The organism is Mesorhizobium sp. M4B.F.Ca.ET.214.01.1.1 (assembly GCF_004791545.1).
GTDB classification, from domain to species: Bacteria; Pseudomonadota; Alphaproteobacteria; order Rhizobiales; family Rhizobiaceae; genus Mesorhizobium; species Mesorhizobium abyssinicae.
Map to the genome: position 1 here is coordinate 344,600 of NZ_SRUX01000004.1, position 55,753 is coordinate 400,352.

Genomic DNA, 55,753 nt, shown 5'->3' on the forward strand with positions numbered 1-55,753 from the left:
GCGGGTCGGGTCGGTCATGGCATCGGTCCTTTCGTTGGCGGCGGGCACTTTCCCCGGATTTTGTCCAGACGTCCATCCCGCCGATGGGATCATTTGGTGGGCCATGGGCGCGCTGTCCGCAGCCACGGGCCGGCTGGCACAATCGAAACGCACTTTCAAATCCATGAAATCGGCAATACGATTTTCACGAGCCCATTGCATTTCCAGGTGTTCCTTGCCCAAGCCGTTTTCCGATCCGATCTGGCAGAGGCCCAAAAAGGTGTCCGCGTTCCAGCCGCAACCGGCGGTCGGCGCAGTTGACGTCGTCATCGTCGGTGGCGGGATCATGGGTCTCTCCACCGCGCTCCATGCCGCGCGGCAGGGCCTTGCCGTCCAGGTGCTGGACGCCGGAGCGATCGGCGAGGGTGCCTCGGGTCTCAATGGCGGTCAGGTCATCCCCGGACTGAAATACGATCCGGAATGGCTGGTCGAGCATTTCGGCAAGGAGCGTGGCGAGGCGCTGGTCAATTTTGCCGCCTCGACCGCGGATGCGGTGTTCGACCTGATCCGCGACGAGAAGCTGGCGGTGCCGCTCACCCGCAACGGCTGGATCCAGGCCGTGCACACCGAGACCGCTTTGACTGCGGCAGCAAACCGGGATCGCCAGTGGCGGGCGCGCGGCGCCGACGTCGAACTGCTAAGCCAGGCCGAGATCGCGGCCATGACCGGCGCCAAGGGCTATCTCGGCGGCTGGCTCGACCGCCGCGCCGGCGTCGTCGATCCGCTGGCCTATACGCTGGAGCTGGCGCGGGTCACCGCTGCCGCTGGCGCAGGGATCGCACAAGGGCAGAAGGTGGTGAAGCTGCGCAAGGACGCCGGTCTCTGGCAGGTCTTGACCGAAAGCGGCCTGGAGGTGCGGGCGAAGGCTGTCGTGCTTGCCACCAACGCCTACACCGATGGCCTTCTGCCTGGCCTCGCGCGGACCATCGTGCCGCTGCATTCCTTCCCGATTGCCACTGCGCCGCTGCCGGCTGACATTGGCGCCGGCATCCTGCCGGGCGGGCAGGCCGTGTCGGATTCGCGCCGCATCCTCGTCTACTACCGCAGAAGCGCGGACGGCCGGCTTGTGCTGGGCGGCCGCGGCCGCATGGCGCTGCCCTCCAGCGCCGCGGACTGGGCGCATCTGGAACGCGCTCTGATCCGTCTCTATCCGGCGCTTGCCGGCATCGCGATCGAGAAACGCTGGTTCGGCCGGGTGGCGATGACGCCGGATCATCTGCCGCATATCCACGAGCCCGAAAAGGGCCTGCTTGCCGTTGCCGGCTGCCAGGGCAGGGGCGTCGGCCTGATGAGCGCGCTCGGCAAGCGCATGGCAAGCTACCTGGCGAGCGGCGATGCGCGGCAACTGCCGTTTCCGTTGTCGCCGATCCGGCCGATCCCGTTCCATGCCTTCCGGCAGGTCGGCGTTGCCGCGACGATCGCCTGGTACCGGATGCTCGACGCGTTGGAGCGCTGATTTCGCCGAGCACATTCCGTCATTCTCGCGATTCAGCTTGACAGTTTCACAAATCTGAAAAAATCTAAGTCGATTTCATAATTCCGACGGGCAGATCGATGTCGGCCATTGCAGCAAGTCAGCCATTGCCGGAAACCCGCGCTTCGCCGGCGTTCCGCTTCGCCATGCTGCTGCCGGGTGGGCTGGTCACCTTCTTCCTGATCCTGTTCGCTCTCGGACTGGTGATCTTCCTTGCCTTCCGCGGCAATGACGGCTCGCTGCTCGGCGTCGGCCTGACCGCCGCGAACTTCGTCACCGTGGCCACCGATCCGCTTTACTGGACGGTGACGCTGCGCTCGCTGGTCATCGCCGGTCTGGTGACGCTGGCGACGGTGGTCACCGCCTATCCGGTCGCCTACTATCTCGCCTTCCATGCCGGCCGGCGCCGCGGCCTCCTGCTCTTCCTGGTCACGCTGCCATTCTGGACCAGCTATCTTTTGCGCGTCTTCGCCTGGAAGATCGTGCTTGCCTATAATGGCGTGCTCAACTCGGCCTTCATCGAAAGTGGCATCTGGTCGGAGCCGACGCTGGCCTTCCTCAACACGCCGGCGGCGGTCGTGGTCACGCTTGCCCACGCCTACGCGCCCTTTGCCATCCTTCCGATCTATGTCGCGCTGGACACGATCCCAAAATCGCTGCTCGAAGCCGCTTCCGATCTCGGCGCCCGTCCGTTCACGGCGTTCCGCCGCGTCGTGCTGCCGAATTCGATGCCGGGCGTGCTGGCGGCGGCCCTCGTCGTCTTCGTGCCGACGGTCGGCGACTACGTCACGCCGGCCATGGTCGGCGGCCCGGCCAGCACCATGATCGGCACGCTGATCCAGTCCCAGTTCGGCAAGGCCAATGACTGGCCGTTCGGCGCCGCACTTTCGGTTTGCGTCATGCTGGTCATCCTGTGCGTGGTGCTGGTCGCGCGCGGCGCCGACCGCAGATTTGGCAGCCGCACATGAGCGCGACGCGCACCGACATCAACACGGGCGGCCGCTGGCTCGGCCTCTATGTGCTTGGCTATCTGGTCTTCCTCTATCTGCCGGTGCTGCTGATCCCGCTGTTTTCCTTCAACAATTCCATCCAAGCTGCGTTTCCGCTGCAGGGCTTCACGCTTGAATGGTACGAGACGCTCTATGGCAATCCGGTGCTGTCGGGCGCGCTCGCCAACAGCCTCGTCATCGCCACGGTTGCAGCCACCGGCGCCACGCTCTGCGGCATCACCGTGTCCTATATGGATCTCTACGGCCGCTCGCCGCTCGCCGCCACGATCAGCGCCATCGCCCGTCTGCCGATCCTGATCCCCGGCGTCATCGTCGGCATATCGCTGCTGATCCTGGTCAATCTCATCGGCCTCGGCCCGTCGCGCGTTTCGATCGTGCTTGGGCACATCCTTGTCGCGCTGCCGACGACGGTGGTGGTGATGCGCAGCCGCTTCGCCGCTATTCCCAAAACCATCCGCGAGGCGGCGCTCGACCTCGGCGCCTCCGACTGGACGACGTTCCGGCGCGTCATGCTGCCGCTGAGTGCGCCGGCCGTGCTGTCGGCCTTCATGCTTGCCTTCCTTATCTCCTTCGACGAGTTCATCGTCGTCTTCTTCCTCGCCGGCACCGAGCCGACGCTGCCGCTCTACATCTGGAGCCAGCTGCGCTTCCCGCGCTCGCTGCCGACTGTCATGGCGCTGGGCACAGTGATCCTGGCTGTGTCCTTCATCATCGCCGGCTCAGCCGAAATCCTGCGCCACCGCGGCCTTGGCGCTGCGCGTCGGCCAGCCGCCGCCAAACCAGCCTGAACCACAACAAAGAAAGAGAGGAGAACGAAAATGACATTCCAGCTGAAATCGATCACCGGACACAAGACCCGCGCCGGCCTTGCGGCCCTGGCGCTCGCGCTGTCGTCGACCGTCGCCTTTGCCGCCGACAAGCTGCAGTATTTCACCTGGTCGGGCTACGAACTGCCCGACTTCAACAAGAGCTTCCTCGCGGCCCATCCGGACGGCGTCGAGGCCTCGATCTTCGGCGACGACGACGACGCCTTCACCAAGGTCAAGGCCGGCTTCCGGCCGGACATCGCGCACCCCTGCTACGACAAGGTGGCGCGCTGGAACAAGGAAGGCCTGCTGCAGCCGATCGACACCAAGCGCATCAAGAACTGGGATTCGATCTTCCCGGTGTTCAAGAACCTGCCCGACATCCAGGCCGGCGACGGCAAGGTCTGGATGGTGCCGTGGGACTGGGGCAACACCTCGATCCTCTACCGCACCGATCTGGTGAAGAACCCCGAGGCGAGCTGGAACCTTCTGTGGGACAAGCAGTATGCCGGTCGCATGGCGACCATCGACGCCGTGCATGACACGCCGATCGTCGCCGCACTGCTCGCCGGCGTGAACCCCTTCGACATGACTCCGGAGCAGATGGACAAGGTGGCGGAGAAGCTGCGCGAGCAGCGGCCGCTGCTGTCCAGCTACACCACCGACATGACCTCGGTCGAACAGGCGCTGGCAAGCGGCCAACTGGTCGCCGCCATGACCTGGAACGCGTCGGCCACATCGCTGAAGAAGCAGGGAGTGCCCGTCGAGTTCATGAAGCCGAAGGAGGGCATGCTGACCTGGTCCTGCGGCTTCGTCATGCTGAAGGACGCCAAGAACGTCGATCTCGCCTATGACTTCATCAACAGCCGGCTCGACGCCGACTCCGGTAAGTATCTGATCCAGTCCTATGGCTACGGCAGTTCGCTGAGCACCGCTTTCGCCGGCGTGGCGAAGGACGAGCTGGAAAAGCTGCAACTGCCGTCGGATCCGGACGTGATGCTGAAGACCACCATCTTTACTGGGCCGATGAAGCAGAACGACGACGTCGCCAAGATGTTCGAGAAGGTGAAGGCCGGGGGTTGAGCGCCATTGCCAAAGCCGGTGCTGCCCCTCACCTGCCTGCCGGCATCCTCTCCCCGTATAGTGACGGGGAGAGGGGCGCTGTCGTCGCCGCTTTCGCAAATCGCCGCTGTTGCTGCAGGGAGAGGGGCGACGCTGCGGTCAGCCCCTTCTCCCCGTCACTATACGGGGAGAAGTGCCCGGCAGGGCGATGAGGGGCGGCGCCAACGCCGGTAAGACCAGAACCGGCACGGCTTTGTTGGCTGGCCAAAGTACTGCAACGAGGACGAACGCATGGACGTTTTTGACGAAGCCGCCGAAAGGTCGAAGGACGATGCCGATGTGCGCGTCGGCCGGCGCGTGCGGGCGCTGAGGCTGGAGCGCAAGCTGTCGCTGGCCGAGCTTGCGGCAAAGGCCGGCATTTCGATCGGCGCGCTCAGCCAGATCGAGCGAGGCATGTCCTCGCTGCGTGTCAAGGTGATCTGGCCGCTGGCCGCCGCGCTCGACATCGAACCGTCTGCGCTGATCGCCGACGGCAATGACGCCGTCAACGACCTCTATTGCGTGCGCGCCGACAAGCGGCGGCAGATACCGGTCAAGTCGGAAGGCATCGCCAAGGCATTGCTCTCGCCGCCAGCGGCCACGCTCACCGGCATGCTGGTTACGGTCGAGGCCGGCGGCGGCACGGCGGAAGCCTACGCCCATGCCGGCCACGAATTCGGCTTCGTGATGACGGGCGAGGTCGAACTGGTGGTCGATTCGACCACCTACGGATTGAAGGCCGGCGACAGCTTTGCCTTCAAGAGCACGCTTCTGCATGCCTTCCGCAACCCCGGCGCCGAGTGCTGCCAGATCCTCTGGGTCAACACGACAAAACCCTCCGAGGTGCGCGATGGCGCCTGATGCGACAGAGCAATTCCAGGCAAAGCGCGACACGGCTTTCCGTCCGGAATTGCGAGATGCATTAGTTCGACTGCAGAAAGTCTCGAAGGTCTTTCCGGGTGGTGTGGTTGGTCTCGACGCCGTCGACCTGGATATCGCTCCGGGTGAGTTCCTCACTTTGTTAGGGCCGTCCGGTTGCGGCAAGACCACCAGCCTGCGCGTCATCGCCGGTTTCGAGAGCCCGACCAGCGGCAATGTTCTGCTCGAGGGCCGCGACATAACGGGCCTGAGGCCCTTCGATCGTCCGGTCAACACCGTGTTCCAGGACTATGCGCTGTTCCCGCACATGGATGTCGCCGAGAATGTCGGCTTCGGCCTGTCGCTGCGCAAACTGTCCGGCGCCGAGCAGGCGAAACGCGTCGGCGCGGCGCTCGACATGGTCGGCCTCGCCGACAAGCTCGGCGCCCGCGTCCTGGAGCTTTCGGGCGGCCAGCGCCAGCGTGTCGCGCTCGCCCGCGCCATCGTCTGCGAGCCGCGCGTGCTGCTGCTCGACGAGCCGCTGTCGGCGCTCGACGCACATCTGCGCGAGCAGATGCAGGTTGAGCTGAAGCGGCTGCAGTCGCGGCTCGGCACCACCTTCGTCATGGTCACCCACGACCAGACCGAAGCGCTGTCGATCTCCGATCGCATCGTCGTCATGAACAAGGGCCGCATCGAGCAGATCGCGCCGCCGGCGACCCTCTACGACCGCCCTGCGACGAAATTCGTCGCCTCTTTCATCGGCACCATGAACCTCCTGCCGTCGCGCTTCGTCGGCCGCGACGGCGAGCGCCTGCGCTTTGCCGCCGGCGAGCTGCCGCTGGAAGCTATATCCGAAACCGGCGAGATGCCGGCCGCCGGCGAGATGCGCACCATCGGCGTGCGTCCCGAGGACCTGTTGGCGACCACCGAAGCCGCCGACGGCACCGCGCCGGCACGGGTGAGCGGCGTCGTCTTTCACGGCCGCACGCTGCGCCTCCACGCCGAGCTGGGGCAGGGGATGCGGGTGGTGATCGATGCGCCGCGACGCGCCGACGGTTTTCAGTTCAGCGTCGGCGACGTGGCGCATATCAGCCTGCGCCGGGGCGCCAGCTGCCCTATGCTTTCCAGTTGACCGCTTGCCTCAGGACGCCTTGGCGAAAAAACCCTGATAGTCGGATTTGGCCTGCAGCAGGCGCAGAATGTTCTCGCGTGAGCCTCGCACATGCGCGCGGGCGCGCTCGCCGGCAAGCGCCACATCACCGGCGCAGATCGCGTCGACGATGCCGGTGTGCTCCTCGCGGGTGAGCTTCCACTCGTCCAGCCACAGAAGCTCCGTCCAGACATATTGCTGGCACTTGTCGAGTATGCCGCAGAGCATGCCGGAGAGCATCTCGTTGCCGCCGATTTCGGCGATCACGCGATGCAGGTCGATACCGACCTGCAGTTCCTCGAACTGCTCCCTGGTGCTGCGGTCGGGGATCGCGGCCAGACGCTCGCATTCGGCAAGAACTGCGCGCAGCCGCGTCTTGTCGGCGGCGGTGGCGTTGGCCGCCGCCAGCTCGGTCGCGCGTCCGTCGAGCAGCTCGCGGATGTCGAAGGCCTCGCGGAACATGGTGAGATTGAACTCGGCGACCAGATAGCCCTGGCGCGGACGGCCGATGACCAGGCCGTCGCGCTCCAGCCGGTTGAAGGCCTCGCGCACCGGTGTGCGGCTGACCTTCAGGCGCTCGGCCATGTCGGCTTCCGTGACACGCGAGCCAGGCGGAATCTGGCCGGTGATGATCAGCGCCTTCAGCTTCTCGAACACCGAATCGCGCAGCGTGTTCTTTCTCTCCTTGCTCAAGCGTCCCGCCTCCAACGGTCTGTCATGGATTCGCAGTCTAGAGCCTTTTGGCGCTTGCTTGAAACAGGACCGTTTCGAGCAGAGTAGCGCTCCGGCCTTGGCCTCCATCTTTCGTCACCAAAAACGCATGGCGCGTGTTGACATCGGCTTCCGACGAATTACACTCAAAATTGTATACAAATTCGCATACCAAATCAACGATAATGGGAACACCGGTTGGAGAAGCGAAAATGACGAAGCTGCTTTGCATCAAAAGTCTTGCGGTCGCGGGGCTGCTGGCCTCGGTCGCCGTCCCGGCATCGGCCGCCGACACCATCACCGCCGCCTCCTGGGGCGGCACCTATCAGGAGGCGGAGACCAAGGCCTTCTTCGATCCGACGGCCAAGGAACTCGGCATCACCATCAAGCAGGACACCACCAACGGCCTCGACGACGTGCGCCTGCAGGTCACCGGCAATGCCGTCAAATGGGACATCACCGAGCTCGGCGCCGACGAATGCGCGCGCGGCTCCAAGGAAGGCCTGTTCGAGAAGCTCGACTACAGCGTCATCGACAAGAGCGGCATCAATCCCAAGCTCGTCCATGACGACTGGGTCGGCATCTCCTACACCTCCGTGGTGCTGATCTACCGGACCGACGTTTTCGGCGACAAGGGGCCGAAGACCTGGGCCGATTTCTGGGATGTCGAGAAATTCCCCGGCCGCCGCGCGCTCTCCGGCAGCCAGGCGACGGAAACGCTGAGTGTCGCCGCGCTCGCCAAGGGCATTCCGATCGACAAGGTCTATCCGGTCGACATCGACGGCGCGCTGCAATCCGTCGACAAGGTCAAGGGCCATATCGACGCCTGGTGGACCTCGGGCGCCCAGGCCATGCAGCTCGTCAAGGACAGCGAGGTCGACATGGCGAGCATCTGGAACGGCCGCGCCGGCACCTTGCGCAAGGAAGGCGCGCCGGTCAGCTTCTCCTTCGACCAAGGCGTTCTCACCGCCGACTGCATGGTCATCCCCAAAGGCTCGAAGAACAAGGACCTCGCCATGAAGGCGCTGGCCAAGTTCGTCAGCCCCGACCTTCAGGCCAATTTGCCGCTCTATGTCGACAACGGCCCGGCCAACGAAAAGGCCTTCGAGACCGGCAAGATCCCGCCGGAGCGGATCAAGGACATCAATTCCGCGCCGGACAACGTCAAGAAGCAGGTGCTGCAGGATCCCGAATTCTGGCGCGACACCCTCGTCGAGGCGACCGAGAAGTTCAACAACCTGATCCAGCAATAGACAGAGCAATTCCAGGAAAAGTGTGCAGCGGTTTTCCGTCCGGAATTGCGTCACGACAAACTGCCGGGGCAGCGTCCAGGCGCTGCCCCAGCTCCGTCCCGCCATGAATGATCCGGAGTCCAGGGAGATGCTTTTGTCCATCGCGCCGACCGCGCTTCCCATCGGCATCAGCGGCATCGAAAAGAGATTCGGCGGCGTCTCGGTGCTGCGCGATCTTTCGCTCGATGTCGCGGCGGGTGAATTCCTGACGCTGCTTGGCCCGTCGGGCTCGGGAAAGACGACGCTGCTGATGATCCTGGCGGGCTTCGTCAGGGCGAATGCCGGCAGCATCAAGGTCGGCGGCGAGGAGATCATCGCCATGCCGCCGCACCGGCGCAACATCGGCATGGTGTTCCAGAACTATGCGCTGTTCCCGCATATGAATGTCTTCCACAACATCGCCTTTCCGTTGAAGCAGCGCCGCGTCTCGACGGCGGAGACGGCCGAGCGCGTCGAAAAGGCGCTGGACCTCGTGCAGTTGAAAGGGCTCGGCGAGCGCCGCGTCGACCAGCTTTCCGGCGGCCAGCGGCAGCGCGTGGCGCTGGCCCGCGCCATCGTCTTCGAGCCGCGCATCGTGCTGATGGACGAGCCGCTTTCGGCCCTGGACAAGAGCCTGCGCGAGCACATGCAGATCGAATTGCGCAATCTGCATCGCCGGCTGGGCATGACGACCGTCTACGTCACCCACGACCAGCGCGAGGCGATCACCATGTCGGATCGCATCGCCGTCATGAACGCCGGCTGCATCGAGCAGATCGACAGGCCGGAAGTGCTCTACGCCGCGCCCAAAACGCGCTTCGTCGCCGGCTTCATCGGCGATTCCAACTTCATCCCGGTCGAAAGCCGCAACGGCAGCGTCTGGTATGAGGACAGGAAGATCCGCATGACCTCTGCGGTGCCGGCCGCCGGCTGCCATCTGATGGTGGTGCGGCCGGAAAAGCTGCGCCTCGTCGCCGACGCTCAGCCGGCGGGCAGCGTCAATGTGATCCCGGCGACCGTCGGCGACGTCATCTACCAGGGCGACAGTTTCGCCTGCTATGCCACCCTGCGCGACGGCCGCCAGGTGACGCTGCGCGACTATTGCCGCAGTGACGTGCTGGCCAGGCTGCCAGGGCCCGGCGAGCCGGTCAATCTCGGTATCGATGCCGAGGACGTGGTGCTGGTGGCGGCGGACTGATGAGCATGCAATCCGCCATACTGCCCCATGCCGGTGCCCGGACGCTCAACGCCGATGCGTTGCATGCCGATGCGCGCCGCGAAACCTTCGGGCTGCTGGCGCTGCTGTCGCCCGGCCTGCTGCTCGTCTTCGCCGTCATCATCGTGCCGATCGGCTGGCTGTTCTGGCTGTCGCTGTTCGACGAGACCGGCTCGCTGAGCGCTTCGAACTACGCGCGCTTCTTCCAGCAGCCCTCCTACATCAAGACCTTCCTCACCACCTTCAAGGTTGCCTTCGCCGTCACCGGCGCCTGCGTCGTGCTCGGCTATCCGCTGGCCTACATGCTGTCGCAACTGCCGCGCCGCGCGGCCTCGATCTGCCTGATCCTGGTCATCCTGCCGTTCTGGACCTCGGTGCTGGTGCGCACCTATGCCTGGCTGGTCATCCTGCAGCGCAAGGGCCTGATCAACAGCTGGCTGATCGACCTCGGCGTCATTAGCCAGCCGCTGCCGCTCGCCAACAATTTCGCCGGCGTCATTATCGGCATGACCCACATCATGCTGCCGTTCCTGGTGCTGCCGCTCTACGCCTCGATGAAGACGATCGACATCGATTGCCTGCGCGCCGGCATGAATCTCGGCGCCAGCCCGGCCGCCACCTTCCGGCAGATATTCTTCCCGCTGTCGCTGCCCGGCCTCGCCTCCGGCGTGGTCATCGTCTTCGTGCTCTGCCTCGGATTTTTCGTCACGCCGGCATTGATGGGCGGCGGCAAGGTCATCATGTGGGCGATGCGCATCGAGCAGACCACCAGCCTCTATTCCAACTGGGGCGCGGGGGCCGCGCTCGGCGTCGTGCTGCTTGCCGTCACGCTCGCCCTGCTCGGCCTGTTCCAATGGCTGCTCGGCGCGCGCGCCACCGGCGTCTGGAGCTCGCGATGAGCATGGAAAATGCCCTGCCCATATCGCACCGGCAACGGCTCTGGCTCTATGCGCTCGGAGCGCTGGTCCTGCTGTTCCTGATCGCGCCGTCGGTCATCATCGTCATCATGTCCTTTTCCGGCTCGACGCTGCTGCAGTTCCCGCCCGAGCAATGGTCGCTGCGCTGGTACGAGAGCTATTTCGGTTCGGTCGAATGGCGCGATGCCACCATCGTCTCGGTGAAGGTCGCTGTAATGACGATGATCGTGGCGACGCCGCTCGGCACCGCTGCCGCCTATGCCATCAATGCCGGCACGCTTCGGCTGACCGGCGCCATCAACGCGCTGCTCACCGCCTCGCTGATCATCCCGGTCATCCTGATCGGCATCGGCACCTTCTTCCTCTACGCCCGCATCGGCCTCAACAACACGCTGACCGGCCTCGTCATCGCGCATACCGTGCAGGCCCTGCCGCTGGTGGTGCTGACCGTTGTTTCCGGCCTGCGGTCCTACGACATGAACCAGGAGAAGGTGGCGCGCAGCCTCGGCGCCAACCGCTTCTCCGCCTTCCTTCAGGTGACGATGCCGCAGATCCGCTTCTCGATCGTCTCGGGCGCGCTGTTTGCCTTCATCACCTCCTTCGACGAGGTGGTGGTTTCGCTGTTCATCTCCGGCGGGGAAACCACGACGCTGACGCGCCGCATGTTTAATGCGCTACGCGACCAGATCGATCCGACCATTGCCGCCATTTCGACTTGCCTGATCGTGCTATCGATCGTCTTGTTGTCCGCCGCTCAGCTTTTCGGCCGCGGACGTTGAATGCAGGGATACCGTAACAGCATGCGTGATTTTCAGTTTCCCGGCCGCTCGCCGGTCCGCGCCACCGAAGCCATGGCCGCGACCTCGCATCCGCTCTCGACCCTCGCCGCGATCGAGATGCTGCGCTCCGGCGGCAATGCGATGGACGCCGCCGTCTGCGCCGCCGCCGTGCAGGCCGTGGTCGAGCCGCAGTCGACCGGCATCGGTGGCGATTGTTTCGTGCTTTATTGCCCTAAGGGCGAGGGGAATGTGCTCGCCTTCAACGGCTCGGGCAGGGCGCCGGCGGCGGCGACCGTCGACTGGTATCTGGAGAAGGGCTTCAGCGAATTGCCAAAGCAGGGCCCGCATGCGGTCACCATTCCGGGGGCCGTCGACGCCTGGTGCAGGCTGCTGGAGGATCATGGCCGCAAGGGCATCGCCGACGCGCTGGCGCCGGCGATCCACTATGCCGAAAACGGCTATGTCGTGCACGACCGCGTCGCCTTCGACTGGAAAGATCCCGAGACCGATCTGTCGGCCGACGAGGTCGCGGCGCGCATCTTCCTGCCCGGCGGCAAACCACCCAGGGCCGGCGACGTCCATCGCCAGCCGGAGCTCGCCGAAACGCTGCGCATCATCGCCAGGAAAGGCCGTGCCGGCTTCTACGAGGGTGCGGTGGCCGAGGACATCGTCGGTCGCTTGCGCCAGCTCGGCGGGCTGCACACGCTCGACGATTTCGCTTCGACCAAGGGCGACTACAAGGCCCCGGTCGGCATCTCCTACAAGGGCTACGGCATCCATCAGATGCCGCCGAACAATCAGGGCCTGACCGCGCTTTTGATGTTGAACGTGCTCTCCGGTTTTGAGCTTGGCGGGCTCGACCCCAATGGCGCCGAGCGCCTGCATCTGGAGATCGAGGCCGGGCGGCTCGCCTACCGCGACCGCGATACATTTCTCGGCGACCAGGATCATGTCGCCGTCCCGGTGAAAGAGCTTTTGTCCGCCGTCTATGCCGACCGGCTGCGCGCCGCCATCGATCGCGAACGCGCCATGACCGATTTGCCGCGCCTCGATCTGCCGGGCAGCGACACGGTCTACATCTCCGTCGTCGACCGTGACTTGAACGCGGTCAGCTTCATCAACTCGACCTACTATTCCTTCGGCAGCGGCGTCGTCAGCCCAAAGACCGGCGTCGTGCTGCAGAACAGGGGCACCAGCTTCCGGCTCGATCCGAAACATCCGAACGCGATAGCCCCCGGCAAGCGGCCGATGCACACCATCATGCCGGGCATGATGACGAAGGACGGCCGCGCGGTGATGCCGTTCGGCGTCATGGGCGGCGGCTACCAGCCTTTCGGCCATGTCCATCTTTTGACCAATATGATCGACTTCGGCATGGACCCGCAGCAGGCGCTGGACGCGCCGCGCGTCTTCTACAATCACGACGTCGTCGAGGCGGAGCGAAACGTCCGCCCCGACACAGTTGAAGGCCTGCACCGGCGCGGCCATCAGGTGGTGGAGCCGGATCACCCGCTGGGCGGCGGGCAGGCCGTGCTGATCGACTGGGAGAAGGGAACGCTGACCGGCGCTTCCGATCCGCGCAAGGATGGAATGGCGCTCGGATACTGATGCCCGCGGTTTCACGATTGAATGCTGCCGCTCGGCTGGATTTTTGCAGGCTGGAAAGATAGTCGGTGACCATGACCAATACCGCTGACACCGTGTACCTTGCGCACCGCCTCGCCTCCGGCGCCGCTGACGCGCCGGCTGTTTCGGCCCCTGACAGGCCGACGCTCACCCATGGCGGGCTGCGCCGGCTGATCCGCGAGACGGTCGCGAAGCTGAATGCGCTCGGCCTCGGCCGTGGCGACCGCGTGGCCATCGTGCTGCCGAACGGACCGGAGATGGCGACCGCCTTCCTCGCCGTGGCGGCGGCCGCCTCGACTGCTCCGCTCAATCCGGCCTATCGGGCCGACGAGCTCGATTTCTATCTCTCGGACATCGGCGCCAGGGCGATTCTGGTTGCCAGGGATGAGCACGGGCCGGCGGTCGAAGTCGCCGAGCGTCTCGGCATCCGCGTGCTGCGGTTGCTGCCGCCGGATGACGCGCCCGCCGGCAGCTTCGCCATCGAAGGCGATCCGGTCGGCCCGCCCGTCGCGTCGGGATTGGCAGCGGACGGCGACATCGCGCTGCTTCTCCACACTTCCGGCACCACCTCGCGCCCGAAGCTGGTGCCATTAAGCCATGCCAATCTTGCCGCCTCGGCCGCGCATATCGGCGCGACGCTCGGCCTGACCTCGGCCGATCGCTGCCTCAACATCATGCCGCTCTTCCACATTCACGGGCTGATCGCGGCTGTGCTGTCCTCGCTCGCCGCCGGTGGCAGCGTCTTCTGCACGCCGGGCTTCAATGCGCTACGCTTCTTCCACTGGCTGGGCGAGGCAAAGCCGAGCTGGTACACGGCGGTGCCGACCATGCATCAGGCGATCCTGCCGCGCGCCGCGCGCAATGCGGAAGCGCTTGCGGCGGCACCGCTGCGCTTCATCCGCTCGTCCTCCGCGTCCTTGCCGGCGCAGGTGATGGCCGAGCTGGAGGCGACCTTCGGCTGCCCGGTGATCGAATCCTACGGCATGACCGAGGCCGCGCATCAGATGGCGTCCAACCGCCTGCCGCCAGGCCAGCGCAAGCCGGGCAGCGTCGGCGCCGCGGCCGGACCGGACGTAGCTGTCATGGCGCCGGACGGACGGCTGCTTGACGCCGGCGAGACCGGCGAGATCGTCATTAGCGGCCCCAACGTCACCGCAGGCTACGAGAAGAATCCCGACGCCAACGCCAGCGCCTTCGCCCACGGCTGGTTCCATACCGGCGACCAGGGCGTGCTCGACGAGGATGGCTATCTGCGCGTCACCGGCCGGCTGAAGGAGATCATCAATCGCGGCGGCGAAAAAATCTCGCCGCTCGAGGTCGACGGCGTACTGATGGACCATCCGGCGGTGGCGCAGGTCGTCACCTTCGCCATGCCGCACGACAAGCTCGGCGAAGAGGTCGCGGCCGCTGTCGTGCTGCGCGAAGGCCAGAGCGCCAGCGAGTCCGACATACGCGGCTTTGCGTCGACTCGGCTCGCCGATTTCAAGGTGCCGCGCAAGGTGCTGATCCTGGACGAGATCCCGAAGGGCGCGACGGGAAAATTGCAGCGCATCGGTCTCGCGGCAAAACTCGGGCTCGGCTGATGCGCGTCACCGTGTTCGGCGCCGGCGCCATCGGCGGCTATCTCGCCGCCAAGCTGGCAGCCGCAGGCACGGTCGATCTGTCGGTCGTGGCGCGCGGCGCGCATCTCGAGGCGATCAAGGCCGATGGCCTCAGGCTGATCGAGGGCGAGAGCGAGATTGCCGCGCCAGTGAGGGCGGCCGCCCGCGCGGAAGAGCTCGGCGTGCAGGACTATGTCGTGCTGGCGCTGAAGGCCCATTCGCTGGCGCCGGCGCTCGACCAGATCGCACCGCTGCTTGGGCCGGAGACAGCGGTGGTTACCATGCAGAACGGCGTGCCCTGGTGGTACTTCTACAAGGCCGGCGGCGCGCTCGAAGGCACGCGCATCCAGGCGGTCGATCCCGGCGGCACGATCTGGCAGCGCATCGGCCCGCAGCGCGTCATCGGCTCCGTCGTCTATCCCGCCGCGGAGGTCGATGCCCCCGGCCTGATCCGCCATGTCGAGGGTACGCGGTTCTCGCTTGGCGAGCCGTCCGGCGAAAAGAGCGAGCGCGTAACCGCGCTGGCGCGCGAGATGGTCAAAGCCGGACTGCAGGCGCCGGTGCGCGAGGACATCCGCTCGGAGATCTGGATAAAACTCTGGGGCAATCTGTCCTTCAATCCGATCTCGGCGCTGACCGGCAGCACGCTCGCGGCCATCGTCGCCGACGAGGGAACGCGAACGCTTGCCCGCGCCATGATGCTGGAGGCGCAAGCGATCGGCGAAAGCCTCGGCGTCCGCTTTCCGATCCCCGTCGACAAGCGCATCAAGGGCGCCGGCGACGTCGGCGAGCACAAGACTTCGATGCTGCAGGATCTGGAGCGCGGCCGCCCCATGGAGATCGACGCGCTGGTGAGCGCGGTGCAGGAACTCGGCCGCCTGACCGGCAAGCCGACGCCGGCCATCGACAGCGTGCTGGCGCTGGTGCGGCGGCTGGCCATCAAGCGCGGTTGTTATGCCCCGTTGTAAGGACGACGCATTGGTCGCCATGCGAGCATTTCAAATCGCTGCAAGCTGGACCTGTCTCTCCTGACACGAATTGTCACCTGTGGGACAGGCCGGCGGTAGTAGCCGAGCAGTCGACCCCCTACCTGCGACTGGTCTGAACAGGAGGAAGTCATGACCACTGCTGAAATTGCCAAGGATTTCACGGAACTCCTCAAGCAGGGCGACAGCCACAGTGCTGCCGCGAGGTACAATGCCGACGACATCGTCAGCTATGAGGCCATGGAAGGGCCGATGGCTGTTTGCAGCGGCAAGGAAGCCGTCAAGCAGAAGGGCGAGTGGTGGGAAGCGAACCATGAGGTTCACGGCGGCTCGGTCGACGGCCCCTATGTCAATGGCGACCAGTTCGCGCTGCGCTTCAAGTTCGACATAACGCCCAAATCCACCGGCGAGCGCGTCACCATGGATGAGGTCGGCCTCTATACGGTCAAGAACGGCAAGATCAGCGAAGAGCGTTTTTACTATTGAAGCGTGAAATTCCAGCAGCCTCCAGGGCTCGCATCGCGCACGGTTAAAGTCAGGCATGGCGGCTGGGATGACATGCTGGCCGCCATGTGATGTCTCAAATCGTCCTCGCATGGTCCGCATCGGCAACCGTGCCCCAGCCGTCAAGGAAGCTCGGCCTAAGTCGCTGGCAAAGCGGGCAGGGCGGGCCTAGCTTGTCGTCAGATTCGCGAACCCATCTGCCCGAGGTCTGTTTTGACGATCACCATGTACGGCATCACCAACTGCGACACGATCAAGAAGGCGCGCGTCTGGTTGGAGAGCCGCGACGTCGCCTACCGCTTCCACGACTACCGGGCCGAGGGCATCGAGGCGGAGAGGCTGAACGGCTGGGTCGGAAAGGTCGGCTGGGAAAAGCTGCTCAACAAGGGGAGCACGACTTTTCGCGAACTGCCCGACGAGGAGAAGGGTGCGCTCGACGAGAAGAAGGCAAAGAAGCTGATGCTGGCCAAGCCGACGATGATCAAGCGACCGGTGCTGGAGGTGGGCGACCGCATCCTGGTTGGGTTCAAGCCGGAGGTCTATGAGGAGGCGGTTGGCGGGAAGTAGGCTCGACTGCTTACGCCGCGTTCCTTCGCCCCCTCTCTGTCCTGCCGGACATCTCCCCCTGAGGGGGAGATTGGCAGCTTTGGCGCGTCGCTCATTCCTGCGGCGTTGGCGATTTGGCGAAAGCCGGCGCGACAGCTGATCTCCCCCCTTGAGGGGGAGATGTCCGGCAGGACAGAGAGGGGGCGAAGGAACTCGACGTCTCAGCATTTATGCTTGGGCGCGCAAATACCTCGCCAGCGCCACCGCGTTGTTGTGCACCTCATCATGCGCACCATAGAGCAGCGTCACCTTGCCTTTGCCGAGCAATGCGCGCAGCTGGGCCACCGCCTCGCCATTCCCATCCAGTTCCGCCGAATACCGCTTCCGAAACTCCGCCCAGCGCTCCGGCTCGTGCCCGAACCATTTGCGCAGTTCGTCGCTCGGCGCGATCTCCTTCAGCCATAGCGTCAGCGCGGCATCCTTCTTGGCAATGCCGCGCGGCCAGATGCGGTCGACCAGCACCCGCTGGCCGTCCGCTTTCGCCGGCGCCTCATAGACGCGCTTTACGGCAATATCGAAGGCCATCGCACCTCCGAGTTCGGAAACCTCAGGCCCACTCGCCCTTGCGCATCACCGGCACGCGGCTGCCGTCCTTGCCGAGGCCGTCGATGTCGATCTTGTCCGAGCCGATCATCCAGTCGATGTGAATAAAACTCTTGTTGCCGCCGCGCGCAGCGATCTCGTCCTGGCTGAGCGAGGCGCCGTCCACGAAGCACTTCGAATAGCACTGGCCGAGCGCGATGTGGCAGGCGGCGTTCTCGTCGAACAGCGTGTTGAAGAACAGCAATCCGCTCTTCGAGATCGGCGAGGAATGCGGCACCAGCGCCACCTCGCCGAGGCGGCGCGCGCCTTCGTCGGTGTCGAGCACCTTCTTCAGCACGTCCTCGCCCTTGGAGGCCTTGGCCTCGACGATCCGGCCTTCCTCGAAGCGTACCGAGATCTCGTCGATCAGCGTGCCCTGGTAGGAGAGCGGCTTGGTCGAGGAGACGTGGCCGGAGACCCGCCTTGCATGCGGTGTGGTGAACACCTCCTCGGTCGGGATGTTCGGGTTGCAGGTGACGCCGTTTTTGGCCGTCGAGGCGCCGCCCATCCATTCATGGCCTTCGGCCAGCCCGACGGTCAGGTCGGTGCCCGGCCCGGTGAAATGCAGCGCATGGAAATTGTGCTCGTTCAACCATTTCGTGCGCTCGGCCAACGCGGCGTTGTGCGCCTTCCAATTGCCGATCGGATCCTCGACGTCGACGCGCGAGGCCGAGAAGATCGCATCGGCGAGCTTGGCCACCGCGACGTCGTCGGCATCGCCGGGGAACACCTGCTTGGCCCAGGCAAGGTCGGGATAGGCGACAATGTTCCAGTTGATGTCGAAGCCGGTGATCTTCTCCAGTGCCGGCTGGTAGGCCATCGAGTTCGCTTTGTTGGCGCGCGCCACCTTGGCCGGATCCTGCGCCGACAGGAGCGAGGGGTCCTCGCCGCGCACGGCAAGCCGCGCCGCATTGTTGGAGAAGGCCTTCGCCATGCCTTCATAGAGCCAGCCGGCGGCACGGTCGAAGCCGGCGTCCGCGCCGTAGCGGAAGCGCGCCAGGGTGATCTCGTCATCATTGAAGATCGGCGTCACCAGCCCCGCGCCGGCCTTGTAGGCGTGCTCGACGATGCGCCGCGTCAAGGGCAGGGCCGCGATCGACGACGTCACCACAAGGTCTTGTCCCGGCTGCAACTGCAGCCCGACCTTGATGGCGACTTCGGCCAGCCTGTCGAGCTTCACCGGGTCGATGGTTGCTGCAACGCCGCGCGAATGTGTGGTCATGATCCTGCCTGCCGTGATGTTGGGGTCTGGCCCATACATAGACCGGCAGGGCTAGCCTTTCCACAAGGATCGACTGGCTCAGGCGGCGCTGTCCAGCGACCGGAACTGCGCCATGGTCGCCGCGATTTCCTCGCGGATCCAGGCTTTGAAGTCGCGCACCTTGCGACTCTCGCTTTTTGTCGCCGAGGTCACCATCCAGTAGCCAAGCCCGCTCTCGGCGCGTACGCCGAACGGCGCGGCCAGCCGGCCGTCTGCCAGCGCGTCGGCGGTCAGCAACTGCCAGGCAAGCATGACGCCATGGCCGGCGATCGCCGATTCCAGGCACAGCATTGGATCGGTGAAGCGTGCCCCCTTGAGAAAGGTGACCGGCTCGACGCCGGCCGCCGCGAACCAGCTGTCCCAGCTGATCATCGACCGCTCGTCGGTGATGGCGCAGGTCTGCGCCAGGTCCTCGATCGAGCGCAGTCTGGCTGCGATCGACGGCGCGCAGACCGGGAACACTTCCTGCGCCAGAAGCAGTTCCGCTTGCACGCCTGGCCATTTGCCGTCGCCCATCCGGATGCCGATATCGATGTCGGAATGGTCGAGATCGGCGACCCGGCCCGAGGCGTCGATGCGCAACAGCACGTTCGGATACCGGGCGAAATGCCGCGACAGCCTCGGCAGCAGCCATTTCGACGCGAAGGCCGGGGCCACCGAAACCACCAGCGTGCATTGGCTGGCCTCGTCGGCCAGCGCCACCGCCTGCGCCAGTTCGCGGAAGCCCGCGCCAAGCCTTGCCGTGAACACCGCGCCGAACTCCGTCGGAACAAGGCCGCCCGGCGTGCGTTCGAACAGCGCCTGGCCGAGCTGCTTTTCCGTGCGCTTGATCTGCTGGCTGACGGCGCTGGCCGAGACGTTGAGCTCGCCGGCCGCCGCCGCGAGCGAGCCCAGCCGGGCGACGGTTTCGACGGCGCGCAGGCCGTTCAGATGGACGCGGTTCAGCACAGTCATGTAGATTTTCTAAAACGGCAATCGGGAAATCTCAATTGAAACCCGGCACGAAAAGGCTGATTTTTGGGGCTGAAGCCCGACCATTGGAGGCAATTCGATGAAGATTTTATCATTGCTCAAGGTCTTTTCCGCCGATGACGCACGGCGAAACCGCCATGATGGCGAGATTACCCGCTGGATCGTCGACCCGTTGTCGCATCCTGTATTCGACACCATGTCGGAGCGCGAACTGGGCGATGTCCCCTTCCGGCTGACGGCCCGGCGCACAGATCATGAGACGGCGCGCCCAGCCTGTCGGTAAGACAATCGAACTGTTTCCGGCTGGCGGGCACGCGCCCATCGGCATTCCGAACTGGCCCAACACAAGCGCATTGTCTTTCTGCTCGGCACACTTATTGTGCGCCGCAATGAAAACCGCCTCGCCATCGCCCTTGCGGCTTGCCTTGGCCGGCATGCTCGCCATGGCTGTCGCCATGGGCATCGGCCGTTTCGTCTACACGCCGATCCTGCCCGGCATGATGGAGGAACTGCATCTGTCGCCGGCCGATGCCGGCTGGATCGCCTCCGCCAACTATCTCGGCTATCTCGTCGGCGCCTTCGCTGGGGGCATGGGCGCGAGCGCATGCTGATGTTCGCGGGCCTTGCCGCCAGCGCCTTGCTCGCCGCCCTGATGGGCCTCGGCGACACGATCGCGGTCTTTCTCGCCATCCGCTTTCTTGCCGGTCTCGCCAGCGCCTTCGTCATGGTCTTCATGGCCTCGATCGTCTTCAGCCATCTTGCGGTGGCCGGCCGTAGTGATCTGCAGGCGCTGCATTTCGGCGGCGTCGGGCTCGGCATCGCGGCTTCCTCGGCATTGATGTCAATTCTCGTCACCGGCCATGCCGGCTGGCCGGCGGGCTGGCTGTGGGCGGCGGCGATCTCCGCTTTGGGTCTCGTCGCGGTCGCCCTGCTTGCCGGCACCACATCGACCATCAACGGCGCCGAAGGCCGCGAGCCCGCACTGCCGAAGCACCGCTCGCTGCTCAAGATGATCGTCGCCTACGGCCTGTTCGGCTTCGGCTATGTGGTGACGGCGACCTTCCTCGTCGCCATCGTGCGCCAGGGCGGCGGCGGGCGCGTCTTCGAGGCCATGGTCTGGATGGTCACCGGCCTTGCCGGCGTTCCGTCCGTCTGGCTGTGGCAGAAGGTCGCCGAAAGGTTCGGTCTTTACCCAGCCTACGTGCTCGCTTGCCTGATCGAGGTGGTCGGTGTCGCCGCGAGCGTCGTTGTCGGCGGCTATGCCGGGCCGCTGCTGGCCGGCGTTCTGCTGGGCGGCACATTCATCGCCATCACCGCGCTCGGCCTGCAGGCGGCAAGGCAGCTTGCACCGCAAGCGCCGCGCCGCATCTTTGCGCTGATGACCGCCGCCTTCGGCCTTGGCCAGATCATCGGCCCGATCGCCGCCGGACTGCTCGCGCAAGCCTCCGGCAACTATGTCTCGGCCTCGATCATGGCCGCCATCGTCCTGCTCGTCTCCGGCATCATCGGCTGGTCGGCTGCGCCAAAATCGCCATGATTTGTGGTCTTGCTCGGTGCCGGGCATCGGGCACGGGCATTTTCTTTCCACCTAATGTGTGACCTTATGCCCGCCGAGCAGCAATACCGCCGATCAGCGATTCGACCGAGGAACCCGCCACAGTGTTCGTATCCTTCTTCCCGCAGCCGAAGCTCTTCTTCACCTCGGCCGCCGTCTGGAGCCTTGCCGCGATCCTGTTCTGGTTCTTCGGTGGTGAGCAACTGGGCGCCTTGATCGGCCTGCCGCCTGCAGCCGCCGGCGCGCCGCCGATCATCGGCATCGCCGTGCTGTGGTCGAAGCCGTTCCTGTGGTTCTATCTCTATTTCGTTTTCTGCGTGGCCGCCTTCTACGCATTCTGGGCCTGGTATTCGCCGCATCCCTGGCAGAACTGGTCGATCCTGATGACGGCCGTCATCCTGTTCTTCATCTATTTCAACGTGCAGGTCAGCGTCGCCGTCAACGCCTGGTACGGTCCGTTCTTCGACTATGTGCAGGGCCTGATGTCGGGCACGGGAAAGTCGACCGACAGCGAGTTCTACCTAGGATTGGCCGACTTCTCGTGGCTGGCGCTGGTCGGCATGAATGTGCAGGTCGTCAACGCCTTCATCGTCAGTCACTGGATCTTCCGCTGGCGCACGGCGATGAACGACTACTTCGTGGCGAACTGGGGCCGGCTGCGGCATATCGAAGGTGCCTCGCAGCGTATCCAGGAAGACACGATGCGCTTCTCGCAGATCATGGAGGATCTGGGTTCCAGCTTCGTCCAGTCGATCATGACGCTGATCGCCTTCCTGCCGGTCATGATCCAGCTGCAGGCCCATATCACCGAGTTGCCGATTGTCGGAGCAGTCCCTCAGCCGCTGGTTGTCGCAGCACTTGCCTGGTGTCTGTTCGGCACGATTTCGGTGATGGTCGCGGGCCTGAAGCTGCCGGGATTGCAGTTCCGCAACCAGCGCGTCGAGGCCGCCTATCGCAAGGAACTGGTCTACGGTGAGGATCATGCCGACAGGGCACAGCCGGCGACCACCGCCGAGCTCTTCGCCAATGTCCGTCAAAATTACTTCAGGCTCTATTTCCACTACATCTATTTCAATGTCGTCCGTTACACCTACCTGCAGGCCGACAACATCTTCTCGCTGCTGATCCTCGGCCCCTCGTTGGTGGCGCACAAGATCACCTTCGGGGCGCTGAACCAGATCTCGAACGCCTTCGGCAAGGTCACGGGATCGCTGCAGTTCCTGCTCACCTCATGGTCGACCATCGTCGAACTGCAGTCGGTGCATAAGCGCCTGCGCGCCTTCGAAGCGACGCTGCAGGGTGAGCCGCTGCCGGATATCGACCAGCGCTATCTGGCAAGGCAAAGCGCCGAGGATCCGGCCTGAGAGTCTGGCAAGGCGTGGGCGGCTCAGCCGCCGACCGTTGCCTGCCGCTCGCCGGCGCGCTGGCGCCCGACATAATCGCGAAAACTGATGCATTCGACCTGCCGCATGACGCAGACTTCGCCGGCAAAGCGCTCCAGCGCGTCCCAGTAGGCGCCGCCGTTCATCTGAGTGAAATGGAAGCCGAGCTCCAGCGGGATGCGCTTGCCCTGGTACTGCTTGTCGAAGGCGGCGCGGAAGGCGCGGTAGCTCCGCTCCGTGAAGTCCGCCGCCATGCCCGGCTTCTCGAAGCCACCGGAATGGCGGATATAGAGATTGTAGTCCATCGCTATTACCGACCTCGACTTCGGCCCTTCCGGAATCTGCGGCAGCGAAAAGCGCGTGATGCCGCCTCTCTCCGGCGGCAGGGCAGGGCCTTTCGAGACGCCGCTGGCGTCATACTCAAAGCCCGCCTGCGGCAGCGCCTCGTAAAGCGCCTTGTTCGCCGACAGGTACGGTGCGCGAAAACCTGTCACGGCATGTCGTGCTAAATCATGCCAGCCGGCCGGTTCGGGCGCGATGCCGTTGATCGAATAGGCATTCTCGAGGATGCGCTGGAACGAGGCGAATTCGGCGAGCCAGTCGGCCTTGCTCCAGTCCTTGCCGTCGAAATGGCCGCAGCCATGGCTGGCGATGTCATGGCCTTCCGAGGCGGCCAGGTTGATCTGCGCCAGCCGCTCCGCCACCTCCTGTTTCGAGGCGGCAAAGCCGATGTTCGATTTGCCGGCGCTCTTTCCCGGCCCCGTGTAGTCCTTGCGCGTTTCCGGCGACAGCAGGAAGACGCAGGAGACAAAATAGGTGAAATGCGCGCCGGTGCGTTCGGCCAAGGCGCGGCTGCGCCGCCATTGCGAGATTTCGCGGGCGCTGTCGAAGGAGATGATGACGATCTGCTTCGGCTTGGCCGGCGGCGCCGGCGGGTCGGCGAGCGCCGGGCCGGCGAGGGCGAGGGCGACAAGACTGGACGCAGCAACGGGGAATGGACGGGGCATCGGCAAGGGTCTGGGCATTGGGACGGTCGGCGACCGGCTAGCGGCGAAATGTGGCGTGGGTGCGGTCGGCGGGCGGGGCGCTCCTTGCGGGGTCCGATCCTCTATCCGCCGATTTTCCGGGCGGCCCCCTTCCATGCCGACAAAATTTCGCTAAAACGCGGGCTCAAGAAGCGCCCCGTGCGGGGCAGCAATGGTTTTGATTGATGTCCGACGACAGTTTTATCCGCGAAGTCAACGAAGAGATTCGTCGCGAACAGGCGCAGGCGCTGTGGGACCGTTTTGGTCCGGCGCTGCTTGGCCTTGCCATCCTGATCGTGCTCGGCACCGCCGCCGTCGTCGGCTACCGCTATTGGGACGAGAGCCGCGCCAACCGCTCGGGCGACGCTTTCTCGCAGGCGCTGAAGCTTGCCAATGACGGCAAGAGCGACGAGGCGCTCACCGCCCTCGATCAGCTCCAGAAGGACGGCTACGGCGCCTATCCGCTGCTCGCCCGCATGCGTGCCGCGACGGTCAAGGCCGACAAGGGCGACGTCGCCGCCGCCGTCAAGGATTTCGACGACGTCGCGGCCGACAACGCCATCCCGCAGGGCATCCGCGACATGGCGCGGCTGAGGGCAGCGCTGCTGCTCGTCGACAGCGGCTCCTTCGCAGACGTGTCCAGCCGTGTCGAGGCGCTCACCGCCGACACCAACACGCTGCGCCACACCGCGCGCGAGGCACTCGGCCTTGCCGCCTGGAAGGAAGGCAAGACGGCGGACGCGCTCAAACTGTTCGACCAGATCGCTTCGGATGACGGCGCCCCGCGCAATGCGCGCCAGCGGGCGACCTTGATGTCCGAACTGATCCGCGGGTCGGGCAACGCGTCGTGACCCCGGATGGGCTTCAAAGTCGCCATCATCGGCCGGCCTAACGTCGGCAAATCGACTCTTTTCAATCGGCTGGTCGGAAAGAAGCTGGCTCTCGTCGACGACACGCCGGGCGTCACCCGCGACCGCCGCGTCCACGCCGCCAAGCTCTACGATCTTTTCTTCGACGTCATCGACACCGCCGGCTTCGAGGACGCGGCTGCCTCGACGCTGCCCGGTCGCATGCGCCAGCAGACCGAGATCGCTATCCGCGAGGCCGACCTGATCTTCTTCACCATCGACGCCAAGTCCGGCCTGCTGCCCGACGACCGCACCTTTGCCGAGGTCGTGCGCAAGTCCGGCAAGCCGGTGGTGCTGGTCGCCAACAAGGCCGAGGCGCGCGGCGCGCAAGGCGGCATGCTGGAGGCCTGGGAGCTCGGCCTCGGCGAGCCGATCCCGGTCTCGGCCGAACACGGCCAGGGCATGCCCGACCTGCGCGACGCGGTGATCGCGGCGCTCGGCGAGGAACGTGCCTTCGGCGAGGACGAGGAGGACGATGCGGAGATCGCCGCCAGCGAGGTGCTGATCGGCGAGGACATCACTGATCCCGATGCCGAGCCCGCCTATGACGACACCAAGCCGATGCGCATCGCCGTCGTCGGCCGTCCGAACGCCGGCAAGTCGACGCTGATCAACGCGCTGATCGGCGAGGAGCGGCTGCTGACCGGACCGGAAGCCGGCATCACCCGCGATTCGATCTCGGTCGACTGGGACTGGCGCGGTCGCCGCATGAAGCTGTTCGACACCGCCGGCATGCGGCGCAAGGCCAAGGTCCAGGAGAAGCTCGAGAAGCTCTCGGTGCAGGACGGCCTGCGCGCCATCCGCTTTGCCGAGATCGTCATCATCGTGCTCGATGCCACCATCCCGTTCGAGAAGCAGGACCTGCAGATCGCCGACCTGATCATCCGCGAGGGTCGCGCGCCGGTCATTGCCTTCAACAAGTGGGACCTGATCGACAATCCGCAGGAACTGCTGGCGGAACTTCGCGAGAAGACCGAGCGGCTCTTGCCGCAGGTGCGCGGCATCCAGGCGGTGACGGTGTCGGCCGAGACCGGGCGCGGCCTCGACAAATTGATGGATAGCGTCATCAAGACGCACAAGGTCTGGAACAGCCGCGTCTCGACCGGCAAGCTCAACCGCTGGCTGGAAGGCATCCTCGCGCATCACCCGCCGCCCGCCGTCGCCGGCCGCCGGCTGAAGATCAAATATGTCACCCAGGCCAAGACGCGCCCGCCGGGCTTCGTCGTCTCCTGCTCGCGGCCGGACGCGATGCCGCAATCCTACGTCCGCTATCTCTCGAACAGCCTGCGCGAGGCCTTCGACATGCCCGGCGTGCCGATCCGCATGGCGCTGCGCACCTCGGACAACCCGTTTGCGGGCAGGGCGAAGAAGCGCTGAGGTTTTGGAGTCGGCGGCGCGTCCCAGCGCGTCCCTCCGGTCGTCATCCACGGGCGGAGCAAGGAGCGAAGTGACGCGCGCAGACCCGAGGCTCCATGCCGTAACTTCCAGGCGCTGCTCACGGTGCAGAATTCTACGCCGTTGCACACAATCGGTCGATGGAACGGCCTGGATCCCAGGGTCTACGCTTCGCGTGGCTGCGCCTTAGGATGACGAAGTCGATAGGCTTCGGCCAGGAAGCTAAGCGACTTTCGGCAGGTTCTCTTTCGTCTCGGCGCTTTCGGGCAGCGCCTCCACTGCCGCCTGCAGCAATATCTCCGCCAGCCGCGCCGCGACCGGGTCGAGCTCAGCGTCCTTTTGGTGCAGCACCAGCGCCATCTTCGGCAGGGCAGGGAGCCCGAGCGTCCCGGACGCCATCGCCCTGACATTGGCGGGCAGGCCGATATCGGTGCGGATCGTCAGCCCGAGACCGGCGCCGACCGCCGCCCAGATGCCGCCGAGGCTGGGGCTGGAGAAGGCCATCCGCCAGGACAGGCCGGCGCGGTCGAGCGTTTCGGTCGCCACCGTGCGCAGCAGGCAGGGCGCCTCCAGCGCCACCAGCGGCAGGGGCTCGCCGCCGGGCGCGCCAAGCTCGATCGGCTTTGCCGGCCCGATCCAGCGCATCTGCACATCGGCGACCTGCCGGCTGTAGGGCAGGCTCGCGCCATTGTGCCAGGCAAGCGCGATGTCGAGGCTGCCCTGGGTGATCCGGTCGGCGAGTTCGTGGCTGCGCGCGATCCGCGCCTCGATCCTGACCTTGGGATGGGCGCGGGCGAAGCGGCCGAGCACCTCCGGCAGCACCGCCTCGCCGAAATCCTCCTGCAGTCCGAGCCGCACCCAGCCTTCCAGCTCGACGTCATGAATGGCGGCGGCCGCCTCGTCGTTGAGTTCGAGCAGCCGGCGTGCATAGCCGAGCATGGTCTCGCCGGCCTCGGTCAGCGCCAGCCCGCGCCCGGACTTGCGGAAGATCGGCGTCGCCGCCTGTTCTTCCAGCTTTTTCAGCTGTGCGCTGACGGCCGAGGTCGAGCGGCCGAGCCTCTCGGCCGCCTTGGCGAAGCTGCCCAGCTCCATGCCGGTGACGAAGGTCCTGAGAACGTCGAGGTCGAATGTGACGCGTCGCATGAGTATTGTCCCGAATTTCAGGATCGTTTGTCAAAAACTTCCTGATTTTATGGACGAAGCTACGGCGCTACATCACGCTCGTCAAGCCGGTCAGCCGGCCGCCACGGGAATGGAACCATGTCCGTCATCGTCACACGCACCGATTGTCCGCCGCCTGCCAAAGCCGTTTCCGGCACCGCCAGCCAAACCTTCGGACCCAACCATCGCTGGAAGGTGCTGGGCATCGGCGTCGCCGCCAATGCCGGGTTCTCGGCGACCTTCTCAGGCGTGCCGGCCACCGCGGTGGTGATGCGCCAGGGATATCAGCTCGACGATGCCTCGCTCGGCCTCGCGCTCGGGCTTCTTGGCCTCGGCGTGGCGCTCAGCGAACTGCCCTGGGGCGTGGTCACCGATCGCTGGGGCGATCGCCGCGTTCTGTTGACCGGGCTCGGCGCGACGGCGGCATGGCTGTTCGTCATGGCGATGCTCGTCGTACCGACAAAGGGTGCCATCCCCGGCGTCACTCTGCTATCGGCAAGTCTGCTCGTCGCCGGCCTGCTCGGCGGCAGCGTCAACGGCTCCAGCGGCCGCGCCATCATGGGATGGTTCCGCGAGGGCGAGCGCGGTTTCGCCATGAGCATCAGGCAGACGGCGGTGCCGCTCGGCGGCGGCATCGGCGCGCTCGTCCTGCCCTCGCTTGCCCTGGGCTTCGGCTTTGCCGCCGTCTTCGGCCTGCTGGCAGCCGTTTCCGCTCTCTCGGCCGTCTTTGCCTGGCGCTGGCTGCACGAACCGCCGGCGGAAGGGGGCGGTCATGTCGCCGCGACGGCCGGTCCGGCGCCGCTGCACAATCTCGAGGTCTGGCGCATCTCGAGCGCCATCGGCCTGCTTTGCTTCCCGCAGGTGGCGGTGCTCACCTTCGCCTCGGTGTTCCTGCACGATTTCGTAGGGCTGGGGACATTGGCGACCAGCGCGAGCCTCGCCGCCGTGCAGACCGGCGCCATGGTCATGCGCGTCTGGAGCGGTCGCTACACCGACCGTCACGGCAACCGCCGCCCGTTCCTCAGGCTGTGCAGCGCGCTGAGCGCGCTGGCCTTCGCCGTGCTCTGGCTGCTGGTCCTCACGGCCGCAGGCCGGCCGGCCCTGATGGCGGCGCTTCCAGTCGTGCTGGTCGTCGCAGGCATCGCGGTCTCCACCTGGCACGGCGTCGCCTACACCGAGCTTGCCACGCTTGCCGGCCCCGGCCATGTCGGAACCGCGCTCAGCCTCGCCAACAGCTTCGTCTTCGTCGGCTTCTGCCTGGTGCCGATCGCCATTCCCGGGCTCCTGCACCTCTGGGCATGGCCCGGCGTCTGGCTGGCGGCGGCCGGCTGCGCGCTGATCGCCTGGCCGATCTTCCTGCGGCCAGCTTGATTCCGGCGCCGTCCCGATTCAGGCCAACATCAAAAAAACACGATCGATGGCGTTAACGCCCCATCAAGGTTAATGCATCATTTTGGCTCTCCAGAGGGTCAGTTGCGTTTCTGGAGAGTTCCGTGCATCGACGTGTCTTGAAGCGGCTGGTCGCCGCCGCCGGTGAGAGAAAACGTTCCTTCCTGTCTCCATTCGTTATTGGCCTTGGCATCTGGGTCGGCTTTCCGTCGGTCGTCGCCTATCAGGACATGACCAGCCTCGTTTCCGGCCTTGAGACGTCGAACGCCCGCTGGAACGCCTATGTCGAAAAGTCCGTCGCGGGCTCGGTCCACAACGCCGAGATGCCGTTCGTCGATTCCACCTCCACCGGCTCGATCTCCGGCTCCGGCGTGCAACTGCCGGGCGTCGGCACGGTCGCCTTTCGCGGCAAGGGCAATGTGGCGGGAACGACGCCGGACGAGGACCGCATCGTGCGCGCCGACAAGAAGGGCCGCATCGTCCAGGTCTCGCCGGTGGCGCCACCAAAGGCCTTCAACGCCGGCTCAATCTTCGAACGCACATCCTCGCTGCTTCGCCCGAGCATGGACAGCGGCCTGAAGCTCGCCTTCGCCAAGCCCGGCATCAAAGGCAAGGAGATCCAGATCGCCCAGGCCTTCCACATCCGCGAGGACAAGAAGCCGGATCCCGGCGTGCCGGCCATGCTGGCGGCGCTCGTCAACAACGACAAGCCGGACGTGCTGGCCACCGCCTATGCCCAGGCCGAGCCCGACTATGCCAAGGCCTCGCCCTTCGAGGCGCTGCTGCAGGACGAGGAGCCGAACAGCGGCCGCTTCATCCCGCCGATGGCCAAGGGCGATCACTGGTGGATCCAGAACCCGCTACCGGCCAGCGTCTTCTCCAAGCCGGAGCAGGCCTGCCTTGCCAACGGCATCTATTTCGAGGCGCGCAGCGAATCCGTGCGCGGCCAGGCCGCCGTCGCCCAGGTGATCCTCAACCGCGTGCGCAACCCGGCCTATCCGAAGTCGATCTGCGGCGTCGTCTACCAGAACGACAACTGGCTGAACCGCTGCCAGTTCTCCTTCGCCTGCGACGGCCGCAAGAAGCGCGTCACCGATCCCGCCGCCTACAAGACCGCGCAGGACGTCGCCATGGCGGTGACAGCCGGCAAGATCTTCATTCCGGAAGTCGGCTCGTCGACCCACTACTATGCCAATTACGTGCATCCGGGCTGGGCGCGCACGATGAAGCGAATGACCAAGATCGGCCTGCATATCTTCTACCGCACCTATGGTGGCGGCTGGAGCTGAGGCTGTTTCGCCGGGACCTTCCGGGTGGTCCGGATGGCTCCGGACGCCGGCAGCCGGGGAGCCTTGGTTGCAAGGATTCGCCGGGCGCTTGCCCCGAACCGCGACGGGCACGATGTCGCACCTCTTTAAGCTGTTGATTTCAAAATAAAAAATACATGGGTTTGAAGTTCGGCCCGTGGCTTGACGGGCGCGGACCCTCTAACTATGTTGCCGGCGACTTTAGAAGCGGACGGACGCTAGCGGTCTGACCGGGCAGGGGGGTTGCGATGGCCGACACGAACGGGCCAGACGGAACCGGAGAAACCGGCCGCGGCAGGCAGCGCGAAGCCGACATCCGCGACGACGATCTTGAGCGCCGCCGGCGTGATCTTGAAGCATCGCTTGCGACAAGACGGCCGGACCGGCTCGAGGGGAAAGACGACGCGAAAGCAGTGACCGGATACGGTCAGGCACTCAAGCTGTCCAGCGAGTTCATCGCAGGCATAGTGGTCGGTGTCGCGATCGGCTGGATCATCGACCGGCTGGCGGGAATATCGCCATGGGGTCTGATCGTCGGCCTGCTGCTGGGATTTGGCGCCGGCGTCCTCAATGTCCTGCGTTCGGCGGGGCTGGTGGCGCAATTCGGACAGGGCGGCACGCCGCGCGATCCGGAGGAATGAAGTGGCGCCGTCCTGGCGCTGGGTAAGACACTGAGGCCGCTCGCGGCTTTGACGGGGATGTAAAGTGGCTGCTGACAAGGTCGATCCGATCCACCAGTTCCATATCGTCAAGCTGATTCCGATCAACATCGGCGGCTACGACCTGTCCTTCACCAATTCCGCCTTGTTCATGGTCGCGACCGTCGCCGTCGCATCGGCCTTCCTCTACCTCACCACTGCCAGCCGCAGCCTCGTTCCCGGCCGCCTGCAGTCGGTCTCGGAAATGGCCTACGAGTTCGTCTCCAACATGCTGCGGGACTCGGCGGGAACGCAGGGGCTGAAGTTCTTCCCCTTCGTCTTTTCGCTGTTCATGTTCGTGCTGGTCGCCAACCTGCTCGGCCTGTTCCCCTATTTCTTCACCGTCACCAGCCACATCATCGTCACCTTCGGCCTCGCCGCGCTGGTCATCGGAACCGTCGTCGTCTACGGCTTCGGCAAGCATGGCCTCGGCTTCCTCAAGCTGTTCGTGCCGCATGGCGTGCCGGTCTTCCTGCTGCCGCTGGTGGTGCTGATCGAGGTGATCTCCTTCGTGTCGCGCCCGGTCAGCCTCTCGGTTCGTCTGTTCGCCAACATGCTGGCCGGCCACATCACGCTGAAAGTGTTCTCCGGCTTCGTCGTCAGCCTGAGCGCGCTGGGCGCCGTCGGCATCGCCGGCTCGGTGCTGCCGCTTGCCATGGCCGTCGCGCTGACGGCGCTGGAACTGCTGGTCGCCTTCCTGCAGGCCTACGTGTTTGCCGTGCTCACCTGCATGTATCTGAACGACGCCCTGCATCCCGGGCACTGATTACGAGTTTCCGGCATTCGTCGCCGGATGGAATTGCAACGGAATTACAGATCCAAAGGAGTTTGAAATGGACGCAGAAGCAGCAAAGTACATCGGCGCCGGCATCGCTTGCCTGGGCATGGGTGGCGCGGGCATCGGCCTCGGCAACATCTTCGGCAGCTACCTGGCGGGCGCGCTGCGCAACCCGTCGGCTGCTGATGGCCAGTTCGGCCGCCTGATCTTCGGCTTCGCCGTGACCGAAGCTCTGGGCATCTTCTCCCTTCTCATCGCGCTTCTGGCCCTGTTCGGCTGAGCACTGGGAAGATTGGACAGGCAGGCCGCGATCAGCGGCTGGCCTGATATCAGGGGATAGTCCATGTTCGTGACATCTGCCTTTGCAGAAGAGTCAGCGCCGGCCGCCGAAGGCGCCGCCGGTGCGGGAGCCGAAACGCATGCCGGCACCGAGGTGCCCGGCGAGGCGCACGGCACCTTCCCGCCATTCGATCCGGCGACGTTCCCGTCGCAGTTGCTGTGGCTGGCGATCACCTTCGGGCTGTTCTACCTGTTCCTGAAGCGGGTGGTGATGCCGCGCCTTGGTGGCATCATCGACGTCCGCAACGACCGCATCACGCAGGACCTCGACCATGCCGCCCGGCTGAAGGGCGAGGCTGACGCCGCCGTTGCTGCTTACGAGCAGGAACTGGCCGAAGCCAAGTCGAGAGCCAATGCGATCGGCCAGCAGGCCGGCGATGCCGCCAAGGCCGAGGCCGAGGCCGTCCGCAAGAAGGTCGAGGCGGAGCTCGACAAGAAGCTCGGCGCGGCCGAGGCCAGCATCGCGTCGATCAAGGCTAACGCCATGAAGGAAGTCGGCACCATCGCCGAGGACACCGCTTCGGCCATCGTCGAGGCGCTTGTCGGCGGCAAGGCCAGCAAGGCCGAGATCGCGGCCGCGGTCAAATCCGTGGCCCGGTGAGGAGCGCATCATGGACGCCACATCTCTCGCAACGCTCTGGGCCACGGTCGCCCTGATCATCTTCCTCGGCGTTGCCGTCTACATCAAGGTGCCCGGCCTGATCGCCAAGGGCCTGGACGCCCGCGCCGCCAAGATCAGCAACGAGCTTGAAGAAGCCCGCCGGCTGCGCGAAGAGGCCCAGCAGCTGCTCGGCCAGTACCAGAAGAAGCGCAAGGAAGCCGAGCAGGAGGCCGCCGACATCGTCGCCGCCGCCAAGCGCGAGGCCGAACTGCTCGCCGCCGAGGCGCACAAGAAGACCGAGGACTATGTGACGCGCCGCACCGCGCTCGCCGAGCAGAAGATCGGCCAGGCCGAGCGCGAGGCAGTTGCGGAAGTGCGTGCCAGCGCCGTCGACGTCGCCGTCGAGGCCGCCCGCGCGCTGCTTGCCGCCAAGGTCGACGCCAAGGCCGGCGCGGACTTCTTCAAGTCGGCGCTGCAGGAAGTGAAGGCCAAGCTGAACTGAGCGCTTCGCCGTTAGAAATCAAAAAGCCGCCTGGGCAACCCGGCGGCTCTTTTGTTTGAGCGAGATATTCTCCCCCCTTGAGGGGGAGATGTCGCCAAAGGCGACAGAGGGGGTCGGTTCGACTGGGCGCGACTTTCTTGCGGACGACAGATGGCGTTGGAGCTTCACGCGAAGCGACCCCCTCTGCCTGCCGGCCATCTCCCCCTCAAGGGGGGAGATTATTCCAATCCCACCAAGCTCTCTTCTTCCACCACCTCGACGCCGCCCAGCCTGAACGGCGCAAACGACGCCCGGTGCAACCTTGCCACAGGGCCGTGCGCTTCGATCGCGGTGCGGTGGCGGGCCGTTGCATAGCCCATATGCACCTCGAAGCCGTAGCGCTCGTGGTGACCGCCGCAGCCGCACATCATGCGGTCGCGCATCACCTTGGCGACGATCGAGGCGGCGGCGATCGACTGCGAGCGCTGGTCGCCCTTGATCAGCGCGCGTCCTTCGCAAGCAAGACCGGGCGGCACGTCGCGGCCGTCGGCCAGCGCCAGCTTCGGCCGCAGCGACAGGCCGGCGACGGCACGGCGCATCGCTTCGAGGCTGGCTTTCAATATGTTGCTGCCATCGATGCCTTCGGCGCTGATCGAGGCCATCGACACGCCGAGCGCCGAGCCCAGAATCCTGGCGAACAGCGCTTCACGCTGCAGATGGGTGAGGCGCTTGGAATCGTCGAGCCCCTCGGGAATGTTGGCGGGGTTGAGCACCACCGCCGCCGCGACGACCGGACCGGCGAGCGGTCCGCGCCCGGCCTCGTCCATTCCCGCCACCGGCCACAATCCGTCGGCCATCGCCTTCGTCTCGATGGAGAAATCGGGTTTCTCGACGATTTCGAAGAGAAGCGGAGAATCGGAACGCGCGCGAGCCATGGTGCGGCGAGGTTCGCATCGGCTCCGATTCTCCGCAAGTCCCTCCGGGTCGGGTGGGGCGCGGACCGGGAGGGCACCGTCTCAAGGCCGGGGGACAGGCCGGACGGGATTCTTCTCGCGCCAGCCGGCGAGTGCCGGCGCGAGACCTTCAAAGCAGCATCAACTGCTCGGTGGCGTTGGCTGCGGCGACGAACTGGTCGGTCCTGAGCTGCCGCCGCTCGGCGTTGAGCCCGAGCCGCTTGGCGGTGATCTCGAAACGGCGGCCGATCTGCCAGGCATAGGGTCCGGCGCCCTTCATGCGCTTGCCCCATTCCGAATCGTAGTCCTTGCCGTCGCGCATCGAACGGATCAGCGACATCACGTGCCGGTAGCGGTCCGGATAATGGCGCAGCAGCCAGTCCTTGAAGATCGGCGCCACCTCCAGCGGTAGCCGCAGCACGACATAGCCTGCCTCGCGCGCGCCGGCGGCGCGTGCCGAATCGAGGATGCGCTCCATCTCCGGATCGGTCAGGCCGGGGATGATCGGCGCGACCATGACGGAGGCGGGAATGCCGGCGTCGGAGAGCTGCCGGATCGCCTCCAGCCGCTTGGTCGGCGTCGACGCGCGCGGCTCCATGGTTCTCGCCAGCATGCGGTCAAGCGTCGTCACCGACAACGCCACCTTGGCAAGTCCGCGTTCGGCCATGCGCGACAGGATGTCGATGTCGCGCGTCACCAGCGCCGACTTGGTGACGATGCCGACCGGATGGCCGCGCGCCTCCAGCACTTCGAGGATCTCGCGCATGATCCGGTACTGCTTCTCGATCGGCTGGTAGGGATCGGTGTTGGTGCCGATGGCGATGGTGCGCGGCTGGTAGCCGGGCTTCGACAGTTCCTTGTCGAGCATGCGCGCCGCATCAGGCTTGGCGAACAGCTTCGATTCGAAATCGAGTCCCGGCGACAGGCCCATGAAGGAATGCGTCGGCCTGGCGAAGCAGTAGACGCAGCCATGCTCGCAGCCGCGATAGGGGTTGATCGAGCGATCGAACGAGATGTCGGGCGACTCGTTGCGCGTGATGATGGTGCGCGGCCTCTCCACCTGCACCTCGGTCTTGAATGGCGGCAGTTCCTCCAGAGAATTCCAGCCATCGTCGAACACATGCCGGCTGACCGGCTCGAAGCGGCCGGACGGATTGATGCCGGCGGAGCGGCCGCGATTGCGGTCGGGCCGCACGCGCATGCCGCTCTGCTCGATCATCGCATTCGCCATCTCGGCTCTCCCGGCTCCGAAGGCTGCAATGTCGGCACGCACGATCTGTTCCATTTTCGCCCTCTCCCAAGGACTGTCAGCAGGCTGTCGAATCGCTCTGTTCATGAAACTATTCCTATTTTCTTGAGGAGAACAAAGCAAGAACTTTTTGTGCCGCGATGCAAAAACTGGCGCATGGCGCGGCTTTCCGCTATTCGGCTGGCAATGCTCAGCGTTCTCATCGAAACCCTGAATGACGAAGAGGGCCTTGCCCGCACGCTCGCCTCGCTGATCGGCGGCGCGGTCGAAGGCGTGGTGCGCGACGTCGTCGTCTGTGACACCGGCTCGACCGACCAGACGCACCGCGTTGCCGACCATGCCGGCTGCCACTATGTCGCAGGCGGCATCGCCGCCGGTATCCGGCAGGCAAAGGGCGACTGGCTGCTGTTGCTGGAGCCCGGCGCGCGGCTGTCGGACGGCTGGATCGACGAGGTCGTGGCCCATACGGCGAGGGCCACCATGCCGGCGCGTTTTTCGCGCGCGCGCGGAAGCCGTGCGCCGTTCCTGGCCAGGGTCTTTTCCGGCAACCGGGCGCTGGCCGAGGGGCTGGTCATCAGCAAGCGTCAGGCCACTGCGCTCGCGAAAAGCGCCCGCAGCGCCGAAGCCATCGCGCGCGGCCTGGCAACGAAAAGGCTCGATGCGGAAATCTGGGTCGCGCCGCCGAAGTGAGTCTTCCCTCGCTTTTGGGGGAGAAGGAGCGCCGACAAGAACCTTGCCTCGCTCGGCAAGTACCATTTCGATCTCGACGACTGGCGGATGCTGAAATTCTTCTTCTACCTGAAGCCCTGCGATGCCGGCACCGGCCCGCATGTCTATGTGCGCGGCAGCCACAAACGCCGCAGCCTAAAGCACCAGCTGACGCTGCTTGTCGGCCATCCGGCGGATGAGGTGCTGAAGGTCTATGGCGACGACAGCCCGGTCACGCTCACGGGTGAAGCAGGGCTCGGCTTCGTCGAGGATCCGTTCGGCTTCGACATGGGCACGGTGCCTTCGCGCACGCCGCGGCTGATGATGGAAGTCGGCTTCGGCGTCTCGCGCCCCTCGCGCCGGCGCTTCCACGGCGAGCCGGTCATCCGCTGAAGCGGCGACGCCGTCAGGCGATCACCCGGCCTTGCCGCGTTTCAGGTGTTCGTCCAGGCGCGGCATGATCTCGACGAAGTTGCAGGGCATGTGACGGTAGTCGAGCTGCGCCTTGATGATGCCGTCCCAGGCGTCCTTGCAGGCGCCGGGCGAGCCGGGCAGCACGAAGACGAAGGTGGCGTTGACGACGCCGCCGGTCGCCCGGCTCTGGATCGTTGAGGTGCCGATCTTGTCGTAGGAGATGCGGTGGAACACTTCGGAAAAGCCGTCCATGCGCTTTTCGAAGATCGGTTCCAGCGCTTCCGGCGTCACGTCGCGGCCGGTGAAGCCGGTGCCGCCCGTGGTGATGACGACATCGACGCCTTCGTCCTTCGACCAGCCGAGCACCTTGTCGCGGATATTCTCCCGGTCGTCGGTGACGATGTCGCGCACGGCGAGGATGTGGCCGGCCTCCGCGATGCGGTCGGCCAGCGTCTGCCCGGATTTGTCGTCGGCGAGGCTGCGCGTGTCCGAAACCGTCAGCACCGCGATGCGCACGGGGATGAAGGGGCGGCTCTCGTCAATCTTGGCCATGGGCGTCGGCCTCCATGCTTCGCGTCGCGGCGACGAACCAGTCGGGATGGCGGCGCCTTATATCGAGCGCCGCGCGCTTGGCGACATTGCCGGTCTCGAACAGGCCGAAGCAGGTGGCGCCGGAACCCGACATGCGGGCAAAGCCGGCGTCGGCCTTCCTCAGCGCCTTGAGCGCTTCGCCGATCGCCGGCTCGATGGCGCGGGCGGCGGGCTCGAGGTCGTTGCGCGTCGCCTCCAGCCAGTTGCGGATGGTATGAAAGTCGAACTTGCCGGGCAGCGGCGGCAGCGCCTCGTTATCGCGGCTGGCCAGCGCCCTGAAAACCTCCGGCGTGGAAACCGCGATGCCCGGATTGACCAGCACCAGGGCGAGCGCGGGAAAGCCTTCGACCGTGGAAATCTCGTCGCCGACGCCGCGCGCGATCAGCGGCCTTGCCGCCAGGCACATCGGCACATCTGCTCCAAGCGACAGGCCGATCCGCGCCAGCTCGGCATCGTCGATGTCGAGCCGCCATGTCTGGACCAGCCCGCGCAGCACGGCGGCGGCATCGCTGGAGCCGCCGCCGACGCCGGAGGCGACCGGCAGGTTCTTTTCCAGATTGATGGCAACAGGCGGCGTGGCAAGCAATCCCGCTTCGCGGCGCAATGCCTCGCGCGCCTTCACCACCAGATTGCTGTCGTCCGCTGGAACCGCAGGGGCGTATTTGCCTGAGATGGATAACCGGTCGGTCTCGGCCGGCTCGATCTCGACCCGGTCGCCGAAGCGGGTGAAGACGGCGAGGCTTTCGAGCAGATGATAGCCGTCGGCGCGCCTGTCGGTGACATGCAGCGCAAGGTTGATCTTGGCAGGGGCAAGCCACGTGCCGGCTTGCGTCCCGGCATCCAACGCTTCGGTTGCTGACGAGATGGCGTTCAGTCCTTGGCCAGCCGGTATTCGCCGGTCTTCGGGTCCTTGACCAGCGTCCCCATGGTGCCGTTTGCCGCCTGTTTCTCGGTACGCCGGATCTTGGCCGTCACGCGCTCGGCTTCGCGGATGAAGGCGCGATAGCCGAAATAGGCGGCGGCGCCGATAACGACGAAGAAAATGATCTGCGGCATCCCAAAACTCCTCCCTCGAATAGGCGGCGAATGCGGCCGGTCGGGTCGGTCAAGCGGATATGCTAGACGCTTTCACCGTTTTTTCAAAGCCCGAAGCGCGCCCACAGCGCGCGCTCTTCCGCCGCATCGACGACGCCGCTGGCTGCGGCGGCCGCGATGTCGGGCGCCGAAAAGCGCGAGCCGAACAGGCCGAAGCGGCCGAACAGGCCGCGCGGCGCGGTGATCAGCTTCAGCTGGGTCTTCGCCCCGAAGCGGGTCTTCAGAACGCCCCGCATGTCGCCCAGCGCGTCGACGAGGCCGAGCTCGAGACCCTTCTTGGCGGTCCAGAACAGGCCGGTGAACAGGTCAGGATCGTCCTTCAGCCTGGTGCCGCGCCGCTCCTTGACGAGGTCGATGAAGGTCTCGTGCACTTCAAGCTGCAGCGCCTTCAGCCGCTCGACATCTTCCTTCTTCTCCGGCTTGAACGGGTCGAGCACCGCCTTGTTCTGGCCGGCGGTGTGGACACGCCGCTCGATGCCGATCTTTTTCATCAGCTCGGGAAAACCGAACGAGGCGGAGACGACGCCGATAGAGCCGACGATCGAGGACGGATCGGCGAAGATCTCGTCGCCGGCGACCGCGATCATGTAGCCGCCGGAGGCCGCCACGTCCTCGACGAACACCAGCACCTTCTTGTTCTTCTCCAGCGCGAGGTCGCGGATACGCTTGAAGATCAGCCGCGACTGCACCGGCGAGCCGCCCGGCGAATTGATGGAGATGGCGACGACGGGCGCATCGAAGGAGAACGCCTTCTCGATGAGGCCGGCGGTGGACGCCAGCGACAGGCTCGGCCGGAACTGGCCGCCGCCGGCCATGATCGTGCCGTGCAGCCGGATGACCGGAACCACGACGACGGTGGAGCGCCAGGACTTCGGCAGCAGGCGGTTCAAGAGGCGTTTCACGAGGTCGGGGTCTCCGGTCACTGAAAAAGCAGCAAGATGAGGCCTCATCTTGCTGTGGGCATGTAGGAATTCGCCGGCCAACGGCAATGCCGCATGGCCGGCCGATGATCAATCGCCGAAAAGCGACGCCAGTCCGTTGTTGATCATCTCGGTCCGCTCGGCTGGCCCGTTGCCTGTCTCGGCGTGCAGCATCAGCGGCGGGCGGATCGATAGTTTTCCGCGCGCGCCGAGCGTCGCCCTGACGACGATCCGGATTGCCGCCGCCTCGGGACGGGGGTGGACGGCGAGCATCTCGGTATCGCCGAAGCGGCCGTCGATCGCATCGAGCAGGGCACCGAGCTGCTCGGGCCTGGCGATGACGGCGAGCCCGCCGCGTGGCTTCGCCACCGCGGCAGCGCTTCTGATCCAGCTTTCGAACAGCCCGTCCTCCATAACATGCGCCTGCTTGCGCAACTGATCCGGCGTGGCGCGGTCCTCAGCGGCGTTGAAGGGCGGGTTCATGATGACGAAGTCGAAACTGTTGTCGGCAAGGCCGGCCTCGCCGCGCGCCTTGCCCGTCAGCATGACATCGGCCGTCAGCACCGACGCGCGGTCGCCGAGATGCGCGTTGCCGGGATGGGCGAGCGTGGCATGCGCGAATCCGGCCATTTCCGGCGAGCGTTCGACCAGCACGACCCGCGCCGCCGGACAGCGCGACAGCACCGCGAGCCCCGCGGCGCCCGCGCCGGCGCCGAAATCGGCCAGCCGTCCGCCAAAGGGCGAGGGCACGGCGGCGGCCAGCATCATTGCGTCCATGCCGGCGCGGTGGCCGGCGGCCCGAGGCTGCACCAGCCAGAAACGCCCGCGATGGAAGGCATCGACCGTATGGGCCGGTGTGTCCGGGACAAGGGCTGCGGGCGACGCGGACGTCATTTCCGGCGGATCTCGTTGGCGATGCCGGCATCGGTCAATATGCGCCGCGCCGCGTCCGCCTTGTCGGCGTCGACCATGACGCGCCGCGGCAGGATGCCGATCGAGCCGTCGAGCACGCTCATGTTCTCATCGGCGACGAAACAGGCGATGCCGGCGTCGCGCATCAGCGATTCGACGAAGGAGATGATCACGGCGTCGTTGGTACGGATGAGCTCTATCATGAAATGAAAATCGCAGGTTGCGCCGTTCCTGTAAACGTGGGCGTTCCCGCCGCCGGCCGCAACCGCGCCAATTCGCCTCTTGCCGTGCCGGTGGATGCCGCCCTAGAGTCTGCTTCGGGAACTAGGTGCCGTCGTGCGCTTGGAATAGACGGGAGTGTCTGTGGTGGGTGTCGTTCTCAACATCGAAAACGGGAAGCGGGAACCCGCCTCCATCAAGGATCTGATCGATCTGACGGCCGCCGACATGGGGCGCGTCAACAAGCTGATCCTGTCCAAGGCCGGCTCAGACGTCGAGATGATCCCCGAGGTTGCCAACCATCTGATCTCGTCCGGCGGCAAGCGATTGCGGCCGATGCTGACGCTCGCCGCCGCCCAGATGTTCGGCTATTCCGGCGACGGTCACGTCAAGCTCGCCACCTCGGTCGAGTTCATGCACACGGCAACGCTGCTGCACGACGATGTCGTCGACGAGAGCGGCATGCGCCGCGGCAAGAAGACGGCGCGCATGATCTGGGGCAACCAGGCCAGCGTGCTGGTCGGCGACTTCCTGCTCGGCCAGGCCTTCCGCATGATGGTCGATGTCGGCTCGCTGGAAGCCCTCGACATCCTGTCCAGCGCTGCTTCCATCATCGCCGAGGGCGAGGTGATGCAGCTCGCCGCCGCCAAGAACCTGGAGACCACCGAGGACGAGCATTTCGCCGTCATCAAGGCCAAGACCGCCGCGCTGTTTTCGGCCGCCGCCGAGGTCGGCCCGGTCATCGCCCAGGCAACCCGCAACGACCGCGCCGCGCTGCGCTCCTACGGCATGAATCTCGGCCTTGCCTTCCAGCTCATCGACGACGCGCTCGACTATGGCGGCTCCAGCAAGGACCTCGGCAAGAATGTCGGCGACGATTTCCGCGAGGGCAAGGTGACGCTGCCGGTGATCCTCGCCTACAGGCGCGGCACCAAGGCCGAGCGCACCTTCTGGAAGCGCGCCATCGAGGACAACGTCACCGACGACGCCGGGCTCGAAAAGGCGATCGGCCTGATGACCCGCCACGGGGCGATTGCCGACACGATCGGCCGCGCCCGTCATTTCGGCGAGATCGCCAGGGATGCGCTGGCGCCGCTGGAGGCGACGCCGCAGAAATCGGCGCTGATCGACGTCATCGATTTCTGCATCGCCAGGGTGAACTGACAAGCGGCCGGCCGCAGAGCGCCGGAGCCCTCGGGCATCCCCCGAGAAACTGCCAGAGCCCGCGAATGGGCCGGGCTGTGCAGCGAGGTCCCCGCGAGTATCGTGGCGTCAGGGCATAGATCATGATGTCAGGGTGTAGTTGGCCGCGCGATCTGCTATTATCGTCTGCGGCCATTGTTCGTTAATCGGGTGACCCGATTGTGAATTCGGCCCGGATTGAAGCCTGACCCCAAAAAGGCCATGCTTTGTCGGGAAAAGACCGAGTCTGTGGCGGTCCCATCGACTTGGGGATTGCGTCTGGCTGAAAGGGATACGATGCGGCAAGGACGTGCGCGCTGGCTCGCGGGGCTGGCAATTGTGACGGGCATGGCGATCTCGGCTCTGCCGGCCTACGCCAAGCAAACCAGCGAGCCGGTCAAGATCACCTCCTTCTCCGGCGCCTATCTTGCCGCGCGCATTGCCGAAGGCGATAACGATCTCGACAGCGCCATCGCCTACTACAAGCAGGCGCTCGCCTTTGCGCCCGGCGACACGGCGCTGCAGCAGAGTCTGATGCTGTCGCTGATCGCGCAGGGCCGCTTCGAGGAGTCGCTCGTTTATGCCGACAAGCTCAGGGAAGTACCCGATGTCGAGCGCTTCTCACGCCTGGCGCTGGCCGTCGATTCCTTCCACAAGAAGGATTTCTCCAAGGCCGAGTACTGGCTGAAACTGTCGCTCGAATCCGATCTCGACCGGCTGCTGTCCGGCGTCATGAGCGGCTGGGCCAAGGAAGGCGCCGGCGAGCCCGCCGATGCCATGGCCGCCATCGACAAATTGCAGGGCCCCGACTGGTTCGGCCTGTTCAAGTCCTTCCACCGCGCGCTGATCGCCGATGCCGCCGGCATGTCCGAAAAGGCCGATCAGCTCTACGCGGCGACGCTGCAGGACACCGCCGCCGGCGGTGCCGCGCCGGAGACATGGATGCGCAACGCGCAGGCCTACGCCTCCTTCCTCGCCCGCAAGGGCGACAAGGCCAAGGCGCTTTCGGTGCTCGACCAGGCCGAGGCGTTCGCGCCCGGCAAGCTGGAAATCACCACACTGCGCGACAAGATCAACAAGGGCGACAAGATCGAGCCCTTCATCACCGGCCCGTCCGACGGCGCCTCCGAGATCCTGCTCGATCTCGCCACCGCGCTCAATCGCGGCGGCGGCGAGCCGTTCGTGCGCCTCTATCTGCAATATGCGCTGGCGCTGAAGCCCGACAGCGATGCCGCCCTGGTGCAGCTCGCCGCCGTCGCCGAGCAGCTGAAGGACGGCGAGGGGGCAATCGCGCTCTATCGGCGCATTCCCGATTCCTCGCCGCTGAAGGAGCTTTCCGACCTGCAGCTCGGCCTCAACCTCGCCGATCTCGACCGCCACGACGAGGCGATCGCCCATCTCAAGGCCTTCGTCGACAAGCATCCGGACGATATGCGCGCCTATCTGGCGCTGGGTGGCGTCTACTCCTCCAAGGAGGACTTCCGCTCGGCCGCCAATCTCTACGACAAGGCCGTCGAGGTGCTGAAGACGCCGACCAATGCCAACTGGAACATCTTCTACCAGCGGGGCATCGCCTATGAGCGGCTGAAGGAATGGCCGAAGGCCGAACCGAACTTCCGCAAGGCGCTGGAGCTGTTCCCCGACCAGCCGCAGGTTCTGAACTATCTCGGCTATTCCTGGGTCGACATGAACTTGAACCTCAAGGAAGGCCTGGCGATGATCCAGAAGGCCGTCGACCTCAGGCCAAGCGACGGCTACATCGTCGATTCGCTGGGCTGGGCCTATTTCCGCATGGGCCGTTTCGAGGATGCGGTCCGCGAAATGGAGCGCGCGGTGTCGCTGAAGCCGGAAGACCCGGTGCTGAACGACCATCTCGGCGACGCCTACTGGCGCGTCGGCCGCAAGCTGGAAGCCACCTATCAGTGGAACCAGGCCCGCGACCTGAAGCCGGATCCCGACGTGCTTGCGACCTTGCAGCAGAAGCTGATCAAGGGTCTTCCGCCGATCGAATCCAACACGGCGCAGGAAACCCCGAAGGTCAAGCCGACCACGCCCGCGCCGAAGGGCTGAGCGGCACCGAAGCATGCTTTGAGCGGGGCTCTTCGGAGCCCCGCTTCTTTTGAGCTTAGCTTCTCGTCTCACGCAAGCTATCCCAATCGCCGGGCGCTTGGGCGACATTGGAAACGTCGGCGCCGCCCCTCATCCGCCTGCCGGCGCCTTCTCCCCGTATAGTGACGGGGAGAAGGGGGTGGCCGCGACGTCGGCACTCATTCTGCAACGTTGGCGGTTGGCGAAACCCGGCCGCGGTGGCGTCTTTCTCCCCGTCACTATACGGGGAGAAATGCCCGGTAGGGCAATGAGGGGCGGCGCGGACGGACGAGATATGATCAAAGCGTCTCGCATGAGGCGCGGGGGAACAGCCTGCGATAGACGAACCACCCAAAGTTCGCTTGCCTTGACGCTTGCCGGCCGTGCCTCTAGAGCGTGGTCCCCATCCAGCCGCTCCATCGAGGCCGCCGTGACCGTCGACATTCCCGCCCACATGCATCCCAGCCGCTCCTTCCAGGGGCTGATCCTGACCTTGCACAATTACTGGGCGAACTATGGCTGCGTCATCCTGCAGCCCTACGACATGGAGGTCGGCGCCGGCACCTTCCATCCGGCGACCACCTTGCGCGCGCTGGGTCCGAAGCGCTGGAACGCCGCCTATGTGCAGCCGTCGCGCCGGCCGAAGGACGGGCGCTATGGCGAGAACCCCAACCGGCTGCAGCACTATTACCAGTACCAGGTGATCCTGAAGCCGAACCCGCCCAACCTGCAGGAGCTCTATCTCGGCTCGCTGGAAGCCATCGGCGTCGATCCGCTGCTGCACGACATCCGCTTCGTCGAGGACGACTGGGAGAGCCCGACGCTGGGCGCCTGGGGGCTCGGCTGGGAGTGCTGGTGCGATGGAATGGAAGTGTCGCAGTTCACCTATTTCCAGCAGGTCTGCGGCATCGAATGCGCGCCGGTGGCGGGCGAGCTCACCTACGGACTGGAACGGCTCGCCATGTATGTGCAGGGCGTCGACAATGTCTACGACTTGAACTTAAACGGCCGCGACGGCGCCGACAAGGTCACCTATGGCGACGTCTTCCTGCAGGCCGAGCAGGAATATTCGCGCCATAATTTCGAATTCGCCAACACCGCGATGCTTCTAAAGCATTTCGAGGACGCCGAGGCCGAGTGCAAGGCGCTGCTCGCGGCCGGCGCGCCCGGATCGAATGACGCGCCGGCGCGGCACCGCATGGTCCTGCCTGCCTATGACCAGTGCATCAAGGCCAGTCACGTCTTCAACCTGCTCGACGCGCGCGGCGTGATTTCGGTCACCGAGCGGCAGAGCTACATCCTCAAGGTGCGCAACCTTGCCAAGGCCTGCGGCGAGGCCTTCCTGCAGACCGAGGCGGGTGGGCTGGCGGCCTAAGGTGTCGATATTCAGGTGATGCCTGCCTGACCTGAATCTCAAGACACCTTAGTTCAAGGTGCTTTCACCGATTGTGAGCGAAGCGATCGGCAACGAACTCTGGCTGCTTGCGCCATCGATCGTCCGCAGCGCCTGCCGCACGCCCGGCATTGTGAACGTGCCATGCATCTGGGCGGCGAAGCAGGCGCTCAGTGCCAGGATCTGCAGGGTTCTCGATACCGTTTTCATGGTCGTTCAGCCAATAGGTCTCTGCCTGAGCGTTGGTCGCTTCAGCGCCGCGTTCGGTTCATTGGATTTCTGTTCTTAGGACGGGCGCGCCCGCCTGGTCCCGACAAAGACCTGATAATTTCCTGAAATCGGCCGCCCTGGCGGTCGGCGGGCAGGGGTGACAGCGGCGAGCCGAGTTGCTATGCCCGCCCGGACCGTTCGCCCGCATGAGTTGATCCCTATGCCCGACCTGCTTCTCGAACTTCGCTCCGAGGAAATCCCCGCGCGCATGCAGCGCAAGGCCGCGGGCGATCTCAGGAAGATGCTGACCGACGGCCTGGTCGAGGCCGGTCTGACCTATGAGGCGGCGCGCGAGTACTGGACGCCGCGGCGCCTGGCGCTCGACATTCGCGGCCTGACGGCGCGCTCCAAGGACATTCGCGAGGAAATCAAGGGCCCCGCCACCTCGGCGCCGGAACAGGCGGTGCAAGGCTTCCTGCGCAAGGCGGGCCTCGCCTCGATCGCCGAGGCGCATGTCCATTCCGACCCGAAGAAGGGCGACTTCTATGTCGCCCATATCTCCAAGCCGGGCAGGGCGGCGGAGGACATCATCGCCGAACTGGTGCCGGGCATCATCCGCAGCTTCCCCTGGCCGAAATCGATGCGCTGGGGGCCGGCCTCGGCCAGGCCGGGCTCGCTTCGCTGGGTGCGGCCGCTGCAATCGATCGTCTGCACCTTCGGCCCCGAGACCGAGGAGCCCGTGGTGGTCGATTTCGATATCGACGGCATCCGCTCCGGCAACGTCACCTATGGCCATCGCTTCCACGCCCCGGGCGAATTCACCGTGCGTCGCTTCGACGACTACGTGTCGAAGCTGGAGGCCGCCAAGGTCGTGCTCGATGCCGAGCGGCGCAAGGAGATCATCCTGGCCGACGCCCGCAACCTCGCCTTCGCCAACGGTCTCGACCTGGTCGAGGACGAAGGGCTGCTGGAGGAAGTTTCCGGCCTCGTCGAATGGCCTGTCGTGCTGATGGGCGAATTCGAGCAGGATTTCCTCGCCATTCCGCCCGAGGTCATCCGGCTGACCATCCGCGCCAACCAGAAGTGTTTCGTGACCCGGCCGCAAGGGGCGGGCGAGGACCTCTCCAACCGCTTCATCCTCGTCGCCAACATCGAGGCCAAGGATGGCGGCAAGGAGATCGCGCATGGTAACGGCAAGGTGGTGCGCGCCCGCCTCTCCGACGCGCTCTATTTCTGGAAGACCGACCAGGGCGATCTGCCAGATTTCGGCGAGCTCAAGGCGTCGGCGGAAAAGTTCGGGCTCGATCTGAAGAAGCCGCTCGACCAGCGCATGGCACGTCTCGACCATCTCAACGTGACCTTCCACGCCAAGCTCGGCACGCAGGGAGCTCGTGTCGAGCGGATCAAGCGGCTGGCCGAGGAACTGGCGCCGGTCGTCGGCGCCGATCCGGCGCTGGCGCGCCGCGCAGCCCTGCTCGCCAAGGCCGATTTGCAGACCGAAGTGGTCGGCGAGTTCCCTGAATTGCAGGGCGCCATGGGCCGCAAATATGCGCTGCTGGAGGGCGAGCATCCGTCCGTCGCAGCGGCTGCCGAGGAACACTACAAGCCGCAGGGCCCGTCCGACCGCGTGCCGACCGATCCGGTCTCGGTGGCGGTGGCGCTCGCCGACAAGCTCGACACGCTGACCGGCTTCTGGGCCATCGATGAGAAACCAACCGGCAGCAAGGATCCATTTGCGCTGCGGCGTGCTGCGCTCGGCGTGGTCAGGATCCTGATCGAGAACCGCGTTCGGTTGGCACTGACATCGATCTTCGCCAAGGCCTTTGCAAACTTTGCAGGCGGTGCGAACCAGCAGTCCGACCTCCTCGCCTTCTTCCACGACCGGCTGAAAGTCTATCTCCGCGATCAGGGCGCCAGGCATGATCTGATCGATGCCGTCATCACGCCGCAGTCGGACGACCTCTTGCAGATCGTGCGTCGCGTCGAGGCGCTCGGCTCCTTACTCGACGGCGACGACGGCAGGAATTTGCTCGCCGGCACCAAGCGCGCGGCCAACATCCTTGCCGCCGAGGAGAAGAAGAAAACGCTGGTCGCCGAGACTGTTGAGCCGGCGCTGTTTCGCGAGGATGCCGAGAAATCGCTGTTTGCCGCGGTGAATCAGGCCGAGAAGGAAGCCGGCCAAGCGATTCAAAACGAAGATTTTTCCGCCGCCATGCTGGCGCTTAGCGTTTTGCGTGAACCGGTTGATTCATTTTTTGAACGGGTTCTCGTCAATGATGAGGACCAGGCCGTGCGCGCCAATCGGCTGGCGCTGCTTGCCCGCATCCGCGCCGCCACCGACCAGGTCGCGGATTTCTCCAAGATCGCCGGCTGACGGCTGAGAAAAGGCGGTCCTGAAGTTGCCTGCGCCTATCAGGGCGCGGGCAGCGCGCCCCTGCCTTCAGGCGTCAAAATTAGTACGCTGGCGCCGGCTTACAGTCATATGACGATGACCTCCGCATGGGAGAACCAATGCGTGTCGCCCAGAAGTGTGCAGCGGTTCTGGGACAACGACATGCATCAAACAAAAGACGTTCCCCCCAACGATGGAGGCTTGCCATGCATTCCGATCACGACATCGAAGTGACTGAAGAAACCACGGCCGCCGAGGCGAGCGACTCCGCCTCCGACACCATCCTCGACCATGCCGCCGCCGCCGCGATCGAAGCCGCCGATCTGTCTGACGACGAGGATGGCGACGACGAAGACGCCGAAGATACCGACGAGGAAGCCACCCTCTCGGGTGACGATGAGGACGAGGACGGCGAAGAAGAAGACGGCGTGAAGGCCGAAGGCGAGGACGACGAAGACGAGTCCGACGAGGACAAGGAAGAAGCCGCCTGAGCATCCGCGACCGGCTGGCCCAACAGGTTAAGAAAAGGGCGGCGCCCGCGCGCCGCCCTTTTTGCCGTCAGTCCTCGAGGATGCTGACGTAAACGCTGTTCGAATAGACATCGACCTGGATCAGCGGCTCGCCATTGATGATGGCGCGCCGCGTCGCGCCGCTCATAGCGCCGCCACGCTTCAGCATCCGCTCAAGATCGGCGCGGTCCTCGTTGCTGCGGAACCAGGCGTCGCCCTCGTCGTCGCGGTCGCGCCGATGGAACTTGTGCCAGTTGGCGCGGTCCTGCCTCACCATCTGCGCGGCGCTGTCCAGCGGATAGCCGTCGCTGGCTTGGTGATCCCGCTCGGAAATGCGCGCGACATAGGAGCCGAGCATGTAGTCGGCCCGCGCCGTGCTCGTGCCCAGCACTGTCGCCAGCAGCAATGCGGCGACGGCAAATCGTCTCGTCTCGTTCATGATGAACCCCCTTTGAAACCCAAATCCTCGTCTAGCGAAGCCGCCCGAGCGGTTCGGGCAGCGGCGATGGAATCAGGGACGAATAATGCCATCCGCACATGTGTGCCGGATGACGGATCCGACTCCGCCGAAAGCTTACATGGCTTTTCCGATAGGGGATATCGGTGCCGGCTGCGCCGCTGCCGGTTGCGGCTGCTGCGCCTCCGGCTGCGATTTCGGCTCGCCGTTTGACGCGGTCGCCTCGCCGGCCGGCTTGCCGTCTTCGGCGGGCTTCGTCTCGGTCGCCGGCGCAGTGGCGGCGGTGGCCTTGGCCGGCGCGGCGGCGGGCGTTGCAAAGGCGCCGCCGACGACGCCGCCGCGGATGATCATCGGGCTCTGCATGGAGCCATGATGCGTGGGCTTCTCGGGGATCGCCGCCACTTTCTCGTCGGTGACGTCGGGTGCCGGCTCGCCAAGCGCCACCACCGACGGCGTCGAGCCGATCTTCATCGGGTCCGCCGCGCCGAGCCTGATGATGGACGGCGTCGCGGTCGACGCGCCGAGCACGACAATGGACGAGGCCTGCGCGCTGCCGGTGATCGCCGACAGGCCGACGCCAAGCGCTGCAAGGATACGCATCGACACCATGATAATTCCCCTGGCCCAACAGACGGGCACCATATTCCCGCGGGATTGATGCCTGCTTGCGCGGAAACATAGCATTTTAGGGATTGATAATTCGCCAACGCCCGCACTTGCCCCCCAGGCGTCGCCGTATTACGCAGCCCCGCATCTTATAGAGGTGACGACAAGTGGCTGAGATACTTGCCGCCGGCAAGGCGATGGAGCGGGCGCTGGCGCTGCTCGAAGGCGGCGACGTCGTCGCCATTCCGACCGAGACCGTCTATGGGCTGGCCGGCGACGCCACCAATGGCATCGGTGTTGCCCGGATCTTCGAGGCCAAGGGCCGGCCGCGCTTCAACCCGCTCATCGCCCATGTCGCTGATCTCGCCATGGCCGAGCGCATTGCGCATTTCGATCCGCTGTCGAGGAAGCTGGCCGGGGCCTTCTGGCCGGGGCCGTTGACACTGGTGCTGCCGCAGCGCCCCGGCAACGACATTCACCCGCTGGTCACGGCCGGGCTCGACACCATTGCGCTGCGCATGCCGAAGGGCTTCGGCGGCGAGTTGATCGCCAGGCTCGGTCATCCGCTGGCCGCGCCAAGCGCCAATTCGTCCGGCAGGATCAGCGCCACCACCGCCGAGGCCGTGGCGGCCGATCTCGGCGATAGGATCAGGCTGGTGGTCGATGGCGGCGCGACGCCGGTCGGCCTGGAATCGACCATCGTCAAGGTCGAGGGGGGGAGCGTGCGGCTGCTGCGGCCCGGCGGTATCGCCGCGGCCGAGATCGAGGCCGTCGCCGGCAAGCCGCTGCTGCGCGGCGCGGCCGCCGGCATCGAGGCGCCCGGCATGCTCGCCTCGCATTACGCGCCAGGTGCCGCGATGCGCCTCAATGCCCGACAGATCGCCAGCGGCGAGGCGCTGCTCGCCTTCGGCGGCAGTCGCGCCGAAGGCTGGCAGGATGCCGCCGCGCTGCGCAACCTCTCCGAGACCGGCGACCTGCGCGAGGCGGCGGCGAACCTCTTCGCATACATGCAGGACCTCGACCGCAGCGGCGCTACGACCATCGCCGTCGAGCCGATCCCCTTCGACGGACTGGGCGAGGCGATCAACGACCGGCTGTCGCGCGCCGCAGCGCCGCGTGACAAGACCGGCTGAGCGCCATAGGTTCTGGCCCCATGAACGATCAGACCGACGACCAGCCCTTCGAACTCGACGCCGCGATCATCGACCGTTTCGCGGCCATCGTCGGCGAGCAATACGCGCTGCGCGGCGAGGCGGAGATCGCGCCCTACATCACCGAAAGGCGCGGCCTGTGGCACGGCAGGACGTCGCTGGTGCTGAGGCCGGGCAGCGTCGAGGAGGTGAGCCGCATCATGCGGCTGGCGACCGAGACCAAAACGCCTGTCGTGCCGCAGAGCGGCAACACCGGACTGGTCGGCGCCCAGGTGCCGGACAAGTCCGGCCACGACATCGTGCTTTCACTGTCGCGGCTGAACCGCATCCGCGAGATCGACGTGCTCTCCGACACCATCACCGTCGAGGCCGGCGTCATCCTGCAGACCTTGCAGGAAGCGGCCGACGCCGCCGGCCGGCTGTTTCCGCTGTCGCTTGCCGCGCAGGGCTCCTGCCAGATCGGCGGCAACCTCTCCTCCAATGCCGGCGGCACCGGCGTGCTCGCCTATGGCAATGCGCGCGAGCTTTGCCTCGGCGTCGAAGTCGTGTTGCCGACCGGCGAGGTGTTCGACGATCTGCGCAAGCTGAAGAAGGACAACACCGGCTACGATCTGAAGAACCTGTTCGTCGGTGCCGAAGGCACGCTCGGCGTCATCACCGCCGCCGTGCTGAAATTGTTCCCGAAGCCGAAGGGCAGGGAGGTCGCTTTTGCCGGCCTTCCGTCGTCCCCGAAAGACGCGCTTTCGCTGTTCACACTGGCGATGGACCGGGCCGGCGCCTCGCTCACCGCTTTCGAACTGATCGGCAAAAGGCCCTACGACTTCACGCTGAAGCACGGACAGGGCATCTCGCGACCGCTGGCCGACGACTGGCCCTGGTATGTGCTGATGCAGGTCTCTTCCGGCCGTTCCGAGGAGGACGGCAAGGCGCTGATCGAGGAGATACTGTCGGCCGGGCTCGAGCAGGGCATCGTCGGTGACGCGGTGGTCGCCGCAAGCCTTGCCCAGGGCGATGCCTTCTGGAACTTCCGCGAGACTTTGCCCGAGTGCCAGAAGCCCGAGGGCGCCTCGATCAAGCACGACATTTCGGTGCCGATCGCCGCGATCCCCGAATTCATCGACAAGGCGGCCGGCGTGGTGGAGACCGTGTGTCCGGGCGCGCGCGTGGTCTGCTTCGGCCATATGGGCGACGGCAATCTCCACTACAACATCTCCCGCCCGGTGGACTGGCAGGACGCCGCCTTCCTCGACCTCTACCATCCCATGAACAAGGCCGTGCACGATGTCGTGCGCTCCTTCCACGGCTCGATCTCGGCCGAGCACGGCATCGGCCAGCTGAAGCGGGAGGAACTGATCGCCACCGCGCCGCCGATGGCGATCGATCTGATGCGCCGGGTGAAGGCGGCCATCGACCCCGCCGGCATCATGAATCCCGGTAAGGTTATCTGATCCTTCCAACATGTTGTGGATGGTTGCATTCCGATAACCATCGGCTCAGATCAGCAAAATTTAACCGACTTTCTTAAGCGCGGCGGTAAGAAGCCAGCGCTAATGTTTCGCCATAAGCGAGGCCGGAAAAAACTGGCCCGGAGAGAACCGGTAAACGGCCCTCAGGAGAGACAGGAAGGCACTCGATGAACACTGGACTGAAGCCAGTCTGGGCAGGGCGCAACATGCGCCTCGACCCATTCCGCCTGCCGCAGATGGTGAGCTATGCGACTCGCGACGACTATGGCGATGTTACCTTCACCATCGACCAGCGTGGCGCAGTCATTCGCCGCATGCTGGAGATGAGCGGCGTGCCTGCGATCATCGCACTGCCTGCCAAGGCGTTTCGCGGCGTCGCCGCCCGCGCCATGGAGGATCCCGAAGGCAACGTCACGGTGACGCTCGAACTCCTGCACAATGATCCGATGCTGTCGGTGCCGCTGCTGGTGGCGGACGACCTCGACGACGTCGCCGCCGACTGGCGCGCCTGGGCCGACGCCTATCGCCTGCCGATGCTCCTGATCGAGGCCGACGGCGTTGCCCGCACGCTGGAGGAATCGCTCGGCGCCGCCATCAAGGCGCTGCCGCCGCAGGAGCGCCGCAAGGGCCGTGTCTCGACCATGCGCCGTCCGCGCTTCCTTGCCCGCCGCCGGGCCGGCGATCTTGGCCTCAGACTCGTCGTCGACGGCGAGGAGATCATTTCGCACGAGTAGTCTGCTCATCCCGCTGGCGATTGGCGAAACCGCCGATGACAGCCTTCTTCTCCCCGTCACTATACGGGGAGAAGTGCCCGGCAGGGCGATGAGGGGCGGCGCCGACCTCAGGGTTTGGCCACATCAAAAGCCGATCAGAGGCCGTATAACCGCTGTACACTTCTCCTTGCCTGCAAGGCTGGCGCTGCCCCTCATCCGGCTGCCGCCACCTTCTCCCGTTGAACGGGGAGAAGGGAGAACTACACCAGCGGCTTCAGCGCCACCCAGAGCGAGCCACCGATCAGGCCGAGGAATATCAGCCAGCCGACCTGGTTGGTCGACTTGAACAACTTGAGGCACTGATCCGGATTGTTGATGTCCAGCCTCGCGATCTGCCGCGCCATATGCGCGCCGGCGGCGATCAGCCCGGCCAGCGCCGGCATCGGCGCCTGCGCCGAGGCGAAGGCGATGGCGAAGCAGACAAGCGCGCCGCCATAGAGGCCGACCAGCCAGGTCTTGGTGTTGTCGCCGAACAAGCGCGCCGTCGAGCGCACGCCGACGATGGCGTCGTCTTCCTTGTCCTGATGCGCGTAGATCGTGTCATAGCCGATCACCCACAGGATCGAGCCGATATAGAGCATGATGGCCGGGCCATCGAGATCGCCGAACTCGACCGCCCATCCCATCAGCGCGCCCCAGGAGAAGGCAAGGCCGAGCACGAATTGCGGCCAGTCGGTGATGCGCTTCATGAACGGGTAGACGGCGACGATGACGAGCGAGGCGATGCCGAGCGGAATGGCGAAGCTGTTGAACTGCAACAGCACGACTAGCCCCACCAGCGACTGGATGACCAGGAACACCCAGGCCTGCCGGCGAGTCACCTTGCCAGCCGGCAGCGGCCGCGAGCGCGTGCGCTCCACCTGGTTGTCGATGTCCTCGTCGGCCAGGTCGTTGTAGGTGCAGCCGGCGCCGCGCATGGCAACCGCCCCAACCAGGAACAGCAAAAGGTACCAGGCTGACGGCAGCAGGGTCAGCAAGGGATCCGTCGGGCGCGGATAGGCGCTTGCCGCGAGCGCGGCCGACCACCAGCACGGCCAGAGCAGCAATTGCCAGCCGATCGGGCGATCCCAGCGCGCGAGCTGCGCATAGGGCCAGAGCCCGCGCGGCAGCGCGCGGTAGACCCAGTGACCGCTCGGCGCATCGGCGACGCGGCCCTGGGCCGCTTTCGACTGGATGGTTTCCATCGTGCTGGAGTGGCAGCAGCGGTGAGCGCCGTCAAGCGGCCGCGTTGTCGCTCAGCCTGTGAAAACATCGTGGCTGGCGAACCACGCTTTCGCCACCTCGATGAAGGCCAGCGCCGCCTTCGACAGGCGCTGGCGCGTGTCATGGGCGAGGATGATGCGCTGCATCGGCAGCGGATCGGCGAGCGGCTTGCAGACCAGCGGCAGGCCGTCATAGCTCAAATCGCCATGCGGCCTGGTGTAGCTGACGGCGACGCCGAAGCCATTGGCGACCATGCTGCGCTGCAGCTCGAACGAGCTCGTCGTCGATTGGGCAACAGGCGTCAGGCCACGGCTGAGGAAGAGGTCGAGCATGTGCTGCCAGCTGTGCGGCTGGTCGGTCATGATCAGCGGATGCGCCGCGAGCTCGGCCAGGCTGACGGTCCGCTGGTCCGCCAGCGCATGGCCGGCCGGCAGCAGCGCATGCGGCCGCAGTTCGTGCAGGAGGATGCGGGCGAAATGCGCCGGCAGGCCGAGATCGTAGGTGAGACCGAGATCGACGGCCGAATCGGCAAGCCGCCGCCCCAGCGTCTCGAAGGTTTCGTCTCGTATGACGACTGTGACGGCCGGGCAGCGCTCGGCGAAGGCGCGCATCAGCGCCGGCGCGAAATAGGCTGCCAGATCCTCGAAACAGCCGAGCACCAGCTCGCCGCCGACTTCGGCTTCGCGCGATCCGAGCGCGGCCAGCTCGTCCGCCTCGGCCAGCACTTGCCTGGCCTTGGCGACGGCCTTGCGACCGAACGAAGTCAGCGCGACGCCGCTTCCCCGCTGGCGCACGAACAGTTTTTGGCCGAACGCGTCCTCCACATGGTCGATCGCCACCGAAATCGAAGGCTGCGACACATTCAGCGCCTGGGCCGCCATGGTCACGCTGCCATAGCGGGCCACGGCAACGACATAGCGCAATTGGGCGAGCGTAAACTTCATAGGTCAAAACTATAAGCGAGATGACAAGTTATTATTTTACGTGATGTGACGCTCTTGCGATAGTCGATCATCGAACAGCAGGAGAGCACGATGGCCAGCCCGAAAATCGACGCCGCGACAATTGCCGACTACCAGCGCGATGGCGCGGTCTGCATCCGCGGCGCCTTCAAGGCTTGGGTCGATGTCATCGCGGATGGCATCGAGCGCAACATAGAGAACCGCAGCGCCGCCGCTTCCGACATCGCCAATGGCAAGGGCAGCTTCTTCGACGACTACTGCAACTGGGAGCGCATCCCTGAATTCGTCAGGATCGTCAGGGAATCGCCGGCGGCCGAGCTGGCGGCCGCCGTCATGCAGTCGCGCAGCGCGCAGTTCTTCCACGACCATGTTCTGGTCAAGGAGCCCGGCACGCAGAAGCCGACGCCCTGGCATCAGGACATTCCCTATTATTTCGTAGAAGGCAGCCAGACGGTGAGCTTCTGGATCCCGATCGATCCGGTGAAGGAAGCGACGCTCAGGTTGATCGCCGGCTCGCACAAATGGGAAAAGATGGTGCTGCCGGTGCGCTGGCTGAACGACAGCAATTTCTATGCGGACGACGGCGACTACCTGCCGGTGCCCGATCCAGACAACGACCCGTCGATGAAAGTGCTCGAATGGGAGATGGAGCCGGGCGACGCCATCCTGTTCGACTTCCGGACGGCGCATGGCGCGCGCGGCAACCTGACCTCGGCCCGGCGGCGTGCGCTGTCGCTGCGCTGGGTCGGCGACGACGCTCACTATGTCGAGCGGCCGGGCCGCACCTCGCCGCCCTATCCCGGCCACGGCATGCAGCCCGGCCAGAAATTGCGCGAGGACTGGTTCCCGGTGGTTTTCCAGAGCTGACCGCGCCGGGGTGAGCCGCCCATGGGCGTGAAGCGTCGCATCCTCCGCGCGACGTTCCCGTGCGCAACCGGCATCGAGCAAGCCAAAAGCCTTGACCCGCCGGCCCTGGGGCAATAGCGGGAGGTCCTGTCGTGGATGACTGGGGATATCGGCATGCGCGTTTTGGTGATTGGCTCCGGCGGCCGCGAACATGCCCTGGCCTGGAAGATCGCGGCCTCGCCGCTTCTGACCAGACTCTATGCCGCGCCCGGCAATCCGGGCATTGGCCGCGACGCCGAACTGGTCAAGCTCGACATCGCCGACCACGCCGCCGTTGCCGCCTTCTGCAAGGACAACGCGATCGACCTCGTCGTCGTCGGACCTGAAGGCCCGCTGGTCGCCGGCATCGCCGACGATCTGCGCGGCGAGGGCATCCGCGTCTTCGGCCCGTCGAAGCGGGCGGCGCGGCTCGAAGGCTCGAAAGGCTTCACCAAGGACCTCTGCGCCAAATACGATATTCCGACCGCCGCCTACGGCCGCTTCGCCGACCTCGCCTCGGCGAAGGCCTATGTCGAGAAGGTCGGCGCGCCGATCGTCATCAAGGCCGATGGGCTCGCCGCCGGCAAGGGTGTCACCATCGCCATGACCTTGGACGAGGCGATCGCCGCGCTCGATGCCTGTTTCGACGGCGCCTTTGGCGCCGCAGGCGCCGAGGTGGTGGTCGAGGAATTTCTGACCGGCGAGGAGGCAAGCTTCTTCTGCCTGTGCGATGGCACGACGGCACTGCCCTTCGGCACCGCGCAGGACCACAAGCGCGTCGGCGACGGCGACGTCGGCCCCAACACCGGCGGCATGGGCGCCTATTCGCCGGCGCCGGTGATGACGCCGGAAATGGTCGAGCGCACTATGCGCGAGATCATCGAGCCGACCATGCGCGGCATGGCCGAACTCGGCGCGCCGTT

At 65.5% G+C, this 55,753-nt stretch carries 57 protein-coding genes and 2 pseudogenes (2 of these 59 cut by a window edge); 38 read left to right on the forward strand and 21 right to left on the reverse strand.

Going from position 1 to position 55,753, the window contains the following annotated elements; translation table 11 throughout:
• Positions 1–18: the 5' portion of a fumarylacetoacetate hydrolase family protein gene (locus tag EN857_RS10815; protein WP_127286710.1), read on the reverse strand. The gene continues 1,140 nt to the left of window position 1, outside the view; the window shows 18 of its 1,158 coding nt (coding positions 1–18); the start codon lies at positions 16–18; its stop codon lies beyond the left edge, outside the window.
• Between the two features lie 196 nt (positions 19–214).
• Here EN857_RS10815 and EN857_RS10820 point away from each other — a divergent pair, with 196 nt between their 5' ends.
• The 6 genes from EN857_RS10820 (at position 215) to EN857_RS10850 (ending at position 6,423) form a co-directional block, all read left to right on the forward strand.
• Positions 215–1,495 (forward strand): FAD-binding oxidoreductase, encoded by a 1,281-nt coding sequence (locus EN857_RS10820; RefSeq protein WP_135858534.1) that lies wholly within the window; start codon positions 215–217, stop codon positions 1,493–1,495.
• 98 nt (positions 1,496–1,593) lie between these two features.
• Positions 1,594–2,481: an ABC transporter permease gene (locus tag EN857_RS10825; protein WP_127394157.1), complete on the forward strand. Its 888-nt coding sequence runs from the start codon at positions 1,594–1,596 to the stop codon at positions 2,479–2,481.
• A complete protein-coding gene (locus EN857_RS10830) occupies positions 2,478–3,311 on the forward strand; it encodes an ABC transporter permease (protein WP_128346852.1) in 834 nt (277 codons plus the stop codon). Before EN857_RS10825 ends, EN857_RS10830 begins: the two co-directional genes overlap by 4 nt.
• 30 nt (positions 3,312–3,341) lie before the next feature.
• Complete coding sequence (locus EN857_RS10835) at positions 3,342–4,412, forward strand: ABC transporter substrate-binding protein (protein ID WP_127286372.1); 1,071 nt, start codon at positions 3,342–3,344, stop codon at positions 4,410–4,412.
• A 270-nt stretch (positions 4,413–4,682) separates the two neighbouring features.
• Positions 4,683–5,291 carry a cupin domain-containing protein gene (locus tag EN857_RS10845; protein ID WP_127311581.1) on the forward strand — a complete coding sequence of 203 codons (609 nt, stop codon included), beginning with the start codon at positions 4,683–4,685 and terminating at the stop codon, positions 5,289–5,291.
• On the forward strand, positions 5,281–6,423 hold the full coding sequence (locus EN857_RS10850; protein WP_245509077.1) for an ABC transporter ATP-binding protein: 1,143 nt from the start codon (positions 5,281–5,283) through the stop codon (positions 6,421–6,423). The genes EN857_RS10845 and EN857_RS10850 overlap by 11 nt, the downstream gene beginning before the upstream one ends.
• A 9-nt stretch (positions 6,424–6,432) precedes the next feature.
• Here the strand turns inward: EN857_RS10850 and EN857_RS10855 are convergent, their stop codons facing one another.
• The gene (locus EN857_RS10855) at positions 6,433–7,134 is read right to left on the reverse strand and encodes a GntR family transcriptional regulator (RefSeq protein WP_187331216.1); all 702 of its coding nucleotides are present in this window, start codon (positions 7,132–7,134) and stop codon (positions 6,433–6,435) included.
• 230 nt (positions 7,135–7,364) lie between these two features.
• On the opposite strand from EN857_RS10855, the gene EN857_RS10860 reads away from it, so the two are divergent.
• The 9 genes from EN857_RS10860 (at position 7,365) to EN857_RS10900 (ending at position 16,619) form a co-directional block, all read left to right on the forward strand.
• Entirely contained in the window at positions 7,365–8,405 is a 1,041-nt protein-coding gene (locus EN857_RS10860) for an ABC transporter substrate-binding protein (protein ID WP_135858536.1), read from the forward strand.
• 133 nt (positions 8,406–8,538) lie between these two features.
• Positions 8,539–9,621 (forward strand): ABC transporter ATP-binding protein, encoded by a 1,083-nt coding sequence (locus EN857_RS10865; RefSeq protein ID WP_128346146.1) that lies wholly within the window; start codon positions 8,539–8,541, stop codon positions 9,619–9,621.
• A complete protein-coding gene (locus tag EN857_RS10870; RefSeq protein WP_127393103.1) occupies positions 9,621–10,538 on the forward strand; it encodes an ABC transporter permease in 918 nt (305 codons plus the stop codon). The genes EN857_RS10865 and EN857_RS10870 overlap by 1 nt, the downstream gene beginning before the upstream one ends.
• Positions 10,535–11,335 (forward strand): ABC transporter permease, encoded by an 801-nt coding sequence (locus EN857_RS10875; RefSeq protein WP_127393102.1) that lies wholly within the window; start codon positions 10,535–10,537, stop codon positions 11,333–11,335. Before EN857_RS10870 ends, EN857_RS10875 begins: the two co-directional genes overlap by 4 nt.
• Before the next feature lie 21 nt (positions 11,336–11,356).
• Positions 11,357–12,943, forward strand: a complete 1,587-nt coding sequence (ggt, locus tag EN857_RS10880; RefSeq protein WP_127393101.1) for a gamma-glutamyltransferase — start codon at positions 11,357–11,359, stop codon at positions 12,941–12,943.
• Between the two features lie 71 nt (positions 12,944–13,014).
• Positions 13,015–14,544, forward strand: coding sequence for an acyl--CoA ligase (locus EN857_RS10885; RefSeq protein ID WP_127393100.1), 1,530 nt, complete (start codon positions 13,015–13,017; stop codon positions 14,542–14,544).
• Positions 14,544–15,530, forward strand: a complete 987-nt coding sequence (locus tag EN857_RS10890; protein ID WP_135858539.1) for a 2-dehydropantoate 2-reductase — start codon at positions 14,544–14,546, stop codon at positions 15,528–15,530. The genes EN857_RS10885 and EN857_RS10890 overlap by 1 nt, the downstream gene beginning before the upstream one ends.
• A 150-nt stretch (positions 15,531–15,680) precedes the next feature.
• The gene (locus tag EN857_RS10895; RefSeq protein ID WP_127393099.1) at positions 15,681–16,034 is read left to right on the forward strand and encodes a nuclear transport factor 2 family protein; all 354 of its coding nucleotides are present in this window, start codon (positions 15,681–15,683) and stop codon (positions 16,032–16,034) included.
• A 231-nt stretch (positions 16,035–16,265) separates the two neighbouring features.
• On the forward strand, positions 16,266–16,619 hold the full coding sequence (locus tag EN857_RS10900) for an ArsC family reductase (protein WP_127284891.1): 354 nt from the start codon (positions 16,266–16,268) through the stop codon (positions 16,617–16,619).
• A 207-nt stretch (positions 16,620–16,826) separates the two neighbouring features.
• Here the strand turns inward: EN857_RS10900 and EN857_RS10905 are convergent, their stop codons facing one another.
• The 4 genes from EN857_RS10905 to EN857_RS36295 all read right to left on the reverse strand — a co-directional run bounded on the left by EN857_RS10905 (position 16,827) and on the right by EN857_RS36295 (position 19,918).
• Positions 16,827–17,183, reverse strand: coding sequence for a DUF488 domain-containing protein (locus EN857_RS10905; protein ID WP_128346141.1), 357 nt, complete (start codon positions 17,181–17,183; stop codon positions 16,827–16,829).
• 22 nt (positions 17,184–17,205) lie between these two features.
• Positions 17,206–18,462 carry an aminopeptidase gene (locus EN857_RS10910; RefSeq protein WP_127394230.1) on the reverse strand — a complete coding sequence of 419 codons (1,257 nt, stop codon included), beginning with the start codon at positions 18,460–18,462 and terminating at the stop codon, positions 17,206–17,208.
• A gap of 78 nt (positions 18,463–18,540) precedes the next feature.
• The gene (locus EN857_RS10915; protein ID WP_187331215.1) at positions 18,541–19,455 is read right to left on the reverse strand and encodes a LysR substrate-binding domain-containing protein; all 915 of its coding nucleotides are present in this window, start codon (positions 19,453–19,455) and stop codon (positions 18,541–18,543) included.
• Between the two features lie 109 nt (positions 19,456–19,564).
• Positions 19,565–19,918 (reverse strand): hypothetical protein, encoded by a 354-nt coding sequence (locus EN857_RS36295; RefSeq protein WP_187331264.1) that lies wholly within the window; start codon positions 19,916–19,918, stop codon positions 19,565–19,567.
• Here EN857_RS36295 and EN857_RS10925 point away from each other — a divergent pair.
• Positions 19,863–21,010, forward strand: a pseudogene (locus EN857_RS10925) (YbfB/YjiJ family MFS transporter). The gene EN857_RS36295 and the pseudogene EN857_RS10925 sit on opposite strands and share 56 nt — an antisense overlap.
• A 122-nt stretch (positions 21,011–21,132) precedes the next feature.
• Positions 21,133–22,392: a peptide antibiotic transporter SbmA gene (gene sbmA / locus EN857_RS10930; RefSeq protein ID WP_127284886.1), complete on the forward strand. Its 1,260-nt coding sequence runs from the start codon at positions 21,133–21,135 to the stop codon at positions 22,390–22,392.
• A gap of 23 nt (positions 22,393–22,415) precedes the next feature.
• Here sbmA and EN857_RS10935 read toward each other — a convergent pair whose 3' ends face one another.
• Positions 22,416–23,417, reverse strand: coding sequence for a polysaccharide deacetylase family protein (locus EN857_RS10935; protein ID WP_127393776.1), 1,002 nt, complete (start codon positions 23,415–23,417; stop codon positions 22,416–22,418).
• A 203-nt stretch (positions 23,418–23,620) separates the two neighbouring features.
• Between EN857_RS10935 and EN857_RS10940 the strand changes: the two genes are divergently transcribed.
• Positions 23,621–24,286: a tetratricopeptide repeat protein gene (locus EN857_RS10940; protein ID WP_127284884.1), complete on the forward strand. Its 666-nt coding sequence runs from the start codon at positions 23,621–23,623 to the stop codon at positions 24,284–24,286.
• Between the two features lie 6 nt (positions 24,287–24,292).
• Positions 24,293–25,720, forward strand: a complete 1,428-nt coding sequence (gene der, locus EN857_RS10945; RefSeq protein WP_128346143.1) for a ribosome biogenesis GTPase Der — start codon at positions 24,293–24,295, stop codon at positions 25,718–25,720.
• A gap of 240 nt (positions 25,721–25,960) precedes the next feature.
• On the opposite strand, the gene EN857_RS10950 is transcribed toward der, so the two are convergent.
• Positions 25,961–26,881, reverse strand: coding sequence for a LysR substrate-binding domain-containing protein (locus EN857_RS10950; protein WP_135858541.1), 921 nt, complete (start codon positions 26,879–26,881; stop codon positions 25,961–25,963).
• Positions 26,882–26,998: 117 nt separating this feature from the next.
• Here EN857_RS10950 and EN857_RS10955 point away from each other — a divergent pair, with 117 nt between their 5' ends.
• From EN857_RS10955 to EN857_RS10985, 7 genes are all read left to right on the forward strand, one after another.
• On the forward strand, positions 26,999–28,270 hold the full coding sequence (locus EN857_RS10955) for an MFS transporter (RefSeq protein ID WP_127392825.1): 1,272 nt from the start codon (positions 26,999–27,001) through the stop codon (positions 28,268–28,270).
• Between the two features lie 122 nt (positions 28,271–28,392).
• Positions 28,393–29,577, forward strand: coding sequence for a cell wall hydrolase (locus EN857_RS10960; RefSeq protein ID WP_127392824.1), 1,185 nt, complete (start codon positions 28,393–28,395; stop codon positions 29,575–29,577).
• A gap of 266 nt (positions 29,578–29,843) precedes the next feature.
• Entirely contained in the window at positions 29,844–30,236 is a 393-nt protein-coding gene (locus EN857_RS10965; protein ID WP_127392823.1) for an AtpZ/AtpI family protein, read from the forward strand.
• 64 nt (positions 30,237–30,300) lie between these two features.
• Positions 30,301–31,059: a F0F1 ATP synthase subunit A gene (locus EN857_RS10970; RefSeq protein WP_127284233.1), complete on the forward strand. Its 759-nt coding sequence runs from the start codon at positions 30,301–30,303 to the stop codon at positions 31,057–31,059.
• A 67-nt stretch (positions 31,060–31,126) separates the two neighbouring features.
• On the forward strand, positions 31,127–31,351 hold the full coding sequence (locus tag EN857_RS10975) for a F0F1 ATP synthase subunit C (protein WP_006206606.1): 225 nt from the start codon (positions 31,127–31,129) through the stop codon (positions 31,349–31,351).
• A gap of 63 nt (positions 31,352–31,414) precedes the next feature.
• Entirely contained in the window at positions 31,415–32,011 is a 597-nt protein-coding gene (locus tag EN857_RS10980; RefSeq protein ID WP_127392822.1) for a F0F1 ATP synthase subunit B, read from the forward strand.
• Between the two features lie 10 nt (positions 32,012–32,021).
• Positions 32,022–32,513, forward strand: a complete 492-nt coding sequence (locus EN857_RS10985) for a F0F1 ATP synthase subunit B (protein ID WP_127284235.1) — start codon at positions 32,022–32,024, stop codon at positions 32,511–32,513.
• Between the two features lie 218 nt (positions 32,514–32,731).
• On the opposite strand, the gene EN857_RS10990 is transcribed toward EN857_RS10985, so the two are convergent.
• On the reverse strand, positions 32,732–33,427 hold the full coding sequence (locus EN857_RS10990) for a ribonuclease HII (RefSeq protein WP_127392820.1): 696 nt from the start codon (positions 33,425–33,427) through the stop codon (positions 32,732–32,734).
• A gap of 148 nt (positions 33,428–33,575) precedes the next feature.
• Positions 33,576–34,730, reverse strand: coding sequence for a PA0069 family radical SAM protein (locus tag EN857_RS10995; protein ID WP_135858543.1), 1,155 nt, complete (start codon positions 34,728–34,730; stop codon positions 33,576–33,578).
• A 150-nt stretch (positions 34,731–34,880) separates the two neighbouring features.
• On the opposite strand from EN857_RS10995, the gene EN857_RS11000 reads away from it, so the two are divergent.
• Together EN857_RS11000 and EN857_RS11005 are read left to right on the forward strand one after the other, a co-directional pair.
• Positions 34,881–35,384, forward strand: a complete 504-nt coding sequence (locus EN857_RS11000) for a glycosyltransferase (RefSeq protein ID WP_127393874.1) — start codon at positions 34,881–34,883, stop codon at positions 35,382–35,384.
• Positions 35,385–35,414: 30 nt separating this feature from the next.
• Positions 35,415–35,795, forward strand: a pseudogene (locus tag EN857_RS11005) (hypothetical protein); the annotation flags it as partial.
• Positions 35,796–35,816: 21 nt separating this feature from the next.
• On the opposite strand, the gene moaB reads toward EN857_RS11005, so the two are convergent.
• The 6 genes from moaB to EN857_RS11035 form a co-directional block, all read right to left on the reverse strand.
• Positions 35,817–36,368, reverse strand: a complete 552-nt coding sequence (gene moaB, locus EN857_RS11010) for a molybdenum cofactor biosynthesis protein B (protein WP_127393872.1) — start codon at positions 36,366–36,368, stop codon at positions 35,817–35,819.
• Positions 36,355–37,251, reverse strand: a complete 897-nt coding sequence (locus EN857_RS11015) for a 4-(cytidine 5'-diphospho)-2-C-methyl-D-erythritol kinase (protein WP_127393873.1) — start codon at positions 37,249–37,251, stop codon at positions 36,355–36,357. The genes moaB and EN857_RS11015 overlap by 14 nt, the downstream gene beginning before the upstream one ends.
• Positions 37,252–37,277: 26 nt before the next feature.
• The gene (locus EN857_RS11020) at positions 37,278–37,463 is read right to left on the reverse strand and encodes a hypothetical protein (RefSeq protein ID WP_127284240.1); all 186 of its coding nucleotides are present in this window, start codon (positions 37,461–37,463) and stop codon (positions 37,278–37,280) included.
• An 83-nt stretch (positions 37,464–37,546) separates the two neighbouring features.
• A complete protein-coding gene (locus EN857_RS11025; RefSeq protein ID WP_128347012.1) occupies positions 37,547–38,404 on the reverse strand; it encodes a S49 family peptidase in 858 nt (285 codons plus the stop codon).
• 108 nt (positions 38,405–38,512) lie between these two features.
• Positions 38,513–39,316, reverse strand: coding sequence for a tRNA1(Val) (adenine(37)-N6)-methyltransferase (locus EN857_RS11030; RefSeq protein ID WP_128347011.1), 804 nt, complete (start codon positions 39,314–39,316; stop codon positions 38,513–38,515).
• Positions 39,313–39,537, reverse strand: coding sequence for a DUF2007 domain-containing protein (locus tag EN857_RS11035; protein WP_127259063.1), 225 nt, complete (start codon positions 39,535–39,537; stop codon positions 39,313–39,315). The genes EN857_RS11030 and EN857_RS11035 overlap by 4 nt, the downstream gene beginning before the upstream one ends.
• Before the next feature lie 163 nt (positions 39,538–39,700).
• Here EN857_RS11035 and EN857_RS11040 point away from each other — a divergent pair, with 163 nt between their 5' ends.
• The 3 genes from EN857_RS11040 (at position 39,701) to EN857_RS11055 (ending at position 44,198) form a co-directional block, all read left to right on the forward strand.
• Entirely contained in the window at positions 39,701–40,717 is a 1,017-nt protein-coding gene (locus EN857_RS11040) for a polyprenyl synthetase family protein (RefSeq protein ID WP_127284243.1), read from the forward strand.
• Between the two features lie 315 nt (positions 40,718–41,032).
• Positions 41,033–42,805: a tetratricopeptide repeat protein gene (locus tag EN857_RS11045; RefSeq protein WP_127393576.1), complete on the forward strand. Its 1,773-nt coding sequence runs from the start codon at positions 41,033–41,035 to the stop codon at positions 42,803–42,805.
• A 448-nt stretch (positions 42,806–43,253) separates the two neighbouring features.
• Complete coding sequence (locus EN857_RS11055) at positions 43,254–44,198, forward strand: glycine--tRNA ligase subunit alpha (RefSeq protein ID WP_127393575.1); 945 nt, start codon at positions 43,254–43,256, stop codon at positions 44,196–44,198.
• Between the two features lie 48 nt (positions 44,199–44,246).
• Here the strand turns inward: EN857_RS11055 and EN857_RS11060 are convergent, their stop codons facing one another.
• Complete coding sequence (locus EN857_RS11060; protein WP_128275566.1) at positions 44,247–44,426, reverse strand: hypothetical protein; 180 nt, start codon at positions 44,424–44,426, stop codon at positions 44,247–44,249.
• Positions 44,427–44,646: 220 nt separating this feature from the next.
• Here EN857_RS11060 and glyS point away from each other — a divergent pair, with 220 nt between their 5' ends.
• Both glyS and EN857_RS11070 read left to right on the forward strand, forming a co-directional pair.
• Positions 44,647–46,800, forward strand: coding sequence for a glycine--tRNA ligase subunit beta (glyS, locus tag EN857_RS11065; protein WP_127393471.1), 2,154 nt, complete (start codon positions 44,647–44,649; stop codon positions 46,798–46,800).
• 224 nt (positions 46,801–47,024) lie between these two features.
• Positions 47,025–47,309, forward strand: a complete 285-nt coding sequence (locus EN857_RS11070) for an ATPase (RefSeq protein ID WP_127393470.1) — start codon at positions 47,025–47,027, stop codon at positions 47,307–47,309.
• A 67-nt stretch (positions 47,310–47,376) separates the two neighbouring features.
• Here the strand turns inward: EN857_RS11070 and EN857_RS11075 are convergent, their stop codons facing one another.
• Both EN857_RS11075 and EN857_RS11080 read right to left on the reverse strand, forming a co-directional pair.
• Entirely contained in the window at positions 47,377–47,766 is a 390-nt protein-coding gene (locus EN857_RS11075) for a hypothetical protein (RefSeq protein ID WP_127222589.1), read from the reverse strand.
• Positions 47,767–47,901: 135 nt separating this feature from the next.
• Complete coding sequence (locus tag EN857_RS11080) at positions 47,902–48,393, reverse strand: hypothetical protein (RefSeq protein ID WP_245509075.1); 492 nt, start codon at positions 48,391–48,393, stop codon at positions 47,902–47,904.
• A gap of 164 nt (positions 48,394–48,557) precedes the next feature.
• Between EN857_RS11080 and EN857_RS11085 the strand changes: the two genes are divergently transcribed.
• The 3 genes from EN857_RS11085 to EN857_RS11095 all read left to right on the forward strand — a co-directional run bounded on the left by EN857_RS11085 (position 48,558) and on the right by EN857_RS11095 (position 51,741).
• A complete protein-coding gene (locus EN857_RS11085) occupies positions 48,558–49,523 on the forward strand; it encodes an L-threonylcarbamoyladenylate synthase (RefSeq protein WP_187331214.1) in 966 nt (321 codons plus the stop codon).
• A 20-nt stretch (positions 49,524–49,543) separates the two neighbouring features.
• Positions 49,544–50,989, forward strand: coding sequence for an FAD-binding oxidoreductase (locus tag EN857_RS11090; RefSeq protein ID WP_128346194.1), 1,446 nt, complete (start codon positions 49,544–49,546; stop codon positions 50,987–50,989).
• Positions 50,990–51,174: 185 nt separating this feature from the next.
• Positions 51,175–51,741 (forward strand): DUF6101 family protein, encoded by a 567-nt coding sequence (locus EN857_RS11095; RefSeq protein ID WP_127287094.1) that lies wholly within the window; start codon positions 51,175–51,177, stop codon positions 51,739–51,741.
• A 239-nt stretch (positions 51,742–51,980) separates the two neighbouring features.
• Here the strand turns inward: EN857_RS11095 and ubiA are convergent, their stop codons facing one another.
• Positions 51,981–52,964: a 4-hydroxybenzoate octaprenyltransferase gene (gene ubiA, locus EN857_RS11105; protein WP_135858547.1), complete on the reverse strand. Its 984-nt coding sequence runs from the start codon at positions 52,962–52,964 to the stop codon at positions 51,981–51,983.
• Positions 52,965–53,015: 51 nt separating this feature from the next.
• Positions 53,016–53,927, reverse strand: a complete 912-nt coding sequence (locus EN857_RS11110; protein WP_127392703.1) for a LysR family transcriptional regulator — start codon at positions 53,925–53,927, stop codon at positions 53,016–53,018.
• Between the two features lie 90 nt (positions 53,928–54,017).
• On the opposite strand from EN857_RS11110, the gene EN857_RS11115 reads away from it, so the two are divergent.
• Together EN857_RS11115 and purD are read left to right on the forward strand one after the other, a co-directional pair.
• Positions 54,018–54,812 carry a phytanoyl-CoA dioxygenase family protein gene (locus tag EN857_RS11115; protein ID WP_189521639.1) on the forward strand — a complete coding sequence of 265 codons (795 nt, stop codon included), beginning with the start codon at positions 54,018–54,020 and terminating at the stop codon, positions 54,810–54,812.
• Positions 54,813–54,965: 153 nt separating this feature from the next.
• On the forward strand, positions 54,966–55,753 hold the 5' portion of the coding sequence (purD, locus tag EN857_RS11120) for a phosphoribosylamine--glycine ligase (RefSeq protein ID WP_127392701.1). It continues 493 nt past the right edge of the window; only the first 788 of its 1,281 coding nucleotides appear in the window; it begins with the start codon at positions 54,966–54,968; its stop codon lies off the right edge, out of view.

Excerpts from the sequence above, each read along its gene's own strand:
- EN857_RS11020 (WP_127284240.1), bottom strand. The coding sequence starts at position 37,463 with ATGCCGCAGATCATTTTCTTCGTCGTTATCGGCGCCGCCGCCTATTTC.
- EN857_RS10995 (WP_135858543.1), bottom strand. The coding sequence starts at position 34,730 with ATGGAACAGATCGTGCGTGCCGACATTGCAGCCTTCGGAGCCGGGAGA.
- EN857_RS11045 (WP_127393576.1), top strand. The coding sequence starts at position 41,033 with ATGCGGCAAGGACGTGCGCGCTGGCTCGCGGGGCTGGCAATTGTGACG.
- EN857_RS10980 (WP_127392822.1), top strand. The coding sequence starts at position 31,415 with ATGTTCGTGACATCTGCCTTTGCAGAAGAGTCAGCGCCGGCCGCCGAA.
- EN857_RS10890 (WP_135858539.1), top strand. The coding sequence starts at position 14,544 with ATGCGCGTCACCGTGTTCGGCGCCGGCGCCATCGGCGGCTATCTCGCC.
- EN857_RS10830 (WP_128346852.1), top strand. The coding sequence starts at position 2,478 with ATGAGCGCGACGCGCACCGACATCAACACGGGCGGCCGCTGGCTCGGC.
- EN857_RS10850 (WP_245509077.1), top strand. The coding sequence starts at position 5,281 with ATGGCGCCTGATGCGACAGAGCAATTCCAGGCAAAGCGCGACACGGCT.
- EN857_RS10955 (WP_127392825.1), top strand. The coding sequence starts at position 26,999 with ATGTCCGTCATCGTCACACGCACCGATTGTCCGCCGCCTGCCAAAGCC.
- EN857_RS10940 (WP_127284884.1), top strand. The coding sequence starts at position 23,621 with ATGTCCGACGACAGTTTTATCCGCGAAGTCAACGAAGAGATTCGTCGC.
- EN857_RS10975 (WP_006206606.1), top strand. The coding sequence starts at position 31,127 with ATGGACGCAGAAGCAGCAAAGTACATCGGCGCCGGCATCGCTTGCCTG.
- EN857_RS10895 (WP_127393099.1), top strand. The coding sequence starts at position 15,681 with ATGACCACTGCTGAAATTGCCAAGGATTTCACGGAACTCCTCAAGCAG.
- EN857_RS11070 (WP_127393470.1), top strand. The coding sequence starts at position 47,025 with ATGCATTCCGATCACGACATCGAAGTGACTGAAGAAACCACGGCCGCC.
- EN857_RS10985 (WP_127284235.1), top strand. The coding sequence starts at position 32,022 with ATGGACGCCACATCTCTCGCAACGCTCTGGGCCACGGTCGCCCTGATC.
- EN857_RS11030 (WP_128347011.1), bottom strand. The coding sequence starts at position 39,316 with ATGACGTCCGCGTCGCCCGCAGCCCTTGTCCCGGACACACCGGCCCAT.
- EN857_RS36295 (WP_187331264.1), bottom strand. The coding sequence starts at position 19,918 with ATGGCGAGCATGCCGGCCAAGGCAAGCCGCAAGGGCGATGGCGAGGCG.
- ggt (WP_127393101.1), top strand. The coding sequence starts at position 11,357 with ATGCGTGATTTTCAGTTTCCCGGCCGCTCGCCGGTCCGCGCCACCGAA.
- EN857_RS10870 (WP_127393103.1), top strand. The coding sequence starts at position 9,621 with ATGAGCATGCAATCCGCCATACTGCCCCATGCCGGTGCCCGGACGCTC.
- EN857_RS10990 (WP_127392820.1), bottom strand. The coding sequence starts at position 33,427 with ATGGCTCGCGCGCGTTCCGATTCTCCGCTTCTCTTCGAAATCGTCGAG.
- EN857_RS11075 (WP_127222589.1), bottom strand. The coding sequence starts at position 47,766 with ATGAACGAGACGAGACGATTTGCCGTCGCCGCATTGCTGCTGGCGACA.
- EN857_RS10905 (WP_128346141.1), bottom strand. The coding sequence starts at position 17,183 with ATGGCCTTCGATATTGCCGTAAAGCGCGTCTATGAGGCGCCGGCGAAA.
- EN857_RS10860 (WP_135858536.1), top strand. The coding sequence starts at position 7,365 with ATGACGAAGCTGCTTTGCATCAAAAGTCTTGCGGTCGCGGGGCTGCTG.
- EN857_RS11115 (WP_189521639.1), top strand. The coding sequence starts at position 54,018 with ATGGCCAGCCCGAAAATCGACGCCGCGACAATTGCCGACTACCAGCGC.
- EN857_RS10935 (WP_127393776.1), bottom strand. The coding sequence starts at position 23,417 with ATGCCCCGTCCATTCCCCGTTGCTGCGTCCAGTCTTGTCGCCCTCGCC.
- der (WP_128346143.1), top strand. The coding sequence starts at position 24,293 with ATGGGCTTCAAAGTCGCCATCATCGGCCGGCCTAACGTCGGCAAATCG.
- EN857_RS11060 (WP_128275566.1), bottom strand. The coding sequence starts at position 44,426 with ATGAAAACGGTATCGAGAACCCTGCAGATCCTGGCACTGAGCGCCTGC.
- EN857_RS11035 (WP_127259063.1), bottom strand. The coding sequence starts at position 39,537 with ATGATAGAGCTCATCCGTACCAACGACGCCGTGATCATCTCCTTCGTC.
- EN857_RS11000 (WP_127393874.1), top strand. The coding sequence starts at position 34,881 with ATGCTCAGCGTTCTCATCGAAACCCTGAATGACGAAGAGGGCCTTGCC.
- EN857_RS10825 (WP_127394157.1), top strand. The coding sequence starts at position 1,594 with ATGTCGGCCATTGCAGCAAGTCAGCCATTGCCGGAAACCCGCGCTTCG.
- ubiA (WP_135858547.1), bottom strand. The coding sequence starts at position 52,964 with ATGGAAACCATCCAGTCGAAAGCGGCCCAGGGCCGCGTCGCCGATGCG.
- EN857_RS10835 (WP_127286372.1), top strand. The coding sequence starts at position 3,342 with ATGACATTCCAGCTGAAATCGATCACCGGACACAAGACCCGCGCCGGC.
- EN857_RS11110 (WP_127392703.1), bottom strand. The coding sequence starts at position 53,927 with ATGAAGTTTACGCTCGCCCAATTGCGCTATGTCGTTGCCGTGGCCCGC.
- EN857_RS10915 (WP_187331215.1), bottom strand. The coding sequence starts at position 19,455 with ATGACTGTGCTGAACCGCGTCCATCTGAACGGCCTGCGCGCCGTCGAA.
- EN857_RS10950 (WP_135858541.1), bottom strand. The coding sequence starts at position 26,881 with ATGCGACGCGTCACATTCGACCTCGACGTTCTCAGGACCTTCGTCACC.
- EN857_RS10845 (WP_127311581.1), top strand. The coding sequence starts at position 4,683 with ATGGACGTTTTTGACGAAGCCGCCGAAAGGTCGAAGGACGATGCCGAT.
- moaB (WP_127393872.1), bottom strand. The coding sequence starts at position 36,368 with ATGGCCAAGATTGACGAGAGCCGCCCCTTCATCCCCGTGCGCATCGCG.
- EN857_RS10965 (WP_127392823.1), top strand. The coding sequence starts at position 29,844 with ATGGCCGACACGAACGGGCCAGACGGAACCGGAGAAACCGGCCGCGGC.
- EN857_RS11090 (WP_128346194.1), top strand. The coding sequence starts at position 49,544 with ATGAACGATCAGACCGACGACCAGCCCTTCGAACTCGACGCCGCGATC.
- glyS (WP_127393471.1), top strand. The coding sequence starts at position 44,647 with ATGCCCGACCTGCTTCTCGAACTTCGCTCCGAGGAAATCCCCGCGCGC.
- EN857_RS10885 (WP_127393100.1), top strand. The coding sequence starts at position 13,015 with ATGACCAATACCGCTGACACCGTGTACCTTGCGCACCGCCTCGCCTCC.
- EN857_RS10875 (WP_127393102.1), top strand. The coding sequence starts at position 10,535 with ATGAGCATGGAAAATGCCCTGCCCATATCGCACCGGCAACGGCTCTGG.
- EN857_RS11080 (WP_245509075.1), bottom strand. The coding sequence starts at position 48,393 with ATGGTGTCGATGCGTATCCTTGCAGCGCTTGGCGTCGGCCTGTCGGCG.
- EN857_RS10910 (WP_127394230.1), bottom strand. The coding sequence starts at position 18,462 with ATGACCACACATTCGCGCGGCGTTGCAGCAACCATCGACCCGGTGAAG.
- EN857_RS11095 (WP_127287094.1), top strand. The coding sequence starts at position 51,175 with ATGAACACTGGACTGAAGCCAGTCTGGGCAGGGCGCAACATGCGCCTC.